This is a genomic window from Pseudomonas sp. HK3 (genome assembly GCF_052920985.1).
Map to the genome: position 1 here is coordinate 756,374 of NZ_JBREXD010000001.1, position 57,671 is coordinate 814,044.

57 protein-coding genes, 4 tRNA genes and 4 pseudogenes (2 of these 65 running past the window's edge) are annotated in these 57,671 nt (G+C 44.8%); 10 read left to right on the plus strand and 55 right to left on the minus strand.

Annotation, left to right across the window (positions count from 1 at the left end; all coding sequences use genetic code 11):
* On the minus strand, nt 1-797 hold the 5' portion of the coding sequence (locus tag ACU6U9_RS03565; protein ID WP_446733708.1) for an MFS transporter. The gene continues 550 nt to the left of window position 1, outside the view; 797 of the gene's 1,347 nt are visible here — the first part of the coding sequence; its start codon is at nt 795-797; its stop codon lies beyond the left edge, outside the window.
* A 195-nt stretch (nt 798-992) separates the two neighbouring features.
* Here ACU6U9_RS03565 and ACU6U9_RS03570 point away from each other — a divergent pair, with 195 nt between their 5' ends.
* From ACU6U9_RS03570 to ACU6U9_RS03590, 5 genes are all read left to right on the plus strand, one after another.
* The gene (locus ACU6U9_RS03570) at nt 993-1,640 is read left to right on the plus strand and encodes a LuxR C-terminal-related transcriptional regulator (protein ID WP_446733709.1); all 648 of its coding nucleotides are present in this window, start codon (nt 993-995) and stop codon (nt 1,638-1,640) included.
* A 130-nt stretch (nt 1,641-1,770) separates the two neighbouring features.
* Nucleotides 1,771-4,605, plus strand: a complete 2,835-nt coding sequence (gene uvrA, locus ACU6U9_RS03575; protein ID WP_446733710.1) for an excinuclease ABC subunit UvrA — start codon at nt 1,771-1,773, stop codon at nt 4,603-4,605.
* Between the two features lie 92 nt (nt 4,606-4,697).
* Nucleotides 4,698-4,994, plus strand: coding sequence for a DUF3144 domain-containing protein (locus tag ACU6U9_RS03580; protein WP_446733711.1), 297 nt, complete (start codon nt 4,698-4,700; stop codon nt 4,992-4,994).
* A gap of 684 nt (nt 4,995-5,678) precedes the next feature.
* Nucleotides 5,679-6,989, plus strand: a complete 1,311-nt coding sequence (locus ACU6U9_RS03585) for a M23 family metallopeptidase (protein ID WP_446733712.1) — start codon at nt 5,679-5,681, stop codon at nt 6,987-6,989.
* A 187-nt stretch (nt 6,990-7,176) separates the two neighbouring features.
* The gene (locus ACU6U9_RS03590; protein WP_446733713.1) at nt 7,177-9,270 is read left to right on the plus strand and encodes a TonB-dependent receptor plug domain-containing protein; all 2,094 of its coding nucleotides are present in this window, start codon (nt 7,177-7,179) and stop codon (nt 9,268-9,270) included.
* Nucleotides 9,271-9,525: 255 nt separating this feature from the next.
* On the opposite strand, the gene ACU6U9_RS03595 is transcribed toward ACU6U9_RS03590, so the two are convergent.
* The 29 genes and pseudogenes from ACU6U9_RS03595 to rpsJ form a co-directional block, all read right to left on the minus strand.
* On the minus strand, nt 9,526-9,822 hold the full coding sequence (locus ACU6U9_RS03595) for a DUF3817 domain-containing protein (protein ID WP_446733714.1): 297 nt from the start codon (nt 9,820-9,822) through the stop codon (nt 9,526-9,528).
* A gap of 81 nt (nt 9,823-9,903) precedes the next feature.
* Entirely contained in the window at nt 9,904-10,296 is a 393-nt protein-coding gene (rplQ, locus tag ACU6U9_RS03600) for a 50S ribosomal protein L17 (protein ID WP_446733715.1), read from the minus strand.
* 27 nt (nt 10,297-10,323) lie between these two features.
* Nucleotides 10,324-11,325, minus strand: coding sequence for a DNA-directed RNA polymerase subunit alpha (locus ACU6U9_RS03605; RefSeq protein WP_446733716.1), 1,002 nt, complete (start codon nt 11,323-11,325; stop codon nt 10,324-10,326).
* A 19-nt stretch (nt 11,326-11,344) separates the two neighbouring features.
* Nucleotides 11,345-11,965: a 30S ribosomal protein S4 gene (gene rpsD, locus ACU6U9_RS03610; RefSeq protein ID WP_446733717.1), complete on the minus strand. Its 621-nt coding sequence runs from the start codon at nt 11,963-11,965 to the stop codon at nt 11,345-11,347.
* Nucleotides 11,966-11,977: 12 nt separating this feature from the next.
* A complete protein-coding gene (rpsK, locus tag ACU6U9_RS03615) occupies nt 11,978-12,367 on the minus strand; it encodes a 30S ribosomal protein S11 (RefSeq protein ID WP_283788371.1) in 390 nt (129 codons plus the stop codon).
* Between the two features lie 14 nt (nt 12,368-12,381).
* Complete coding sequence (gene rpsM, locus ACU6U9_RS03620) at nt 12,382-12,738, minus strand: 30S ribosomal protein S13 (protein ID WP_446733718.1); 357 nt, start codon at nt 12,736-12,738, stop codon at nt 12,382-12,384.
* Between the two features lie 125 nt (nt 12,739-12,863).
* Nucleotides 12,864-12,977, minus strand: coding sequence for a 50S ribosomal protein L36 (gene rpmJ, locus ACU6U9_RS03625; RefSeq protein WP_068440836.1), 114 nt, complete (start codon nt 12,975-12,977; stop codon nt 12,864-12,866).
* Nucleotides 12,978-12,999: 22 nt separating this feature from the next.
* Nucleotides 13,000-14,331: a preprotein translocase subunit SecY gene (secY, locus tag ACU6U9_RS03630; protein WP_446733719.1), complete on the minus strand. Its 1,332-nt coding sequence runs from the start codon at nt 14,329-14,331 to the stop codon at nt 13,000-13,002.
* Between the two features lie 12 nt (nt 14,332-14,343).
* On the minus strand, nt 14,344-14,778 hold the full coding sequence (gene rplO, locus ACU6U9_RS03635; RefSeq protein ID WP_446733720.1) for a 50S ribosomal protein L15: 435 nt from the start codon (nt 14,776-14,778) through the stop codon (nt 14,344-14,346).
* Nucleotide 14,779: 1 nt separating this feature from the next.
* Nucleotides 14,780-14,959: a 50S ribosomal protein L30 gene (gene rpmD / locus ACU6U9_RS03640; protein ID WP_446733721.1), complete on the minus strand. Its 180-nt coding sequence runs from the start codon at nt 14,957-14,959 to the stop codon at nt 14,780-14,782.
* A 6-nt stretch (nt 14,960-14,965) separates the two neighbouring features.
* Nucleotides 14,966-15,475: a 30S ribosomal protein S5 gene (gene rpsE, locus ACU6U9_RS03645; protein ID WP_283788377.1), complete on the minus strand. Its 510-nt coding sequence runs from the start codon at nt 15,473-15,475 to the stop codon at nt 14,966-14,968.
* 12 nt (nt 15,476-15,487) lie between these two features.
* The gene (gene rplR / locus ACU6U9_RS03650; RefSeq protein WP_446733722.1) at nt 15,488-15,838 is read right to left on the minus strand and encodes a 50S ribosomal protein L18; all 351 of its coding nucleotides are present in this window, start codon (nt 15,836-15,838) and stop codon (nt 15,488-15,490) included.
* A gap of 10 nt (nt 15,839-15,848) precedes the next feature.
* On the minus strand, nt 15,849-16,382 hold the full coding sequence (rplF, locus tag ACU6U9_RS03655; protein WP_446733723.1) for a 50S ribosomal protein L6: 534 nt from the start codon (nt 16,380-16,382) through the stop codon (nt 15,849-15,851).
* Nucleotides 16,383-16,394: 12 nt separating this feature from the next.
* The gene (rpsH, locus tag ACU6U9_RS03660) at nt 16,395-16,787 is read right to left on the minus strand and encodes a 30S ribosomal protein S8 (protein WP_446733724.1); all 393 of its coding nucleotides are present in this window, start codon (nt 16,785-16,787) and stop codon (nt 16,395-16,397) included.
* Nucleotides 16,788-16,856: 69 nt separating this feature from the next.
* Nucleotides 16,857-17,162 carry a 30S ribosomal protein S14 gene (gene rpsN, locus ACU6U9_RS03665; RefSeq protein ID WP_446733725.1) on the minus strand — a complete coding sequence of 102 codons (306 nt, stop codon included), beginning with the start codon at nt 17,160-17,162 and terminating at the stop codon, nt 16,857-16,859.
* 11 nt (nt 17,163-17,173) lie between these two features.
* Nucleotides 17,174-17,713: a 50S ribosomal protein L5 gene (gene rplE, locus ACU6U9_RS03670; RefSeq protein ID WP_446733726.1), complete on the minus strand. Its 540-nt coding sequence runs from the start codon at nt 17,711-17,713 to the stop codon at nt 17,174-17,176.
* Between the two features lie 10 nt (nt 17,714-17,723).
* Nucleotides 17,724-18,041 (minus strand): 50S ribosomal protein L24, encoded by a 318-nt coding sequence (gene rplX / locus ACU6U9_RS03675; RefSeq protein WP_283788384.1) that lies wholly within the window; start codon nt 18,039-18,041, stop codon nt 17,724-17,726.
* Nucleotides 18,042-18,051: 10 nt separating this feature from the next.
* Nucleotides 18,052-18,420, minus strand: coding sequence for a 50S ribosomal protein L14 (gene rplN, locus ACU6U9_RS03680; RefSeq protein WP_283788385.1), 369 nt, complete (start codon nt 18,418-18,420; stop codon nt 18,052-18,054).
* A 27-nt stretch (nt 18,421-18,447) separates the two neighbouring features.
* Nucleotides 18,448-18,714 (minus strand): 30S ribosomal protein S17, encoded by a 267-nt coding sequence (rpsQ, locus tag ACU6U9_RS03685; protein WP_446733727.1) that lies wholly within the window; start codon nt 18,712-18,714, stop codon nt 18,448-18,450.
* Nucleotides 18,711-18,902 (minus strand): 50S ribosomal protein L29, encoded by a 192-nt coding sequence (gene rpmC / locus ACU6U9_RS03690; RefSeq protein ID WP_446733728.1) that lies wholly within the window; start codon nt 18,900-18,902, stop codon nt 18,711-18,713. Before rpmC ends, rpsQ begins: the two co-directional genes overlap by 4 nt.
* Entirely contained in the window at nt 18,902-19,312 is a 411-nt protein-coding gene (gene rplP / locus ACU6U9_RS03695; RefSeq protein ID WP_446733729.1) for a 50S ribosomal protein L16, read from the minus strand. Before rplP ends, rpmC begins: the two co-directional genes overlap by 1 nt.
* 14 nt (nt 19,313-19,326) lie before the next feature.
* Nucleotides 19,327-20,019, minus strand: a complete 693-nt coding sequence (gene rpsC, locus ACU6U9_RS03700) for a 30S ribosomal protein S3 (RefSeq protein WP_446733730.1) — start codon at nt 20,017-20,019, stop codon at nt 19,327-19,329.
* 3 nt (nt 20,020-20,022) lie between these two features.
* Nucleotides 20,023-20,355: a 50S ribosomal protein L22 gene (gene rplV, locus ACU6U9_RS03705; protein WP_283788390.1), complete on the minus strand. Its 333-nt coding sequence runs from the start codon at nt 20,353-20,355 to the stop codon at nt 20,023-20,025.
* A 5-nt stretch (nt 20,356-20,360) separates the two neighbouring features.
* A pseudogene (gene rpsS, locus ACU6U9_RS03710) lies at nt 20,361-20,637 on the minus strand (30S ribosomal protein S19).
* Between the two features lie 17 nt (nt 20,638-20,654).
* The gene (gene rplB / locus ACU6U9_RS03715) at nt 20,655-21,479 is read right to left on the minus strand and encodes a 50S ribosomal protein L2 (protein ID WP_446733731.1); all 825 of its coding nucleotides are present in this window, start codon (nt 21,477-21,479) and stop codon (nt 20,655-20,657) included.
* Nucleotides 21,480-21,493: 14 nt separating this feature from the next.
* Complete coding sequence (gene rplW / locus ACU6U9_RS03720) at nt 21,494-21,790, minus strand: 50S ribosomal protein L23 (RefSeq protein ID WP_446733732.1); 297 nt, start codon at nt 21,788-21,790, stop codon at nt 21,494-21,496.
* A pseudogene (gene rplD / locus ACU6U9_RS03725) lies at nt 21,787-22,390 on the minus strand (50S ribosomal protein L4). The gene rplW and the pseudogene rplD overlap by 4 nt, the downstream one beginning before the upstream one ends.
* An 11-nt stretch (nt 22,391-22,401) precedes the next feature.
* A complete protein-coding gene (rplC, locus tag ACU6U9_RS03730) occupies nt 22,402-23,040 on the minus strand; it encodes a 50S ribosomal protein L3 (RefSeq protein WP_446733733.1) in 639 nt (212 codons plus the stop codon).
* Between the two features lie 102 nt (nt 23,041-23,142).
* Nucleotides 23,143-23,454, minus strand: a complete 312-nt coding sequence (gene rpsJ, locus ACU6U9_RS03735; protein WP_283788397.1) for a 30S ribosomal protein S10 — start codon at nt 23,452-23,454, stop codon at nt 23,143-23,145.
* Between the two features lie 436 nt (nt 23,455-23,890).
* On the opposite strand from rpsJ, the gene ACU6U9_RS03740 reads away from it, so the two are divergent.
* Nucleotides 23,891-24,127: a DUF4266 domain-containing protein gene (locus ACU6U9_RS03740; RefSeq protein ID WP_446733734.1), complete on the plus strand. Its 237-nt coding sequence runs from the start codon at nt 23,891-23,893 to the stop codon at nt 24,125-24,127.
* Entirely contained in the window at nt 24,114-25,361 is a 1,248-nt protein-coding gene (locus ACU6U9_RS03745) for a DUF3570 domain-containing protein (protein WP_446733735.1), read from the plus strand. Before ACU6U9_RS03740 ends, ACU6U9_RS03745 begins: the two co-directional genes overlap by 14 nt.
* 111 nt (nt 25,362-25,472) lie before the next feature.
* On the opposite strand, the gene ACU6U9_RS03750 is transcribed toward ACU6U9_RS03745, so the two are convergent.
* Both ACU6U9_RS03750 and ACU6U9_RS03755 read right to left on the minus strand, forming a co-directional pair.
* Complete coding sequence (locus ACU6U9_RS03750; protein ID WP_446733736.1) at nt 25,473-27,017, minus strand: hypothetical protein; 1,545 nt, start codon at nt 27,015-27,017, stop codon at nt 25,473-25,475.
* A 92-nt stretch (nt 27,018-27,109) separates the two neighbouring features.
* Nucleotides 27,110-28,813, minus strand: coding sequence for a hypothetical protein (locus ACU6U9_RS03755; protein ID WP_446733737.1), 1,704 nt, complete (start codon nt 28,811-28,813; stop codon nt 27,110-27,112).
* 130 nt (nt 28,814-28,943) lie between these two features.
* Between ACU6U9_RS03755 and ACU6U9_RS03760 the strand changes: the two genes are divergently transcribed.
* From ACU6U9_RS03760 to ACU6U9_RS03770, 3 genes are all read left to right on the plus strand, one after another.
* Nucleotides 28,944-29,825 carry an FAD:protein FMN transferase gene (locus ACU6U9_RS03760; RefSeq protein ID WP_446733738.1) on the plus strand — a complete coding sequence of 294 codons (882 nt, stop codon included), beginning with the start codon at nt 28,944-28,946 and terminating at the stop codon, nt 29,823-29,825.
* A 249-nt stretch (nt 29,826-30,074) separates the two neighbouring features.
* Nucleotides 30,075-32,165, plus strand: a complete 2,091-nt coding sequence (fusA, locus tag ACU6U9_RS03765; RefSeq protein WP_446733739.1) for an elongation factor G — start codon at nt 30,075-30,077, stop codon at nt 32,163-32,165.
* Between the two features lie 361 nt (nt 32,166-32,526).
* Nucleotides 32,527-33,957, plus strand: coding sequence for a hypothetical protein (locus tag ACU6U9_RS03770; protein WP_446733740.1), 1,431 nt, complete (start codon nt 32,527-32,529; stop codon nt 33,955-33,957).
* A gap of 187 nt (nt 33,958-34,144) precedes the next feature.
* On the opposite strand, the gene tuf (ACU6U9_RS03775) is transcribed toward ACU6U9_RS03770, so the two are convergent.
* The 23 genes and pseudogenes from tuf (ACU6U9_RS03775) to ACU6U9_RS03885 all read right to left on the minus strand — a co-directional run.
* Complete coding sequence (tuf, locus tag ACU6U9_RS03775) at nt 34,145-35,368, minus strand: elongation factor Tu (RefSeq protein WP_446733741.1); 1,224 nt, start codon at nt 35,366-35,368, stop codon at nt 34,145-34,147.
* A gap of 24 nt (nt 35,369-35,392) precedes the next feature.
* Nucleotides 35,393-37,487: pseudogene (gene fusA, locus ACU6U9_RS03780) on the minus strand (elongation factor G).
* 18 nt (nt 37,488-37,505) lie between these two features.
* Complete coding sequence (rpsG, locus tag ACU6U9_RS03785) at nt 37,506-37,979, minus strand: 30S ribosomal protein S7 (RefSeq protein ID WP_446733742.1); 474 nt, start codon at nt 37,977-37,979, stop codon at nt 37,506-37,508.
* A gap of 121 nt (nt 37,980-38,100) precedes the next feature.
* Nucleotides 38,101-38,472: a 30S ribosomal protein S12 gene (gene rpsL / locus ACU6U9_RS03790; protein ID WP_283788407.1), complete on the minus strand. Its 372-nt coding sequence runs from the start codon at nt 38,470-38,472 to the stop codon at nt 38,101-38,103.
* Between the two features lie 161 nt (nt 38,473-38,633).
* Nucleotides 38,634-42,857, minus strand: a complete 4,224-nt coding sequence (gene rpoC, locus ACU6U9_RS03795; protein ID WP_446733743.1) for a DNA-directed RNA polymerase subunit beta' — start codon at nt 42,855-42,857, stop codon at nt 38,634-38,636.
* A 75-nt stretch (nt 42,858-42,932) separates the two neighbouring features.
* Nucleotides 42,933-47,010: pseudogene (rpoB, locus tag ACU6U9_RS03800) on the minus strand (DNA-directed RNA polymerase subunit beta).
* 237 nt (nt 47,011-47,247) lie between these two features.
* Nucleotides 47,248-47,613 carry a 50S ribosomal protein L7/L12 gene (gene rplL / locus ACU6U9_RS03805; protein ID WP_446733744.1) on the minus strand — a complete coding sequence of 122 codons (366 nt, stop codon included), beginning with the start codon at nt 47,611-47,613 and terminating at the stop codon, nt 47,248-47,250.
* Nucleotides 47,614-47,683: 70 nt separating this feature from the next.
* Complete coding sequence (gene rplJ / locus ACU6U9_RS03810; protein ID WP_446733745.1) at nt 47,684-48,178, minus strand: 50S ribosomal protein L10; 495 nt, start codon at nt 48,176-48,178, stop codon at nt 47,684-47,686.
* A 250-nt stretch (nt 48,179-48,428) separates the two neighbouring features.
* Nucleotides 48,429-49,127 (minus strand): 50S ribosomal protein L1, encoded by a 699-nt coding sequence (rplA, locus tag ACU6U9_RS03815; RefSeq protein ID WP_446733746.1) that lies wholly within the window; start codon nt 49,125-49,127, stop codon nt 48,429-48,431.
* Nucleotides 49,127-49,555, minus strand: a complete 429-nt coding sequence (gene rplK, locus ACU6U9_RS03820) for a 50S ribosomal protein L11 (protein ID WP_446733747.1) — start codon at nt 49,553-49,555, stop codon at nt 49,127-49,129. Before rplK ends, rplA begins: the two co-directional genes overlap by 1 nt.
* Nucleotides 49,556-49,723: 168 nt before the next feature.
* Nucleotides 49,724-50,263, minus strand: a complete 540-nt coding sequence (gene nusG / locus ACU6U9_RS03825; RefSeq protein ID WP_446733748.1) for a transcription termination/antitermination protein NusG — start codon at nt 50,261-50,263, stop codon at nt 49,724-49,726.
* Nucleotides 50,264-50,272: 9 nt separating this feature from the next.
* On the minus strand, nt 50,273-50,641 hold the full coding sequence (gene secE, locus ACU6U9_RS03830; RefSeq protein WP_446733749.1) for a preprotein translocase subunit SecE: 369 nt from the start codon (nt 50,639-50,641) through the stop codon (nt 50,273-50,275).
* A 55-nt stretch (nt 50,642-50,696) separates the two neighbouring features.
* Nucleotides 50,697-50,772: transfer RNA gene (locus ACU6U9_RS03835), tRNA-Trp, on the minus strand.
* 204 nt (nt 50,773-50,976) lie between these two features.
* Nucleotides 50,977-52,200, minus strand: a complete 1,224-nt coding sequence (gene tuf / locus ACU6U9_RS03840) for an elongation factor Tu (protein ID WP_446733741.1) — start codon at nt 52,198-52,200, stop codon at nt 50,977-50,979.
* Between the two features lie 95 nt (nt 52,201-52,295).
* Nucleotides 52,296-52,371: transfer RNA gene (locus ACU6U9_RS03845), tRNA-Thr, on the minus strand.
* A gap of 5 nt (nt 52,372-52,376) precedes the next feature.
* A tRNA-Gly gene (locus ACU6U9_RS03850) sits at nt 52,377-52,450 on the minus strand.
* 55 nt (nt 52,451-52,505) lie between these two features.
* Nucleotides 52,506-52,589: transfer RNA gene (locus ACU6U9_RS03855), tRNA-Tyr, on the minus strand.
* 145 nt (nt 52,590-52,734) lie between these two features.
* Nucleotides 52,735-53,403 (minus strand): hypothetical protein, encoded by a 669-nt coding sequence (locus tag ACU6U9_RS03860; RefSeq protein ID WP_446733750.1) that lies wholly within the window; start codon nt 53,401-53,403, stop codon nt 52,735-52,737.
* 6 nt (nt 53,404-53,409) lie between these two features.
* Nucleotides 53,410-54,102: a type III pantothenate kinase gene (locus tag ACU6U9_RS03865; protein ID WP_446733751.1), complete on the minus strand. Its 693-nt coding sequence runs from the start codon at nt 54,100-54,102 to the stop codon at nt 53,410-53,412.
* Nucleotide 54,103: 1 nt separating this feature from the next.
* Nucleotides 54,104-55,084, minus strand: coding sequence for a bifunctional biotin--[acetyl-CoA-carboxylase] ligase/biotin operon repressor BirA (gene birA, locus ACU6U9_RS03870; RefSeq protein ID WP_446733752.1), 981 nt, complete (start codon nt 55,082-55,084; stop codon nt 54,104-54,106).
* A 15-nt stretch (nt 55,085-55,099) separates the two neighbouring features.
* Nucleotides 55,100-55,468, minus strand: coding sequence for a carboxymuconolactone decarboxylase family protein (locus ACU6U9_RS03875; RefSeq protein WP_446733753.1), 369 nt, complete (start codon nt 55,466-55,468; stop codon nt 55,100-55,102).
* 145 nt (nt 55,469-55,613) lie between these two features.
* A complete protein-coding gene (locus ACU6U9_RS03880; protein ID WP_446733754.1) occupies nt 55,614-56,906 on the minus strand; it encodes an adenylosuccinate synthase in 1,293 nt (430 codons plus the stop codon).
* Between the two features lie 27 nt (nt 56,907-56,933).
* A protein-coding gene (locus ACU6U9_RS03885) for an ATP phosphoribosyltransferase regulatory subunit (RefSeq protein WP_446733755.1) crosses the window boundary here: on the minus strand, nt 56,934-57,671 show its 3' portion. Its footprint extends 426 nt past the window's final position; only the last 738 of its 1,164 coding nucleotides appear in the window; its start codon lies off the right edge, out of view; its stop codon occupies nt 56,934-56,936.

Sequence of the window (57,671 nt, forward strand, 5' to 3'; positions counted from 1 at the left end):
CCCACAATAATAAATGGCACCATCATTAAAAATGCCACCAACATCACAGGTAAATACACCTTCCAGTGCTCAGCTTGCAATAAACCTGCTTCAACCAACGCAACAGGTAACGCAACAAAACAAGCCACTAACACGGCGTGCAATACAAAAATACCAAAGCTCAATCTTAGAATTTGTTTATCTTTAAATACATCACCTAATTGAGAAATAAATGCACGTACATCCCGTGAACGTACTTGCTGCCTAGGCGTCGGCACAACCACAATCAATAGCACAATGGCAAAAAGAGATAACACACCTGTGAGCATAAACAGGCCAGATAATCCCATCCATGAGGCTAGTAGTGGACCAACCACCATCGCCAAGGTAAAAGACAAACCTATGCTGGCACCAATACTGGCCATGGCTTTTGTGCGATTTTCTTCACGAGTAAGGTCTGTCATTAAGGCCATCAGAGTACTGGCAACCGCACCTGCGCCCTGTAAGGCTCGCCCCAAAATCAACAACCAAATATCGTCCGCCATGGCCGCTAAAGCACTGCCCAAACTAAACAGCGCCAAACCGAGAATAATAACGGGCTTACGACCGATACGATCAGACCACACACCAAAAGGCAGTTGCAAACAGGCCTGAGTAAGACCATATACGCCAATAGCCACGCCCACTAACGAGGCACTGGCGCCTTGGTAGTCCTGTGCAAAGAGCGCCAACACAGGCAGCACCATGAACAAACCAAACATACGTAAGGCATAGATCAATGCGAGCGTTGTAACAGTACGGGTTTCTAATGGGGACATGAACAAAACAACATGGAAAAAAGAGCGGCATTTTAGCAATCCAAGGCTGTCATGAGTACCCCTAACCCCAATGAGAAGAAAAATTAAACTTTTTTCACCTAAAAGTGCAATCTATCTAATCAGATGGGTGTCATTTTGCACATTTTTCTCTACAATGACTGCCATTCTGTTAACTATCTGCAAGGAATGCTAGATATGACGTCCGCATCGCAAAGACTTTGGCTCATCGGTCCTAAGAACATTCAAAACTCATTACTTCTGGGTTATTTGCAGCAAAACATCAATTACAGCTGCGCGATCATGGACCCTTACACCCAAGCCGATAATCAACATATACAACCCAACCATTTCATATGCTTAGATGCCTCAGGTTTAAACTACGAGCGTTATCAGCAAGTTCTTGAGTGGTTACCCCGTGAAAATAAAGTCTTCTTTATCAACTTAGATCATGACAAAGAACACGAGCGCCTTTTACAGTGGCCTAACGTGTGCGGCTTCTTTTATAAAGGCAACAGCCATACACATATTAGCCACGGTTTAGCCTCTATCGTGAACGGAGAACTTTGGTTCAGCCGTAAATTGCTTAGCCGCTTTGTGGCCAGTAATCGCAAGAGCCCAAGTAAAATACCAGACAGCATCTATGCGCTAACCAAGCGAGAAAAACAGATTCTTAACTTAAGTGCCAGCGGCGCAAAAAACTCAGAAATCGCTGAAGCCCTTAATGTGAGCACCCATACCGTCAAAACTCACATGTATAATTTATTCAAAAAAATTGATGTCAGCAACCGTATTCAAGCCATCAATTGGGCAAAAGAACACCTGCCAACTCAGGACGTTGCTTAGCACAAATTGGATCACCCCCCCTACTGGCACTAAGTGTTCTCTTAGTGCCAACAATTACCTTTATTAGTAGTGCAGCCAAGCCAATTTGAAACGGGTACAATGCTCATTTTTGCCTTGGCGTAGATCGAATATGGATACCATCTTGGTTCGCGGTGCTCGCACCCATAATCTTAAAAATATCGACCTAGACATTCCCCGTGACAAGCTAGTGGTAATCACTGGCTTATCCGGTTCAGGTAAATCATCATTGGCCTTTGATACGCTATACGCTGAGGGCCAACGCCGCTATGTAGAGAGTCTCTCTACCTATGCACGCCAGTTTCTATCTATGATGGAAAAACCCGATGTAGACCATATTGAAGGTTTAAGTCCGGCCATTTCTATCGAACAAAAATCAACCAGTCATAACCCTAGGTCAACCGTTGGCACCGTCACAGAGATTTATGATTACCTGCGCTTATTATTTGCCCGTGCAGGCGAGCCACGCTGCCCTGATCACGGCGAAGTATTAGATGCGCAAACCGTTAGCCAAATGGTTGATCAAATCACCAGTTTAGATGAAGGCACTAAACTCATGATTCTTGCTCCCATGATTAACGATCGAAAGGGTGAGCACCTGCATTTATTCGAACAACTGCGCAGCCAAGGCTTTGTGCGTGTGCGCGTTGATGGCATCGTCGTCGACATGGACGACATCCCTGAACTCGACAAAAACAAAAAACACACCATTGAAGTGGTCATCGATCGCATAAAAGTGCGCAAAGGTTTAGAGCAGCGCTTAGCCGAGTCATTAGAAACCGCGCTAGAGCTAACTGGCGGCACCGCAACAGCCTGCGGTATGGACGATAACAGCAAACTAGAAATATTATTTTCATCTCAATTTGCCTGCCCTATGTGTGGGTATAGCATTACCGACCTTGAGCCACGCATGTTCTCTTTCAATAACCCAGCTGGTGCCTGTGGTACGTGTGACGGTTTAGGCGTGGATCAATATTTTGATCCAGACAAAATCATAGTCGATGAGACCCTAACATTAGGTGAAGGCGCCATTCGCGGCTGGGATCGTCGCACCATTTATTATTTTCAAATGCTTTCAAGTGTTGCCGATCATTATGGCTTCAACATGGATACGCCTTTTAAAAAACTGAGCAAAAAAAATCGCAACGCGATTCTTTTCGGGACAGGCGAGCAAGACATTGAGTTCAACTATGTCAACAGCCGTGGCGATACCGTGATCAAAGAGCACCCTTTCGAAGGCGTGATTCCAAACTTACAACGCCGTTACCATGAAACTGACAGCGCGATGGTACGCGAAGATTTATCAAAATTATTATCGGTACAACCCTGCCCTAGCTGTGAAGGCAGTCGCTTAAAGCAAGCGTCACGTAATGTGTTTGTGGATAACCATAACATTGCCGACCTAACCGCAATGCCCATTGGCCCTGCGTTAAAGTACTTCCAAAAAATGAAGTTACCTGGGCGCAAAGGTGAGATTGCGAAAAAAATCCAAAAAGAAATTCAAGATCGCTTACACTTTTTGGTAAACGTTGGTTTGGATTATTTATCCCTAGAACGCAGCGCCGATACGCTATCGGGTGGTGAAGCTCAGCGGATTCGCCTAGCCAGTCAAATTGGTGCAGGCCTTGTAGGCGTTATGTATATTTTGGATGAACCCTCTATCGGGCTACATCAACGCGATAACGACCGCCTACTAAAAACACTTGAACACCTGCGTGACCTTGGTAATACCGTTATTGTGGTTGAGCACGATGAAGATGCGATTCGCGCGGCTGATTACATTATAGATATAGGCCCTGGAGCCGGCGTACACGGCGGTGAAGTTATCTTTGCTGGCCTGCCTAAAAATATTGGTAAGTGTAAAGAATCCATCACGGGGCAATATATTACTGGTACCCGTGAAATTGCCGTGCCTAAAAATCGCACACCGATCAACGAAGACAAACAACTGGTGTTAACGGGTGCAACGGGGAATAACCTTGCCGATACCACGCTGAAAATTCCAGTGGGATTATTCACCTGTGTAACTGGTGTATCGGGCAGTGGTAAATCGACGCTAATCAATCAAACCTTATACCCACTTGCCGCCACCGCATTGAATAACGCAAGCACCTTAAAAGCTGCGCCATATAAAACGGTTGAAGGCATGGATCACTTCGACAAATGTGTCGATATAGACCAAAGCCCAATCGGGCGCACACCTCGCTCTAACCCTGCAACCTACACGGGTATTTTCACCGCCGTACGTGATTTATTTACAGGCACAGAAGAGTCGCGCTCTCGTGGCTATAAAGCGGGTCGCTTTAGTTTTAACGTCAAAGGTGGTCGCTGTGAAGCCTGCCAGGGCGACGGTGTTATCAAGGTAGAAATGCATTTCTTAGCCGATGTGTATGTGCCATGTGATGTGTGCCACGGCAAACGTTACAACCGCGAAACATTAGACATTCGCTACAAAGGCAAAAACATTCATGAAGTGCTAGACATGACAGTGGAAGAAGGCCTTGAGTTTTTCGAAGCCATCCCAGCACTGAAGCGTAAATTGCAAACCCTAATGGATGTAGGTTTAACCTATGTTCGCTTAGGGCAAAACGCCACTACATTATCTGGCGGCGAAGCGCAGCGTGTGAAACTGGCAAAAGAATTAAGCAAGCGCGATACGGGCCAAACATTGTACATATTAGATGAGCCAACCACAGGCTTGCACTTCCATGATATTCAACAATTACTGGATGTACTGCACCGTCTGCGTGACCATGGTAATACCATCGTTGTGATTGAACATAACCTCGATGTAATCAAAACCGCAGACTGGGTGATTGACCTAGGTCCGGAAGGCGGTTCAGGTGGCGGACAAATTGTTGCACAAGGCACGCCCGAAAGCGTTGCAAAAGTGAAAGGTAGCCACACGGCTAAGTTCTTAAAGCCAATGTTAAAACCTAAAGCGTAAGAGACAGGCAACGTGTGAATTTTAAATCAGTCGGATTTAATTAACGGCTTCGAGCATCAAGCAATCCGACCAAAGCAAAAAGAAGGTGACTTATGTCAGATGAAAAAACGGCACAAAAAATGGATAAAGACTTTTTTAAACGCACTGATGCATTCATTAAAGTCGCAAATGAGCTTACCTCAGAACACGAAATAGGCAAAGTAAGCGCCAGCATGCTTTACGCCGCGGCACGTTTCAATGCGTTCATTGTGGCATCTTCTGCTAAAGACAAAGCCGAAGCTGATCGCAATAAAGTAGAGGCCATTGAATACTTCACTAATCAATATCGTTCTATGTTAATGGCTAACATGGAAGATTATATTGAAAAATATGACGATTATTTAAAATAAGCGCGATATCTAATACCGTCATCGTAAGCCGCCTGTTTTTAACACGCGGCTTTTTTATTATGAAATATCCCTACGAAGAAAATTACGACTCGTAAAATAGTCATGCTTTTAACTGTAAAGCCCTGCAACACCCGTCATAATTTAGTGTTATTTGACACCTAATCATAAAATAAAAATTTATATCACCATGAAAAATAATTATAAAAATAAAGATTCACAAATAGTAATTAAAAAAATATTTTTACAGTCGTAAAACAATAACATTGCATTTTTCACACAAGGCGAACATACACTAAGTTTACTAGGCCTGATATTCTTACCTTAGATATCATTAACGCATTAAAAATTATCTTCAAAGAATAGAATGCATCCATTAGATTTAAACTTAGAACAGTAAGTTGTAGAAACTCTCATGGTTAACATTCGAATTAATGCTTTGCTATTAATAGAGCATAGCCACACTGATTACATATTTTATATTCTCAATAAAATTGAATCAAAGCAAACTTCGGTGCTGCGAGCATGCTTACTCAAGATAAATTCACATACATTTATTTATAGATGAGCCCAGTGCTTGCTAAGTACTAACGATTCAACAAAAAAGCTTATAACATAAAAAAGACAATAAGGAACGTAAATAAACCGAATCAACCATTAAATTAATTTTTTATAAAGGGATATAAAATGATACAAAAAAAAGTAAATATTCATAAAATCGATTTAATAAAAGAAAAGTCAAAATACAAATTCAATCATTTAAAACGCTTAAAACTAACTGGAACACTATTTGCTTCTATCACGTTATCAGCATCCGCCATAGCAGGGCCCCATCTAGATGAAAACAAAAACACCCAGAATCATGATGTAATATTTTCATCCGATCTTGTATCGCGGCCGATTAGTAATGAATTATATCTTTACGGACAGGATGCGTCGAATTTTGATTTAGAATATTACCTATCAAATAACGCCCCTATTCTACTTGAGCATCAAGAAATCATTTCACATTGGTCAGGGTATTACAGCATCAACCCTAAAGTCGTAATAGCCCTAATGGAATTGAGCTCAACATTAATTTCTGACCCTGATCAAACAAAACTATCAACACCCTTTGAAGCGCTATCAAATAAAACTGGGTTTTCTGAACAACTACAAGACGTTTTATTCACACTATCAACTCGTTTCTATCAATATGAACAATCACAACTTCTCTTAAAACAAGATAACGCAAATAGGCGATTAGCGGACCAAACGAGCGCCATGTATTCGGCAACCGCCGCGTTAAATTCATTGGAAGATAAGCTAAAGCCATCACTAAAAAGTAGATCGTTATCAACAAATACGCTTTCAAATAAACTTGCCAAGCATTTTAGCCAGCTATTTGGCCAAGACATGAGCGCTCTGTCGGGTCAAACCCAACAGTCACAAGCCATGCAAGTATCCGCAAGTTCGCCACCAATGAATATGATGCAGCTACCTTGGCGTATTGGCTATTCATGGAAATCAAACGGTGCGCACTCTCATACCGGCTCAGGCTACCCCTACTCGTCTATTGATGTTTCCTATGACTGGCCAGACTGGGGACAAGCAACCTACAGTGTTACCGCAGCGCATAACGGAACCGTGAATGTTTTATCTCGCTGCCAAGTACGAGTAACTCATTCAAATGGCTGGGCAACCAATTATTATCATATGGATAATATTGAGGTATCAAATGGCCAATATGTTGATGCAAATACAAAACTTGGTATATACGCAAACAATCGCAATACAGCGCTCTGTGAAGGTGGGAGCTCTACTGGCCCCCACTTGCATTTCTCCCTACTTAACAATGGTCGCTATGTTTCGTTACAGGGTGTTAATTTTGGTGAGTTCCGAATCAATGTTGGCAACTATAATTACGATAATAGTTGTAATCGATTTTATTTCACCACATTAAATAGTAACGGTTACCAATGCGCATGGAGTGCTATGTATAACTCTGGCACTTACTGATTGGCCATATAAAGGAAAGGTTGATCTCATTGATCAACTTTTCCTTTATAATTTATTATGGCAAATGATTAAGGTGAGGATTTGGCTAAATCAGCCGAACTGAATTTAACCATATGCGATGGCCCCTTTTGCTTTTATCAAGATACAAACTACTCTTATAAGATATGCGATAGCCGTGGCATGAAGTATGATCCGCCAGTGCACACCCTGCTCAATCATAGGCTTAATACTCTTAAATGCATCGTTTTCCCATGCGCATGACGTCGATTACCTATTTTCCCTTCCGTTAGAGAAACTTCAAGAAATTGAAGTTCAAGTTGCAAGTAAGACCAAGGAATCTTGGCTTACTAGCTCAGGCACTGTTTATGTCATAGATCGTAAAGATATTAAAAATTATGGCTGGCGAGATCTAAAAGAAATATTATCAGCTGCCCCTAACATGGACATGCTCTATCAATACAGCTGGCTATCTGGTGGTCAGCGTGGCTTTACCGGAAACCGTTCTGGTACGTTATTAATGATAGATGGTCGTGAAGTACAAAACCTATTGGCTAACGAAGCCTTTATCATGAATAACTTTCCTGCACACCGAATCGAGCGCATCGAGATTTTACAGGGCACCAATTCCACTCTTTATGGGGGTAACGCGACACAAGGTGTCATCAATATCATCTCTCGCCTAGGATCAGAGAAATCGATTATAGAGGCCGGAATCATAATCGGAGAAGTTAATACTAAACAAGCTAACGGGCTTATTACCGGACAATATAATGAGTTTAAGTATGGTATCAGTGCCAGCGCCTTTCAAAGTGATTTAGATTACGACAATCTAAAATCGTTTGTATTTAATAACAGTGAATTCAGCCGCAATCCAACCCTTGATCAAATCCGAAACCGCGATCCCAATCGTTTTAAAAACAAAGAGAAAAATCTAACATTTGATTTCAATATTCAATATCACAATAGCTATGCAGGCGTTAACTTATCTCAGATGGAAAACATGAGTGGCATCGAACGTATCGCTTATGATTTTGGTTTTGGTGATGATTCAAGAAGAGGCTATACCTTGACATACTTAGGGCAAGAGTTTGATGCCACTGACGCTTTAAGTGGTTTTGTTGAATTAAGTGTCTTCCGAGAATATAAAAAGAAGTTCAGACTAAAAGCCGAAAATGAAGAGACTGCCACATCATTTGATGACCTCGTCCTATTTACCGAACGTGAAGATATCGGTCCTTCTTATCGCTACCGCCTTCGCAGCCAATGGCAATACGACCCAGGGCATAGTGAAGTTTGGGTGTTTGGTTATGATGGATGGCGTACCGATATCGGTAGTAAAGTTCGCTATGTGGATACAGGCACTGGCACAGAAAAAGTAATACCGGACACTTGGCCCACCGAAAAAGAAGTCTCAGATAAGCACGCGCTTTATGGGCAATATTCAAAAACTTGGACGATCAACCAAACGTCCATTGTTAAAATGACCTCAGGACTTAGATACAATCAACAAGAGTTAACAGATAATGCTTGGTTACCTCGACTTAGCACGGTCTATCAATCCAGTGCACATCATATTTGGAAAATCACTTATGGCGAAGCTTTTCGCCCACCGACTATTTTCGAATTTGAATTAGTGGAAGACCAATCTCTTGAGTCTCAAACAATGAAAATGATTGAACTCAATTACACGCACACCCAAACATTTTGGGACATTGAATGGGTGAATATTGCAGTGCTGTATCAAATGAAAGCAAAAAACTTTTATCAAAAAGTATTTGATGAAGAACGGAATGTTTGGCAAACCATAGTAAGCGGTGAAAATACCGTCGAAGGCTTTGAAAATCAATTAAAATGGCAAGGACATTCAATATTTGGATTTTTCAGTTTACGCTACCTTGATGCAGACAAAACAACGGTTGGCAACCGAACTGAACTATTGGACTTACCAAAAACAAAAGTGAAACTTGGATTAGGCTACACATGGACACATCGCTGGAGCACCAGCGTATTTATCAACCATTGGTCAAAAACTTTCACTGAAGCAAATACTATTGATGGAAACACGACCGCTATTCAGCGCATTCCTAGCTGGCAAACACTAAACGTTAATATTGCCGCTAATGATTGGCAGCTTTCGGGCAATACACGTCTAGATATGAATCTTTACATTGAAAATGTATTAGACAAAACTTATTACCACAGCAACCCAAGGGGCACGAGCCCTTATCAATTTATTCAGCCGCCACGCAATGTGCGCTTGCAGCTAGAGTTAAGTTTTTAATATTAACAAAATTATATATACTTTAATCGCCGCTTCGACAATTCAGTAAGCTCACCTATATAACTAGACCGTTAGCCAGATAACTTTACTGTTAGCATTATTCTATTCATACACGTGACAAAAATAGGTTTAATGTAATACGCATATAACCTATCTGCTCGATACATCAGAAATTAAAATGTAAATTAGATTTTCATAATTGCAGACAATTGATGTAAAAACTTATCTGCATAAAAAACAGTCACAGACAAAAAATTAACGACTCAAAGATCGCTTTAGCATCCAATCAAATACAAACGGCCCAAATGGTAACAGCGAAGCAAGCACACCTGACGGCATCGCCCACAATGGCAACTTCACTTTCGACGCTGTCGACATAAGCACAAACACATAAGCCATAAATAAAATACCATGGGCCATACCCAAATATTTAACCGGCTCAACAATCCCCATCTGATATTTAAGGGGCATAGCAACACCTAACAAAAGTAAGAATGACATACCTTCAAAATAACCCACCAAGGTTAACGGCTTAATAGATACTTGTGACATAACAACTCAATTTATATTTACAAAAGACAGACATAAAAAAAGGCAGCCGAAGCTGCCTTTTTATTTCAAACAAAGCGTTGATTAATCTTCAGATTCTTCAACAACTTCGCTTGCAACTGGACGATCAACCAGTTCTACGTATGCCATAGGAGCATTGTCGCCTGCACGGAAACCGCACTTAAGAATACGTAGGTAACCGCCAGTACGTTCTTGGTAACGAGGACCAAGTTCGCTGAACAGTTTACCAACCGCTTCTTTAGAGCGAGTGCGTGAGAAAGCCAAACGACGGTTAGCAACAGAATCTTCTTTTGCTAGCGTAATTAATGGCTCAGCCACACGACGCAACTCTTTTGCTTTAGGCAAAGTAGTTTTAATGATCTCGTGTTCGATCAACGATACAGCCATGTTCTTGAACATAGCTTGACGATGCGAACTGGTTCGGTTTAAGTGACGACCACTTTTACGATGGCGCATGTTTTAATTCCTTACCTCAAACCTGCCTTAGGCAAGCGCTTTATCATCTTTTTTCAAACTAGCTGGTGGCCAGTTTTCAAGGTGCATACCAAGAGACAAACCGCGAGAAGCTAACACGTCTTTAATTTCGGTTAGAGACTTCTTACCCAAGTTAGGGGTTTTCAGCAACTCAACTTCGGTGCGCTGAATCAGATCACCGATGTAGTAAATGTTTTCTGCCTTTAAGCAGTTCGCAGAACGTACTGTTAGCTCTAGATCATCAACCGGACGAAGTAGAATCGGATCAATCTCGTCTTCTATTTCTTCTGGTTCTGGCTCAGCTTCATTTTGCAAGTCTACGAATACTGCAAGCTGTTGCTGCAGGATTGTAGCAGAGCGACGAATCGCTTCTTCTGGCTCAATGGTGCCGTTAGTTTCTAGATCTATAACCAGCTTATCTAAATCAGTACGCTGTTCAACACGAGCGTTTTCAACACCGTAAGCGACACGCTTAACAGGGCTGTACGTCGCATCTAACTGCAATTTACCAATTGCCTTAGTCTCTTCTTCGTTTTGGTTACGAGACTCTACAGTCTCATAACCACGACCTGCTGCAACCTTGATGTTGATTTTCAGCTCACCTTTATCAGCCAAATTGGCGATAACGTGCTCTGGATTTGCAACTTCAACGCCGTGATCCAATTGGATATCAGCAGCAGTAACCTGGCCTGCGCCAGATTTGTGTAGAGTAAGATAAGCTTCTTCACGCTCGTGCAGCTTGACTGCAACACCCTTCAGGTTAAGCAAGATTTCGATTACGTCTTCTTGCACGCCTTCAATAGTGCTGTACTCATGAAGAACACCTTCAATTTCCACTTCTACAATGGCGGCGCCAGGCATAGAAGAGAGAAGGATACGACGCAACGCAGCACCTAAAGTGTGGCCGAAACCACGTTCTAATGGCTCCAGAGTTACCTTTGCCTGAGTATTGCTAACCTGCTCGACCTGAATGTGGCGCGGAGTTAGAAATTCGTTCACTGAACGCTGCATAGCTGCCCCTGTTCCTATATTACTTAGAGTACAATTCGACGATTAACTGTTCGTTAATCTCGGCTGACAACTCAGAACGTTCAGGAACTGCTTTGAACGTACCTTCCATTTTCTTGGCATCAACGTCGATCCAAGCAAGGTCACCACGTTGAGATGCTAATTCTAGTGCACCTTTAATACGTAGCTGAGCTTTTGCTTTTTCACGAATCGCAACCACATCACCGCTCTTAATGTTGTAAGAAGGGATGTTAACGGTTTGACCGTTTACCGAGATTGCTTTGTGAGATACCAATTGGCGTGATTCAGCGCGAGTTGAGCCAAAGCCCATGCGATAAACAACGTTATCCAAACGAGTCTCAAGAAGCTGAAGTAGGTTTTCACCTGTAGCACCTTTAACACGTGCTGCTTCTTTGTAATAGCCACGGAATTGCTTTTCAAGAATGCCGTAAATACGACGAACTTTTTGCTTTTCACGTAGTTGTAAACCGTAATCAGATAGACGGCCACGACCTGCGCCATGAACACCTGGTTTGGTTTCTAGTTTACATTTTGAGTCTAGTGCGCGAACGCCGCTCTTCAAGAAAAGGTCAGTACCTTCACGACGAGACAGCTTACACTTAGGACCAATATATCGAGCCATAGTTCTGTCCCCTTATACGCGACGTTTTTTAGGTGGACGGCAACCGTTGTGAGGTATAGGTGTCACATCGGTAATGTTGCCAATCTTGTAACCGCATGCATTCAATGCACGAACAGCTGATTCACGACCTGGACCTGGACCTTTAACTTCCACATCTAAGTTCTTCAAACCATATTCTTTAGCGGCTTCACCAGCGCGTTCCGCAGCAACCTGTGCAGCGAAAGGGGTACTCTTACGAGAACCACGGAAACCAGAACCACCGGCAGTTGCCCAAGATAGAGCGTTACCCTGACGGTCAGTAATAGTTACGATAGTGTTATTGAATGACGCATGTATGTGCGCCACGCCGTCTACGACGGACTTTTTAATTTTTTTCTTAACGTTACGTTGTGGCTTTGCCATAAATCAACCCTGCCTTAGCGCTTAATTGGCTTGCGTGGGCCTTTACGGGTACGCGCATTTGTTTTTGTGCGCTGACCACGTAGAGGCAAACTGCGACGATGGCGAATACCGCGAAAACAACCAAGATCCATCAATCGCTTGATGCTCATGGATACTTCACGACGAAGATCACCTTCAACAGTATACTTGCCAACTTCAGTACGGATCTCATCTAACTTTTCGTCAGAAAGATCAGCAATTTTAGTTGATTGTTCAATACCAACTGCTTTACAAATTAGCTGAGCAGTAGGCAAGCCAACACCGAACACGTAGGTCAAAGAAATGACCGCATGTTTGTTGTCAGGAATGTTTACACCGGCTATACGAGCCATTTATCACCCCATCACGCCATTAGCGTGTTGATGCTTTTATCTGGATAGGCACAATAAAGAATCCTCGGCCAGAGCGCAAACCCTGACCGATTAAGCCCATCCCCCTGTTACAACGTCGGCGGGGATTAACCTTGACGTTGTTTGTGCTTAGGATCTGTACAGATCACACGCACACTGCCGTTACGACGAATGATTTTACATTCACGGCAAATCTTCTTCACTGAAGCGCGTACTTTCATTGAAAGTCTCCAGAGACTCTGATTAGCGTACCAAACCGCCGCCAATCCCTTTCAAGTTTGACTTCTTCATAAGGCTTTCGTACTGATGAGACATCAGATGAGATTGCACTTGTGACATAAAGTCCATGACAACCACCACTACAATAAGTAATGAGGTACCACCAAAGTAGAAGGGCACATCGGCCGCCACCACCAAGAATTGGGGGAGCAATGATACAGCAGTTATGTATAAAGCGCCAAATAAAGTTAATCGACCTAGCACACCATCAACATATTGGGCTGTTTGTAGTCCCGGACGGATACCTGGAATAAAAGCTCCAGATTTCTTAAGGTTCTCCGATATGTCCTTGCTGTTAAACATCAAGGCCGTATAGAAGTAGCAGAAGAAGATAACCGCTAGAGAAAACAAGATCAGATAAAGAGGCTGACTCGGCCCTAAAGCCAAAGACACATCTTGTAGCCATTCCATACCTTCTGTACGTCCAAACCACTGACCGATGGAAGCCGGAAACAGTAGAATCGATGATGCGAAGATAGGCGGAATAACACCTGCCATGTTAATTTTAAGTGGTAAGTGACTGCTTTGAGCCGCAAAAACCTTGCGACCTTGCTGACGCTTAGCGTAATTGATTGCGATACGACGCTGTCCACGTTCAACGAACACAACGAATGCAACAATCAATACTGCCAGTACGGCAATGGCTAACAACAATGCGATGTTAGTATCACCCTGACGAGCAGATTCAAAAGATTGACCGATGGCACCAGGCAAGCCTGCAACGATACCGGCAAAAATCAGCAGCGAAATACCGTTACCGATACCACGCTCTGTCACTTGCTCGCCCAACCACATAAGGAATACCGCACCGCACACGAATGTGGATACTGCAGTCACGTAATACAGTGGTGTTGCGTCAAATGATATACCTTGACTGGCCAAGCCTGCGGATACACCGAAGGCTTGTACAGTCGCTAACAGCACAGTGCCGTAGCGAGTATATTGACTGATTTTACGACGGCCAGCTTCACCCTCTTTTTTGAGAGCTTCGAGCTGCGGGCTCACCGCCGATAGTAACTGCATAATAATCGATGCAGAAATATACGGCATGATACCTAGCGCGAAAATCGACATACGTTCCAGAGCACCGCCCGAGAACATGTTAAACATGCTCAGGATGGTGCCTTGGTTCTGTTCGAATAACACTGCTAGACGATCAGGGTTTATACCAGGTACCGGTATATGAGCGCCGATACGGTAAACGACAATCGCAATAATTACGAATTTGATACGAGACCAAAGTTCGCCGAGTCCTGCGGGTGCCATACCTGTTGGTAGTGAGCCTTGCTTAGCCATCTAAAATGGTCCTTATTCTTCGATTTTACCGCCAGCGGCTTCAATTGCAGCTTGTGCGCCTTTGGTCACTTTCAGACCTTTAACGGTAACAGCTTTATTGATTTCGCCAGATAGAATCACACGTGCACGCTTGATTTTATCACCGATGATATCGGCTTTTTTCAATGCGTCTAGGTCAACTACGTCAACACCCGCTGCTGCTAATTCGTTAAGACGAATTTCAGCAACATATTGCGCTTGACGTGAAGTAAAACCAAATTTTGGTAGACGACGCTGTAAAGGCATCTGACCACCCTCGAAACCAGGCTTTACACGACCGCCTGAACGAGCTTTTTGACCTTTGTGGCCACGGCCACCTGTTTTGCCCAAGCCACTACCGATACCGCGTCCAACGCGTTTACCAGAAGGACGTGAACCAGGTGCTGGGCTAAGAGTATTAAGTTTCATATTACTCTGCCTCCACTTTAACCATATAGTAAACCTTGTTGATCATGCCGCGTATTGCGTCAGTATCTTCAAGTTCTACTGTGTGTCCAATGCGGCGAAGCCCTAAGCCTTTCATCGTAGCGATGTGCTTAGGTAGCTTGCCAATAGTACTGCGTGTTTGTGTTACTTTAACTTTTGCCATGTCGGATTACCCCAGAATTTCTTCTACAGATTTACCGCGCTTGGCAGCTACCTGTTCAGGACTGCGCATTTCACGAAGACCATTCACTGTAGCACGTACTACGTTTACCGGATTGGTAGAACCGTAACACTTAGCTAACACGTTATGTACACCAACGATTTCAAGTACAGCACGCATTGCGCCACCGGCAATAATACCAGTACCTTGAGATGCCGGCTGCATGTATACCTTAGAAGCACCATGACGGGCTTTTACTGGGTACTGCAACGTATCGCCATCAAGCTGTACAGTGATCATGTTACGCTTTGCTTGTTCCATTGCTTTTTGAATAGCAGTTGGAACTTCGCGCGCTTTACCACGACCGAAACCTACTTTGCCTTTACCATCGCCCACTACGGTTAACGCAGTGAAACCGAAGATACGGCCACCTTTAACTACTTTTGCAACACGGTTGACCTGTACCAGTTTTTCCTGGAGATCACCTTCGCCATTGCGTTCTACACGTTCATTTGCCATGTTATCCGCCCCTTAGAATTCCAAGCCGCCTTCACGGGCCGCATCAGCTAAAGCTTTTAGACGGCCGTGGTATTTAAAACCAGAGCGATCAAAAGCTACCTTTTTGATGCCTTTAGCAATCGCACGCTCAGCAATAAGCTGGCCTACTTTCGCTGCGGCTTCAGCATTACCGGTTTTACCTTCACGTAGATCTTTCTCTACAGTAGAAGCGGTTGCTAAAACTTCGGCACCATCGGACGAAATAATCTGAGCGTAAATATGACGTGGAGTACGGTTCACACACAGACGGGTCACACCTAGTTCGCGCATCTTGATGCGAGAACGGCGAGCACGACGAATACGCGCTATTTTCTTCTCGTTCATGATCTAAACCCTATTTCTTCTTGGCTTCTTTACGACGTACATTTTCGTCAGCATAACGAACACCTTTGCCTTTATAAGGCTCTGGTGGACGGTAACTGCGAATTTCCGCTGCAACTTGACCTACTTTTTGCTTATCCAAACCTTTGATAACAATCTCAGTTTGTGTAGGAGTTTCAGCAGTTACGCCTTCTGGAAGCACATAATCAACAGGGTGAGAAAAACCTAGCGTTAGATTCAAAGTTGAACCTGTTGCTTTTGCACGGTAACCAACACCTTGCAAAATAAGTTTCTTTTCAAAACCCTGACTAACACCAGTCACCATATTGTTGACCAATGAACGGAATGTACCTGCTAATGCATTAGACTTTTTGCCACCTTCAGTTGGTGCAAAAGTAATAACATTGTCTTCGTGCTTTACAGCAACTAAAGAATGCAGATCTAAATCTAACGATCCTTGCTTACCTTTTACAGTGATCTGGGCGTCAGAAAGCTTAATTTCTACGCCAGCTGGTAAGGTAACAGGAGCTTTTGCTACTCGAGACATCTCAAACTCCCCTTAGAATACCGTACAGATCACTTCACCACCGATACCAGCGGCACGGGCAGCACGATCGGTCATGATGCCTTTAGAAGTAGAAATAATCGCGATGCCTAGGCCCGCTTCTACTTTAGGCAGTTCAGTTGTCGCCTTGTAAGTACGAAGACCTGGACGAGAAACACGTTTAATGCTCTCAATAACAGGCTTACCTTCGTAATACTTAAGGTCGATGTTTAAAGTCGGTTTAACGTCGCCGTCAACCTTATAATCTGCAATGTAACCTTCGCTCTTTAGAACTTCAGCTACAGACGCCTTCACTTTGGAAGAAGGCATTGCAACAGTGGCTTTACCAGCGCCCTGCGCATTGCGAATACGAGTAATCATATCCGCCAAAGTATCTTGCATACTCATGCTTTAACCTCTCTGTTGTGCAGCGACCCTTAATCTCCAACCCGAAAGTCGGAGATCAAAGGGAAATGCTTACCAACTGGCCTTTTTAAGACCTGGGATGTTGCCCATCATGCCTTGCTCGCGAATCATAATACGAGAAAGCTTGAATTTACGGTACACGCCATGTGGGCGGCCCGTCATTTGACAACGGTTTTGTAAGCGGCTCTTTGAAGAGTCACGCGGCAATTTCTGTAGCGCCATTTGCGCATTCCATACATCTTCTTCAGAAGATTCATGGTTTTTGATAATTGCCACTAACGCATCACGCTTTTCAGCGTATTTAGCCACTAGTTTTTCGCGCTTCAGCTCGCGCTGTTTCATCGAAATCTTAGCCATAGTCCTACTCCTTAGTTACGGAACGGGAAGTTCAGTGCACGAAGTAGAGCACGGCCTTCATCGTTGTTACGCGCAGTAGTGGTCACAGTGATGTCTAGACCACGAACTTTATCCACTTTATCGTATTCGATTTCAGGGAAAATGATCTGCTCTTTAACACCCATGCTGTAGTTACCACGGCCATCGAACGATTTACCGTTCAAGCCACGGAAGTCACGTACTCGCGGAAGGGCGATATCAACCAAGCGATCCATGAACTCCCACATGCGATCTGCACGTAGAGTCACTTTACAACCGATTGGCCAGCCTTCACGAACTTTAAAGCCGGCTACTGATTTACGTGCCTTAGTAACAACTACTTTTTGACCAGATAGTTGTTGTAAGTCCGCTACAGCAGCGTCAACTTGTTTCTTATCACCGATGCCTTCACCAACACCCATATTTAGGGTGATTTTGGTTACTTTTGGCACTTCCATGATATTTTTGTAGCCAAATTCTTCTTGCAGCTTGGCTACCACTTCGCTTTTGTATAAATCTTTTAAACGAGACATTGTGGCACCCTTATGCGTCAACTTGTTCGCCAGTAGACTTGAAAATACGAACTTTTTGTCCGTCTTCAAGCACTGAGAAACCAACACGATCTGCTTTGCCAGACTTAGGGTTAAAGATGGCTACGTTAGAAGCTTGAATACCCGCTTCTTTTTCAACGATGCCACCTGGTTGACCCAAGTATGGATTTGGCTTTTGGTGTTTCTTAATCATGTTTACACCAGCAACGATCAAACGACCGTTAGGAAGAACGCGGTTTACTTTACCACGCTTTCCTTTGTCTTTGCCGGCAACAACAATTACTTCATCTTCACGACGAATCTTTTTCATTTTCAGTCTCCTAAAGTACTTCAGGAGCGAGTGATACAATCTTCATGAACTTTTCATTACGAAGTTCACGAGTCACAGGCCCGAAGATACGAGTACCGATTGGTGCTTGGCCCGCATTCAGCAAAACTGCAGCATTTGTGTCGAATTTGATCAAAGACCCATCCTGACGACGAACACCCGCTCTTGTGCGAACAACCACAGCGTCTAGCACCTGACCTTTTTTAACTTTACCGCGAGGAATTGCTTCTTTAACGGTAACTTTAATTAGGTCGCCTATGCGTGCATAACGACGGTGCGAACCACCCAGTACTTTAATACACATTACGCGCTTTGCGCCGCTGTTATCAGCAACTTCAAGCATTGATTGTGTCTGAATCATGGTTTATAGCTCCTATAATTCCTGGGCCTACACCTTGGTTGCACGTTCGTCGACGCTTACCAACATCCAAGTTTTGGATTTTGATAGCGGACGACACTCACGTACAGAAACGGTGTCGCCAATTTGGCATTCGTTCTGTTCGTCATGTGCGTGCAGCTTAGTGGAGCGTTTTACAAACTTACCGTAGATTGGGTGCTTTACGCGACGCTCAATCATTACGGTAATCGTTTTATCCATCTTGTCGCTAACGACCTTACCGGTAAGAGTACGTACATTCGCTTCAGCCATAATCATTCACCTGCTTTCTGGTTGATGATGGTTTTAACGCGCGCGATATCGCGACGCACTTCTTTTAGCAAATTGGTTTGACCTAGTTGGCCAGTCGCCTTTTGCATGCGGTATTTAAATTGGTCCGCTAACAAGCCTTTTAACTCAACACTGAGTTCGTCGGCAGATTTTTCACGTAAATCTTGTGCTTTCATCACATCACCGTCCGCGTAACAAATGTAGTTGAAACGGGTAGTTTGGCAGCAGCAAGTGTGAATGCTTCACGCGCTAGCTCTTCACTAACACCTTCCATCTCATAAAGGACACGACCTGGCTGAATCTGGCATACCCAGTATTCAACATTACCCTTACCTTTACCCTGACGAACCTCAAGAGGTTTGCTGGTAATCGGCTTGTCTGGGAAGATACGAATCCAGATTTTACCACCACGTTTGATCTTACGGTTCATCGCTCGACGAGCCGCTTCAATTTGACGGGCAGTGATGCGACCGCGACCAGTAGCTTTAAGGCCATATTCGCCAAAGCTAACTTTTGATCCCTTCGCAAGACCGCGGTTGCGGCCTTTCATCATCTTACGGAATTTTGTGCGTTTAGGTTGTAACATCGTCTACGCTCCCCTTACTTCGCTTGGCGTTGCTTTTTAGCACCGCCACTTTTAGCGCGGGCACGAACTTCATCGATACCACCTAGGATTTCGCCTTTGAAGATCCACACTTTGATGCCGATAACACCATAAGTTGTGTGAGCTTCGTAAGTCGAGTAATCGATGTCAGCACGAAGAGTATGTAGAGGTACACGACCTTCACGATACCATTCAGAACGGGCAATCTCAGCTCCACCTAAACGACCACTAACCTGGATCTTGATACCTTCAGCACCACCGCGCATAGCGTTTTGTACTGCACGCTTCATGGCACGACGGAACATCACGCGACGCTCAAGCTGGCTAGCCACTGACTGACCAACTAGTTTTGCATCTAAATCCGGCTTGCGAATTTCTTCGATGTTAAGGTGAACGGGCACGCCCATCATTGCCGTTACGTCTTGACGTAAACGGTCAACATCTTCACCTTTTTTACCAATCACGATACCTGGACGGGCAGTGTGAATGGTGATTTTTGCAGTTTGAGCTGGACGCTCAATTACCACTTTGCTTACTGATGCTTTCTCAAGACGCTTTTCAATAGTAGAGCGCACTTGAATATCAATTAGCAGTTGATCTGCATATTTATCTTTGCCTGCATACCAAACAGAGTTGTGATCTTTGGTAATGCCCAGGCGTATACCTGTTGGATGTACTTTCTGACCCATGACCTAGACCTCTGCTACCTTAACGGTGATATGACATGTACGCTTTAGGATGCGATCTGCGCGTCCCTTCGCACGAGGGCGAATACGTTTCATAGTCATAGCTTCGTCAACAAAGATTGTTGAAACTTTCAGCTCGTCAACGTCAGCACCATCATTGTGCTCAGCGTTAGCGATCGCAGACTCAAGAACTTTCTTGATTAACTCTGCACCCTTTTTAGGGCTGAAAGACAAAATGTTTAAAGCGTCTGCTACAGATTTACCGCGAATTTGATCGGCGACCAATCGGGCTTTCTGAGCAGATAAACGAGCGCTTTTTAATTTAGCGACTGTTTCCATCTCAATTACCTCTTGGCCTTTTTATCTGCAACATGACCTTTATAGGTACGAGTCGCGGCGAATTCGCCTAACTTGTGACCTACCATTTCTTCGCTTACTAACACAGGGACATGTTGACGTCCGTTGTGTACAGCGATGGTCAAACCAACAAACTCTGGGAAAATAGTAGAACGACGAGACCAAGTTTTAATTGGCTTACGGTCACTTTTTTCTAGAGCGGTCTCAACTTTCGCCATCAAATGATGATCAACGAAAGGACCTTTTTTTCAATGAACGTGGCATCTAATTCACCCTATCCGTTATTTAGAACGACGACGGACAATCATATTGTCTGTACGCTTATTCTTGCGAGTTTTATAACCCTTAGTTGGAACGCCCCAAGGTGTTACAGGATGACGGCCACCAGAAGTACGACCTTCACCACCACCATGTGGGTGATCAACCGGGTTCATCGCTACACCACGGACAGTTGGGCGAACACCACGCCAGCGCTTAGCACCAGCTTTACCTAGTTGACGTAGGCTGTGCTCAGAGTTACTTACTTCGCCTAAAGTAGCGCGACAATCAGCAAGTATCTTACGCATTTCACCAGAGCGAAGACGTAGAGTAACGTACGGGCCTTCTTTAGCGATCAACTGAGCTGAAGTACCAGCAGAGCGAGCCATTTGGCCGCCTTTACCTGGTTTCAATTCAATATTGTGAATGACGCTACCAAGAGGCATGTTGCGCACTGCCATAGTGCTACCCACTTTGATAGGCGCTGTTTCACCAGAAATAATCTGATCACCTGCATTTAAGCCTTTAGGGGCCAAAATGTAACGACGTTCACCATCGGCATAACAAACCAGTGCGATGTTTGCACTACGGTTTGGATCATATTCCAGACGCTCAACTTTGGCTGGGATACCATCTTTATTACGCTTAAAGTCAACAATACGGTAAAGCTGCTTATGACCACCACCAACGTGACGAGTCGTAATACGGCCGTTGTTGTTACGACCTCCAGATTTACTTTGCTTCTCTGTCAATGCAGAGTGCGGACGACCTTTGTGAAGATCTGCGTTAACAACCTTAACAACGTGACGGCGTCCGGCAGAAGTTGGCTTGGTTTTTACTAATGCCATCTTAACTACTCCTATTACTCGACGTCAGCGAAGTCAATGTCATGGCCATCAGCTAGACGAACATATGCTTTACGCACGTCGTTACGTTTGCCGACACCACGCGCTGTACGCTTGGTTTTACCTTTAATGTTAAGCACTTGCACGTTACGAACTTTAACTTCGAACAGTTGCTCAACAGCCGTTTTGATTTCTGGCTTGGTTGCATCAGGTGCTACACGGAAAACGAACTGGCCGTCTTTATCCGCTACAACTGTTGCTTTCTCAGAGATGTGAGGCCCAAGTAGAACTTTATAGATACGCTCTTGGTTCATCCTAACATCTCCTCTACTTTCTTAAGTGCTGATACAGTTACCAATACTTTTTCGAAAGAAACCAGGCTCACCGGATCAACGCCATCTGCTTCTGCAACAGCAACGTGTGGCACGTTACGAGAAGCTAGATACAAGTTCTTGCTGATTTCAGAATCAACAATAAGAACTTTGCTTAGATCTAGACCAGCTAGTTTAGCGGTGAACGCTTTAGTTTTGTGGTCTTCCACATCAAAGCTATCAACTACTACTAAACGATCCTGACGAACAAGCTCAGACCAAATAGCCTGCATCGCTGCGCGATACATCTTTTTGTTTAGTTTTTGATCGAACGTCACGTGGACGTGCAGCGAATGTTACACCGCCTGAACGCCAGATTGGACTACGAGAAGTACCAGCACGCGCGCGGCCAGTACCTTTTTGACGCCATGGTTTTGCACCACCACCGCTCACATCAGAACGGCTCTTTTGTGCTTTAGAACCTTGACGTGCGCCGGCTAGGTACGCTGTTACCAACTGATGAACTAGAGACTCGTTGAAATCACGAGCAAAAGCCACATCCGAAAGTGTAACAGTGGAACCACCTTGAACATTGATATCCATTGTCACTCCCCTTATCCGCGAGCTTTAATCGCTGGTTTAATGATCAATTGACCACCAGTCGCACCTGGAAGCGCGCCTTTAACCAGAATCAAATTGCTTTCCGCGTCAACACGAACAATCTCAAGGTTTTGAGTTGTTACGCGTTCAGCGCCCATGTGACCTGCCATCTTTTTGCCTTTCCAAACACGACCAGGTGTTTGACATTGACCGATAGAACCAGGTGCACGGTGAGATAGGGAGTTACCGTGAGTAGCATCCTGCATGGAGAAATTCCAGCGCTTGATACCACCTTGGAAACCTTTACCTTTCGATGTGCCAGTAACGTCAACAACCTGACCCGCTTCAAAGCGAGCAACTGTCAACTCATCACCAACATTCAATTCCGCTACTTCGTCAGTACGGAATTCTAATAGAGCATCACCTGCCACTACATTTGCTTTTGCAAAGTGACCTGCTGCAGCTTTAGACACACGAGATGCCTTCTTGCTACCTGCAGTAACTTGCACAGCATTGTAGCCATCAGTTTCTGTGGTTTTCACCTGAGATACACGGTTAGGTGTGATCTCGATTACAGTAACTGGTACAGATGCGCCGTCTTCAGTAAATACACGGGTCATACCCGCTTTTTTACCTACTAATCCAAGTGCCATTTTAATACCTCTTGTGTACGGGGCTGAATACCCACTATGGCCGCCCAAAAAAGCGTTACACTAGAAAAAAGTTCTAGCTCGTTTATTAAAGTTTGCTTCAAATTAACCAAGGCTAATTTGAACTTCAACACCCGCAGCTAGATCCAATTTCATAAGCGCGTCTACAGTTTTCTCCGTAGGCTCAACAATGTCGAGCATGCGCTTGTGTGTACGAATCTCATATTGATCACGCGCGTCTTTGTTGACGTGCGGCGAAACCAAGATGGTTAAACGCTCTTTACGTGTGGGCAGCGGTATAGGACCACGAACCTGCGCGCCAGTGCGCTTAGCCGTCTCCACGATTTCTTGCGTAGACTGGTCTATCAGGCGATGGTCAAAGGCCTTCAGCCGAATACGAATTTTCTGGTTTTGCATAACCAAGAACTCCGATAATGAAACATAAATCCGCTTACCCCTATTTAAAGGGACGCGAATTGTAATCGCGTCTAGTCAAGCTGTCAAGGATTAACCAACCCTGAAACCCTAGATATTTCGGGGCCTGCAAAGCGGTGTGTCGATTATTTAATCAGGAGATTTTAAGGGCCAATAAATTAACTCAGCATGATTTTACCCCCTCACAGGATAAGCCTCTTCACATTAGCAACTGCTCACTACACAACCAATTAGAGGTTTACAGCTGACTAAAAAGACAACAGCCCTTATACACCCACCATTCAAAAGTCATGTAAATCAACAGCCTTATGCTGTTTATGCGCACTTAAAGAAGGCCAAGTTTTCGTTTTGATACTCAATCTATATTTTGGCCATTTTCCACCTGCTATAGTCTGCCCACCCTATAAGAGGCCAGCACATGCGAATCACTGTTTATTTATTACTCACCCTCTGTTGCCTATCCGGCTGCAGTGTACTCGAGCCTATGCTCACCCCTGAGGATGTAAAACCTTGGCAAAAAGGCATTTTGGCAAAGAAGCAAATGTCACTTCAAGGCGATCCGATTGACGGTTATGTAGATGAGCACATCTACTTTTCAAAAGAAGGCTCCACTGGTGGCAAAGGCGTAGGAGGCGGTGGCTGTGGCTGTAACTAAGAAGTTAAAACAAAAATTGACCCTGGCTGCTGGGGCGCTTCTCGGCCATGAAGCCGTTGAAGCAATCGAGAAAGACGATGCCAGCTTATATAACAGTTGGAATGTTGATGTGGGCTACCTCTATTATAATGAACCTGACCGTATTACCGTTGATACCTATATGGCAATGATAAGCGGCAATTTGAGCGATAAAGATACGATCAAACTAGGGCTAGTCTTTGACACGCTTACAGGGTCAACGCCGACAGGCGCCTTACCAGGTAATGATGCCGTAACTGTGACGAGCGCCTCTGGCGCTGGCGGCGGCAGTGCTGGCGGCAGTGATGGCACTGCGTCATTTGATGACACCCGCTTAGCGATTGATACTAGCTGGGGGCACGAATGGCAGCGCTTGATTCGCTCCAACGTCAGCGCTTATGTTTCGGTAGAGGGTGATTACACGGCAGTGGGCGGCGGCCTTAGCCTTGAAAAAGACACCGAAGATAAAGCTTACACCTTTACCGCCGCTATTGGCGGCTCTGTGGATAAGGTGAGTCGTAGCGATGAGAGCACCCCTGCACCATTGTCTGAAGTGGCTGACGACACCCTTTTTGGCAAAGGCGATAAAAACACATACGATGTTTTATTTGGAATGAGCACGATTATTAACCGTCGCACCGCAGCCATGGTGAACATTAGCCATAGCCGCTCTCTGGGCTATCACACTGATCCATACAAAAGGATCAGTGTCGCAGACGCAAATGACATCGAATTCAAGAGTAGGGTCTTATACGAAAGCAGACCAGACGAACGAGAGCGTTATGTGCTGTACAGCAAGCTAGTGCATGAACTACCAGGAAGCGGCAGTCACTTAGATTTCAGCTATCGCTATCACACAGATAGCTGGGACGTGAATTCGCACACCATTGAGATGGGCTACAGCTTTGACGCGCGCATAAAGCACCTGTTTACGCCTTTTACTCGTATCTATCACCAGCAAGCAGCAAACTTTTATCAGCGCTCCATTTTAAGCTCGGACGGTTCGATTGATAGCAATCTTGAACACGCATCATCTGACCCACGCTTGGCTGAAATACTCAGCGTTACTGCCGGGCTAAAATACCAGTATCGCACAAGTGCCACAGGCTCTATTGATTTCAGATTGGCTTACATTCACCGCCAATATGAAGATGCCATAGTAGATGATGACGGCACCGTTTTCTTCACTGTGGACTTAGGCAAGGGTTTCGATTAACCCCCTATTTCCAACCCAACAAAAAAGCCACTATGAATATTCATAGCGGCTTTTTTTTGTTTTTGCTCAATCACTTACATCATTAACGCATCAACAATCACTCATACCAAATTAACCCGGTAAGCGATCTTCAAAACGCACATCTCCTTCAGGATTATAAGTGGCATCAGCCGTTAAGATGTGTGAGTTAGTCGCACCAAAATATCCATAAATGGATGACGCTACAGACATAGGCTCCCATGTCGGACTATCACTGGTAGGCACCGTGTATTGATTATTTGTTTTACTACTACCCGCTCGACGAGTTGTTCCAACCACAGTACCCAGTGCTGCCGCTTCTTTGGTTGGTCTCACACCTGCACCGCCAAACGTATACAAGTTTTGATTATTAGCATGATCCCAACCACCTGAGCCATTTAAATTCACTAAACGGCCAAAGTCACCAAACACATTTATCACAATGTTATCGGTACGAGTACGAGTACCGCCACCAATCGTGCTTACGCCATTTGATGCATCAATGTGCGCCATCGCAGACTTAATCGCATCCATCACATCATTCATACGACCAGGATAGCGATCTATACCGTTATTATGGTCATCCCAACCACCTAAACCCGGCGTCCCTACTGCCATATACATGGTTTGAGGGTTATGTATCGCCAATGTTACCGCTGACTCAAGCTGGCGAGCAAAACTTGTATTTGGATAAGTAACACCCAAAACCTCGGCACTGGATTTATTCCCATTCGCCTCCGTGCCATTCAATAAGCCAGATAAATCCTCCATACGCGACTCTAAGTCTTCACGCTTAGTAAAGCCATCAGCCGCCTTAAAGTACTTAGGCTGGCTTGCATCAAGGATTGACTTCCTTGATGCTAATAAAGCTTCAATTGCATCGTTACTGCTACCTAAAGAGCCTCGTGTATAAGGATTATTAAAGCTACTGTCCATGGTCAAACCACGTAGCGTTAATGGCAACTGATTATCAGGGTCCAAGGCAAAAGTCTGAGAGTCACCCTCAAACGAAACAAACGGTAAAGTTGTTTCATCTAACGCACCTAAAGCCGAACCATCTGCCGTCGGCACATTTTGAAATACTGATTCGTTTTGCTTAATCATAAGCGCTAAACGAGAGCCTATGCCCGGTGAATTTTCAATATCTAACGTACCTTTATGAGACATAAAAATACTTTCACGGTGCGAACGTGTTGGGCTTTTTTGCTTATACAGTGTCCGATAAACGGTCATTTGATTGGCCGCGAGCATATCTTCCATATGCGTGCCGCCTGCTTCTTTCCAAAAGCTATTAGCCGTAATTTGACCATCATCGAAACGGGTACGATTAGCAGGATCATTATCAGTTGCCGCCTCTAAAATAGTCTCTCGGAACGCATTGTTCGCAGAATAGTCATTCTGAGAGTGAGTATTGATATCAAGCATATTCGTTAAATTGCCCGCTAACTCAGATGCTCCGCCGTACATGAAAATATTGAGCACCTGTGGCAACACAGCTGGCGGCGTCACACTGACATTCGAATACACTGGGCTTGCTGCATGCGCACGCTGAGCCAATAGGTTCATACTTAAGCCAACTGGCACTACGCTAGTAGACGCCACAGAGGATGCGAACTTTAAAAAATCACGTCTTTTCATCTTCCCGCTCCTATTGGCTCACGCTTTTGTAATAATAAAATTCAGGTAACCGAGAAATATAATCCAGCATAATTTCAGCAAAATCATCTGTTCTATTTTCCCACCACTTGATCGCTCTGAGTAGTTGGACGCAATTGCAAAACACCCTCATCATCTTCACGAATGAAATCACGATTATCTTGATTAGCTTCCGTCAAGAATGCAGCTCTCTCTATGCTATCTGCACGACGCCCTAATGCTGTTAGGAAAACAAAGTCTATAAACTCGCTCGCTGTTAACTTCTCAAGCTCCGGTTTTAAATCCTCAGTGCCTTGGCGATAAAATGCACCCCCGTCACCTTCGTATTCAAAAGGTACATATTTCGCTAAATCTTCTTCCGAGCGCAAGCGATAACAAGATTCATACTTCTTACCCGGATGATTACAGCCACTAAATGCTCTTTCGTTTAAAAGCACAGACTCTCGAATCGCCTTGTGATATGTGGCAAAGCTCAACACATCCATTGGTAAAAATGGTGTCCGGCCAATCTTATAATCCATCGCAGACCAGCCCATTTTGTGCACACCAACAGCTCTATTATTGTTTGAAGAGTCGTACACATTATCAAGTACGCTACGACCTAAATCACCAGAACCAGAACGAGGCGTCCAGTGCATCGCATGTAAAAAGTTAAAACCATTTTCTTCAAAGCTTTTAGGACGAGTACTTTCTAACAAAAATGCTTTTGAAAACATAACGGCCATAAAGACGTCTTGAAAGGTTTCAGGACCCGTCGCCACAATTGCCTGCACCACACTTTGTTTTTTCTCACCACTCATGCCATCTAAAAAATAATTAGTGATGACTTCTACCACTCGAGGAATAAGTAACGGATGTCCAGCCACAACACCATATAAATCATCACAATTATAAATATATTGATTAAAGACTTTGACTGGCTCAGCAATACCATCCTGTTTATTATCTTTTAACAATTGGTAGTCGGCATCGTTATCGGTCAAATACCACTGGCTACACGCTTTACCACCATTAATGGTATTTTGCTGCTCTTCTGGAGTGTCATTAAAAATACCCAAATACAATTCAAACATTTCTAACGCATGGTTTTCTGGTGAGCGAGATACGCGCCAGCGTGATAAGTTGTGTAACCAACCGCGAATAACTTCACGTATGGTCTTGCCTTCACTTAAGGCTCCTTCTAAGTAGCCCAAGACACGATCGATGTCTTGATTATTCGTACTATCCATTTCTCTTGCCGGTGAAAACATTATCGTGTTTGCAAGAAAGAAACTCATCCACTGCACCATTTGATTTTCACTAATAGGATACGTATGAGCACGGGCCATGAAAATTTGATGAGGCTCATTATTATCGATATTAGTAAAACGAGATTGCACAGATTCGTTAACGCCTTCGGTTTCAATATTATCCTCAACACCATTAATGTCGCGGTTCAACGCTCGCACTTCATCTGCTTTTAATTTTTGCTGTAAAGCAATTTGCGTGCGCTCAATAAAATTAGAATACTGAATAACTGGCTTTTCCATGCCTTTAGTGAGATCAAAAAATTCATCCGCAGGAATGCCACGGTACATAGTAGACAAAACCTTGTTTGCTACCATGAATTGATCTTCAGCAGATAACCCGTCAAACTCTGCTTGGGTTAACGTAAAATCATACGACAAGGCGGAACCGGCTTGCGCTCCTGCTTTATCTTTTGGTGAGTCTGGTTTGCAGGCGACTAGCGCCAAACAAAATGTCAACCCGAAGCCGAGCCGATGAATGAAGCGTCCCATGGTATGAGTACCTACTTATTATTGTGGCCAAATCGCACATGTTGTTATTGTGTAGAATAATCCGGTTTTTGACTGTGAATGAGCCCACAAAGCCAGTATTTATTCGTATATTGAAATTGGAATAACAAAATTGTCTGATATTAGTACTCATTTCAACTTGCATACCTCTCTGCACCAATGCCAATTCACCGCGATGGCGAGCCCTTGCCAAGTACTAATTGACGCACCACAAACACTGGCTACCCAAGCATTATTTGAATCCATCAGCCAAGAAGCTTGGCGCATCGAAAAGAAGTTTAGCCGCTATCGTGATGACAACCTTATGCACCGTATTAATCAGCATAAGCACTGCGAACTGGACCCTGAGACTCAGTCATTATTAGAATTCGCACAACAATGCTATGAATTGAGCGATGGTCTGTTTGATGTAACATCTGGCGTCTTACGTAAAGCATGGAACTTTAAGACCATGGCCTCTCTCCCTCCACAATCAGCGATAGATGCACTACTACCCTTTATTGGCTTTAACAAAATCATTCATCACGGCAACACCCTCGAACTACCACAGGGAATGGAGATCGATTTAGGCGGCATAGGTAAAGAGTACGCGGTGGATAAGTGCTGGCAGATACTAAAACAAGCTTGTCCATATCCGTTTTTGATTAACTTTGGGGGCGATTTAAGGGTCAGCGGGGTCAGGCAAAACGGACAATCTTGGCGCAGTGGCGTTGAAAACCCCAACGGCACTCAACCAACAGCGGTCATCGACATCAAACACGGGGCGATTACGACCAGTGGCACCGCCATGCAACATTTTACTCATAACGGTGTTCGTTATGGCCACATACTAAACCCAAAAACAGGCTGGCCCGTATCAAACCCGCCATTGTCTATTACGGTTGCTGCTAATTCCTGTATTGAAGCAGGCCTTCTATCTACCCTTGCCATGCTACAAGGTGAAAATGCGAGAACTTTCCTTGAAGAACAAGAGGTTATCTTCTGGCTACAGTGATCCTTCTACATGACCTGCAAACAGTGAGTGATCGGCTACACTCAGTTCACTAAAAAGGCGATTTATTCATAGAGAATCATGCTAAGATACGGCCCCAAAATCTCCCATAGATAGCAGCTTGGGGAAATTTTAATGCATATTTGCAAATTTTCGCCCTTTAAAGGCCAATACTGCTATTTTTTTGTTCAATATCGTCGCCAAAGCCATTAAACTCTGCGGCGATTTTTACCCTGCAATGTCGAGCAAGTTATGTCAGACCTATCTAAATACAGAAATATTGGTATTTTCGCCCACGTAGATGCGGGCAAGACTACTACCACAGAACGTATCCTTAAGCTTACTGGTAAAATCCATAAGACTGGTGAGGTTCACGATGGTGAATCGACTACTGACTTCATGGAACAAGAAGCTGAGCGCGGTATTACCATCCAGTCTGCAGCGATCACCACGTTCTGGAAAGATCACCGCATGAACGTTATCGATACGCCTGGGCACGTTGACTTCACTGTTGAAGTATATCGCTCTCTTAAAGTACTAGATGGCGGCATCGGCGTATTCTGTGGTTCTGGCGGTGTTGAACCTCAATCAGAAACTAACTGGCGTTATGCGGATGAGTCGGGCGTTTCCCGTATCATCTTCGTAAACAAACTAGACCGTATCGGTGCTGACTTCCTTAAAGTTGTAGATCAAGTTGAAAATGTACTTGCTGCTAAGCCTTTAATTATGGTGCTTCCTATCGGCCGTGAAGATGACTTCGTAGGTGTTGTTGACCTACTAACTCGTAAAGCACACGTTTGGGATGACTCTGGTCTACCTGAAAACTTTGAAATCCAAGACATTCCTGCTGACATGGTAGAAGACGTTGAAATGTACCGCGAACAGTTAATCGAAACTGCGGTAGAGCAAGACGACGACCTATTGATGGCTTACATGGACGGTGAAGAGCCTTCTATGGAAGACATTAAGCGCTGTATCCGTAAAGGTACTCGTGACCTAGCCTTCTTCCCAACGTTCTGTGGTTCTGCGTTTAAGAACAAAGGCATCCAGCTTATTCTTGATGCCGTTGTAGATTACCTACCAAGCCCAACCGACGTAATTCCACAGCCGCTTACTGATGAGCTGGGTGAACCTACGGGTGAAGTCGCTACTGTATCGGTTGATGAGCCTTTCCGTGCACTTGCGTTCAAAATCATGGACGACCGTTTTGGCGCCCTAACTTTCGTACGTATTTACTCTGGTAAATTGAAGAAAGGTGACACCATCCTTAACTCGTTCACCGGTAAAACGGAACGTGTTGGTCGTATGTGTGAAATGGAAGCCGATGAGCGTAAAGAGCTAGACTCTGCTCAAGCCGGTGACATCATCGCAATCGTAGGCATGAAAAACGTTCAAACAGGTCACACTCTTTGTGATCCTAAGCATGAATGTACACTTGAAGCCATGGTATTCCCTGAGCCTGTAATCTCTATCTCTGTTACACCTAAAGATAAAGGCGGCGCTGAGAAAATGGGTATCGCCATTGGTAAAATGGTTGCAGAAGATCCTACTTTCCTTGTACACACCGATGAAGACAGTGGTCAGACCATTCTTCGTGGTATGGGTGAACTTCACCTAGATATCAAGGTAGACATTCTTAAGCGTACTTTCGGCGTTGACCTAATTGTTGGTGAACCTCAAGTTGCTTACCGTGAAACGATCACGAAAGAAATTGAAGATACTTACACGCACAAGAAACAGTCTGGTGGCTCTGGTCAGTTCGGTAAAATCGACTACCGCATCAAGCCTGGCGAGCAAAACTCTGGCTTCACATTCAGCTCTACGGTTGTGGGCGGTAACGTTCCTAAAGAATTCTTCCCAGCGATTGAGAAAGGTTTCAAAGGCATGATGAGCACGGGTGTTCTTGCTGGCTTCCCAGTACTAGACGTTGAAATCGAACTATACGACGGTGGCTTCCACGCAGTTGACTCCTCTGCTGTAGCGTTTGAATTAGCCGCTCGTGGTGCATTCCGTCAGTCTATCCCTAAAGCAGGCGCGCAACTGCTTGAACCAATCATGAAAGTTGACGTGTTCACACCTGAAGATCACGTTGGTGATGTTATCGGTGACCTTAACCGTCGTCGTGGCATGATCTCTGGTCAAGAAGCGGCGGGTTCTGGTGTACGTGTTAAAGCGGATGTACCTCTATCTGAAATGTTTGGTTACATTGGCCACCTACGTACTATGACTTCTGGTCGTGGTCAGTTCTCAATGGAATTCTCTCACTACTCTGCATGCCCTGCATCAGTATCTGAGAAAGTAATTGCAGAAGAGAAAGAGCGTCAAGCTGAAAAGAAAAAGTAATTAACGTTTACTTGAAAGCTTAAAGAAAAGGTCTCTTCGGAGGCCTTTTTTTATGCCCAAAACAACTTACTCTTTCGCTCACCCAAACATATTTATCCTTAGTAATATCTTCTTTATCTCTCCATTCGTCAAAATAAGCCAATCAGGAATACATTGATTAATTAATGTGTAATACCCAATCTTACCCATTGAAGTCACGTTTAGCATAACGTACTTTGTTCAGTAGCTGAGACAAGCAACATATCAAACCAGCTCAATGTGATGCTCGAAAACATACATATAACAATAAATAAAAATCGCTTTGCAATAGGGCCAACCGTGAACGGCGCTGCCGTATTCTGCGATGATTTCGGAGTGTTTTATGCCAACTACCCGCCGTCACGGTGACGTTCACCCAGGAGCCAAATGGGGGCCATTCACCCTACGCATCCCCTTTATTCACACACGCTTTTCATTGCCCGATTATTTACAAGGGGTTGCGGTGGCAGGTGCAACTGGCTTAGCACTTGTTCCTGTATTCACACATTTGATGGGCCTTTCGTTTGAAGAAGCGGTTATCATGGCCACTATACACAGCCTATTAATTTCACTGTCTTGGTTTGCATTTGGCGACCCTTACGCACCAGGCTGGTTAACACCTGCCGTCCCCTTCGTCATTGCTTTCCTATCGTTACCTGCCTTTCGGTTAACCGAAGGAGGGTTCGATCATGTTGTTCAATTCCAAGCCATGACCGCCATGACCTTAAACTTTTCAGCCATATTAATTTTTTTAGGCCTGACAGGATTAGGTGCCAAACTGGTTAAGTACGTGCCAAACGTATTAAAAGGCGGGATTATTTTGGGCGCCGCACTTGCTGCATTCATGCGCGTAACACAAGCAGGTGATGCGTCAAATGTATTCGAACAAGCCCCTATTGCGGGTACATTGGGTGTATTCATTTGTATGCTACTGGCATTCTCAAAACCGCTTCAGCAAAAAATGGTACACATGAAATGGCTTGCTGTTCTTGTGGGTTTAGGTTTATTACCCGGTTTCATCGTAGCCGGTTTAACCGGCTTTTTTACAAATGAATTCACTTATAACATTCGCTGGGAAATTTTAGATGTCGCAACACACAGTGTTTCGCTTTGGAACAAGGTGTCACCATTTGCTATTGGCTGGCCATCGCTTGATATGTTTTTAACGGCGCTACCGCTTTCTTTAATTACCTATGTTTTATTCTTCGGTGACTTAGTAACAGGTGACCAATTAATCGAAGAGGCACAACCCAATCGACCCGATGAAAAACTTGAAATTAACAGTACCCGCGCTCACATTGCCACCGGCATTCGTAACATCATGATGGCCATCACGACGCCTTTTTTTTCAACACAAGGCGTTATGTGGACAGGCATTCAGGTTATTCTGTTAAAACGATGGGGATTGGGTCGAGAAAAAGTGGATTCGTTCTATGATTCGATCAGCAGTTTTTATGCGCTGTTTTTTCTTCTGCCTGTGCTCTTTATTTTTCTGCCACTTGTTACACTTCTTCAGCCGTTATTGCCGCTCGCACTGGCAATCACACTAATATTAACTGGTTTTTCTTGCGCAATGCTTGCGTTGTCATTAGTCAAAGACGCCACTGAGCGAGGCGTAATGGTGGTCATTGCGATTGCCCTGTGTGTATTCCAACAACCTTGGGTGGGCATGCTTGTTGGCTTAGTGGCTGTATTTACATTACTCGGACCACGTGCATTCTCTAATCAAACGGTTGAGTTAGATTTTACCCACGAGAAAACACAAAACACATAAGTCGTTATTACAAACACATAAGGTCCATAAGGGCCTTATCATTTTTACACCATCATAACGAACTTGCACTTAACGACTGCTGCACAACTCAAAACCCCGCCTGTCAAAAAATTTACAGGCATAAAAAAAGGCCTCCGAAGAGACCTTTCCTTGTGAGCCGAAGCTCAGCGTATTGTTAAATCAACGATTACTCAGTGATTTTAGCAACAACGCCCGCACCTACAGTACGACCACCTTCACGAATCGCGAAACGTAGACCTTCGTCCATCGCGATTGGGTGAATCAATTCAACTGTTAGTTGAACGTTATCACCAGGCATTACCATTTCTACGCCTTCAGGAAGAATACACTCTCCTGTTACGTCAGTTGTACGGAAGTAGAACTGTGGACGGTAACCTTTGAAGAATGGAGTGTGACGTCCGCCTTCATCTTTACCCAACACGTATACTTCAGCTTCGAACTTAGTGTGTGGAGAGATTGAACCAGGCTTACATAGTACTTGACCACGTTGTACGTCATCACGCTTAGTACCACGTAGTAGTACACCACAGTTTTCGCCAGCACGACCTTCGTCTAGAAGCTTACGGAACATTTCAACACCGGTAACGGTTGTTTTCGTTGTGTCTTTGATACCAACGATTTCAACTTCTTCACCAGTACGTACGATTCCGCGCTCAACACGACCCGTTACTACGGTACCACGACCCTGGATAGAGAATACGTCTTCGATCGGCATGATGAATGCACCGTCGATTGCACGCTCTGGCTCTGGGATGTAGCTGTCTAGTGTTTCAAGCAGTTTCTTAACAGCTGAAGTACCAAGACCGTCAGTGTCGTCGCCATTCAATGCCATTAGTGCAGAACCTGGAACGATTGGAGTGTCGTCACCTGGGAAGTCGTACTCAGATAGTAGGTCACGCAGTTCCATGTCTACTAGTTCTAGCATTTCTTCGTATTCTTCTGTACCAAAACCACCACAATCTTCTGCAAGTAGGTCAGCTTTGTTTAGGAATACAACGATGTATGGTACACCAACCTGACGAGATAGTAGGATGTGCTCACGAGTCTGAGGCATAGGGCCGTCAGTTGCGCCACATACTAGGATCGCGCCGTCCATTTGCGCAGCACCAGTGATCATGTTTTTAACATAATCCGCGTGTCCTGGGCAATCTACGTGTGCGTAGTGACGGTCAGTTGTTTCATATTCAACGTGAGAAGTTGCGATAGTAATACCACGCTCACGTTCTTCTGGGGCGTTATCGATGTTTGCGAAATCTACCGCTTTACCACCGAAAACTTCTGCTGCAACACGAGTTAGTGCTGCTGTTAGCGTAGTCTTACCGTGGTCAACGTGGCCAATTGTGCCTACGTTTACGTGCGGTTTGTTACGCTCAAATTGTTCCTTAGCCATAATAGACCTCTTTAGTTCGCTTAATTAGGCTTTGTTAATTACAGCTTCGGCGACATTAGTTGGCGCTTCAGCGTATTTGTTAAATTCCATGGCGTACGTTGCACGACCCTGGGAGGCAGAACGTAGATCGGTTGCATAACCGAACATTTCCGCCAATGGAACCTCTGCAGTCACCACTTTACCGGATGGACTATCGTCCATACCTTGGATGAGACCACGACGACGGTTCAAATCTCCAACAACGTCACCCATGTAATCTTCAGGGGTCACGATTTCTACAGACATAATAGGCTCAAGTAAGGCTGGCTTGCCTTCTTGCGCTAACTTTTTTGTGGCCATAGAAGCGGCGATTTTAAACGCCATTTCATTGGAGTCAACATCATGGAATGACCCATCATGTAGAGTAGCGCGCAGACCTAGAAGAGGATAACCGGCAAGGATACCGTTCTTCATTTGTTCTTCGATACCTTTCTGCACTGCTGGAATGTATTCACGAGGAATAACACCACCAACAACTTCATTTACGAATTCCAGTTCTTCGCCGTCAGTCGGCTCAAACTTGATGACAACATGACCATACTGACCACGACCACCAGATTGCTTCGCAAATTTATAATTGATATCGCAAGGCACTGTGATGCACTCACGGTAAGCCACTTGTGGTTTACCTATGTTCGCTTCAACACTGAATTCACGCTTCATACGGTCAATCAACACGTCTAGGTGAAGCTCACCCATACCTGAGATTATGGTTTGACCGGTTTCAACGTCCGTTTCAACACGGAAAGATGGATCTTCTTGAGCAAGCTTGCCCAATGCAACACCCATTTTTTCTTGGTCCGCGGTTGACCTTGGTTCAACAGCTACTGAAATTACCGGCTCTGGAAATTCCATGCGCTCAAGGGTAATTTTATGTTTGATATCACACAGGGTTTCACCTGTTGTCACATCTTTCAAGCCAATAGCCGCTGCGATATCGCCTGCGCGTACTTCTTTGATTTCTTCGCGGTTGTTTGCATGCATTTGCACCATGCGACCAATACGTTCTTTTTTATGTTTAATTGGGTTGTAAACACTGTCACCAGTATTTAGAACTCCGGAATAAACACGAATAAAGGTTAGCGTACCTACGAATGGGTCGGTGGCGATTTTAAATGCAAGCGCAGAGAACGGTGCTTCATCAGATGCTTCACGAACCGCTGGGGTTTCGTCTTTATCATCTAAAACACCTTCAATCGCTTTAACTTCTGTCGGCGAAGGGAGGTATTCAATAACAGCATCAAGTACTGCTTGAACACCTTTATTTTTGAATGCACTACCGCAAGCCACTAGTACGATTTCATTAGCAAGGGTTTGCTTACGCAAAGCCGCTTTGATTTCCTCAACCGATAACTCACCTTCTTCAAGGTATTTATCCATTAATTCTTCAGAAGCTTCAGCTGCTGCATCGAGTAGGTTTTCGCGGTGTTCATTGGCAGTATCGAGCAGATCCGCTGGGATGTCTTCCAATCTGAAAGTCATACCTTGGTCTTCTTCATTCCACATGATGGCCTTCATTAAAACAAGGTCAATCACGCCTTTGAAGTCGTCTTCAGCGCCAATGTTAATTTGGATAGGCACCGCGTTAGCACCAAGACGTTTTTTAAGTTGATCGACAACCATAAAAAAGTCAGCGCCGGCGCGGTCCATTTTGTTTACGAAGACCATGCGAGGCACTTCGTATTTGTTAGCTTGTCGCCAAACGGTTTCCGTGTTGTGGCTGAACACCAGACGATCCGCACAACACCACTACCGCACCATCTAACACACGTAATGAACGCTCTACCTCAATGGTAAAGTCTACGTGTCCAGGGGTATCGATAATGTTAATGCGATGCTGGTCGAATTGCTTGCTCATGCCCGACCAGAAACAGGTGGTGGCAGCAGAGGTGATAGTAATACCACGCTCTTGCTCTTGTTCCATCCAGTCCATGGTCGCCGCGCCATCATGTACTTCACCGATCTTATGAGAAAGACCGGTATAAAAAAGTACACGTTCCGTAGTCGTGGTTTTACCCGCGTCTACGTGAGCGCATATACCGATATTACGGTAGCGATTAATTGGAGTAGTACGTGCCACTTACCCGTCCTTAAAACCTTAGAAACGATAGTGAGAGAATGCTTTGTTGGCTTCAGCCATACGGTGCACATCTTCACGCTTCTTGATCGCAGCGCCTTTACCTTCAGCAGCATCTAGCAATTCGTTAGCTAGTCGCATACCCATGGATTTTTCACCACGCTTACGAGCGGCTTCTACGATCCAACGCATTGAAAGCGCCATACGACGAGAAGGACGTACTTCTACAGGTACTTGATACGTTGCACCACCAACACGGCGAGATTTAACCTCAACCATTGGCTGTACAGCTTCAAGCGCCTTTTCGAATAATTCAACTGGGTCGGCGTCTTTATTACGCTCGGCCATTTTATCCAATGCACCGTAAACAATTTTTTCGGCGATTGATTTTTTACCACTTTCCATGACCATATTCATGAACTTAGCTAGCGTTAGGTTACCAAATTTTGGATCTGGTAATATCTCACGCTTAGCGGCGACGCGTCTTCTTGGCATCTGATAAGCCTCTTCTTCAGGAGTACATGAGCAAACCAACGAAATTGTGGGCTCAACCTTACTCTTATCTTTAATTTTGACGTCTACTAAGTAGACCCATTAAGTATTAACTTAATGAGAATTACTTAGGACGCTTAGCACCGTACTTAGAACGGGCTTGCTTACGATTGCTTACGCCTGCACAGTCAAGTGCACCACGAACGGTGTGATAACGCACACCAGGCAAGTCTTTTACACGACCGCCGCGAATCAGCACAACACTGTGCTCTTGTAAGTTATGACCTTCACCACCGATGTAGGAAGATACTTCAAAGCCGTTGGTCAAGCGAACACGACAAACCTTACGTAATGCAGAGTTAGGCTTCTTAGGTGTGGTGGTATATACACGGGTACATACGCCACGACGCTGAGGACAAGCCTGCAATGCGCGAACGTCAGATTTCGCAACTTGACGCTTACGAGGCTTACGAACCAATTGATTGATCGTTGCCATTAGTAAACTCCAATGAGTAAATACAAAAACGTCAGATGCAACTGCACCTGACGCAGGGGGCCGAAGTCTAATCACTGTCTAGATTAGAGTCAAGAAAGGCGTGCAATAAATGCACACCTTTCTTTAAAAGCTAAAGCCATAAGCCCTAGCTAGATTCCACATTAAATGTTGTCTTTTAATGCTTCAGACAATGCCGCTTCGACGTCGTCAGCGCTCACGCTTGGTGCAGTTAGAGGTTTCAACTTATCGTTTTCACGCTCTTCACGTTTGCGTTTACGCTCGCTGTGATAGGAAAGACCGGTACCAGCTGGTATCAGACGACCTACTACAACGTTTTCTTTCAGACCACGTAAATGATCTCGCTTACCCGTTACCGAGCCTTCAGTCAGTACGCGCGTCGTTTCTTGGAACGATGCCGCTGAGATGAAAGATTCAGTCGCAAGAGAGGCTTTAGTAATACCTAGTAGCTGACGTTGACCTTTCGCAGGAAATTTATCCTGTGCGTTCAATGCCGCATTTTGCGCAACATAATCAGAGAATTCGACCTGATCACCTTGAATAAAGTTGGTATCACCTGAGTCATTAACTTCAATTTTACGCAACATCTGACGAATGATCGTTTCAATGTGCTTATCGTTAATGCCTACGCCTTGCAGACGGTAAACTTCTTGTACTTCGTTGGTGATGTAAACCGCTAGTTCACTAACACCTAGTAGACGAAGGATGTCGTGTGGGTTTAACGGGCCATCAGAGATAACCTCGCCTCGCTCAACACTTTCACCTTCGAATACGTTCATGTGACGCCATTTAGGGATTAACTCTTCGTATGGTTCTGAACCATCTTTAGGCGTAATCACTAAACGTTTCTTACCTTTGGTCTCTTTACCAAAGCCGATAACACCTGACATCTCTGCAAGAATTGCAGGTTCTTTAGGCTTACGAGCTTCAAACAAGTCCGCTACGCGCGGTAGACCACCGGTGATGTCCTTGTTACCAGATGATTCTTGTGGAATACGTGCAATCGCATCACCCACTTTCACATCAGAGCCATTCTCATGGTTTACCATGGAATTAGCTGGCAATAGGTATTGCGCTGGAGTGGTGGTACCAGGGAAGTTAATGTCTTCACCCTTCGCATCAACCAACTTAACCATTGGACGAATATCTTTACCTGCCGCTGGGCGGGTCGTTGGATCCATAACCTGAATAGTAGAAAGGCCCGTTAGCTCATCTGTTTGACGAGTAATGGTAATGCCTTCTTCTAGACCAACAAACTCAATACGACCACCTACTTCTGTGATGATTGGGTGAGTGTGCGGATCCCAAGATGCGATCTTCTGTCCAGCTTCGACTTTAGAGCCGTCTTTAGACGTTACAACTGCACCATAAGGTAGTTTGTATAGCTCTCGCTCACGACCAAATTCATCGGCAATAGCGATGGCGCTAGAACGAGATACCAGTACTAATGCACCGTCTTCACGTTCTACTGTCTTCATGTTGTGAAGACGAACCGTACCAGCATTCTTAATTTGAACACTATCGATAGCCGTTGCACGTGATGCCGCACCACCGATGTGGAACGTACGCATGGTTAGCTGTGTACCTGGCTCACCGATGGACTGTGCAGCAATAACACCAACCGCTTCACCTTGGTTAACAAGATGACCACGAGCTAGGTCACGACCATAACAAGCGGCACAAATACCATACTTAGTTACACAAGTAATAGGAGAGCGTGCTTTTAGCTCATCGATGCTAGCAGCTTCGATAATCTCAACCCATTTCTCATCGATTAACGTACCCGCTGGTACAACTACTTGATCAGCAGTACCTGGCTTAATTACATCTTCGGCAACAACACGACCAAGAATTCGAGTACCTAGTGGAACAACAACGTCGCCGCCTTCAATAAGAGGCGTCATCATTAGACCTTCTGTGGTACCACAATCGTTTTGTGTCACTACTACGTCTTGCGCTACGTCAACAAGACGACGAGTTAGATAACCCGAGTTTGCTGTTTTCAATGCGGTATCCGCAAGACCCTTACGCGCACCGTGAGTAGAGGTAAAGTACTGAAGTACTGATAGACCTTCACGGAAGTTTGCAGTGATCGGCGTTTCGATGATCGAGCCATCCGGCTTGGCCATCAAACCACGCATACCCGCTAACTGACGAATCTGAGCTGGGCTACCACGAGCACCTGAGTCGGCCATCATGTAAACACTGTTGAACGATTCTTGGTCAACAATGTTACCGTCGCGGTCTTCAACTTCGTCTGTACCTAAGTTGTCCATCATGGCTTTCGCAACTAATTCATTAGCGCGGGACCAGATATCCACAACTTTGTTATATTTTTCACCTTGCGTTACCAAACCAGAAGCAAATTGATCTTCGATCTCTTTTACTTGGCCTTGTGCTTCACCAATGATCTTGGCTTTTGCATCAGGAATAACGAAGTCATTTACACCGATAGATGCACCTGATGTCGTTGCATATTGGAAACCGGTATACATAATTTGGTCAGCAAATACGACCGTGTCTTTTAGACCACAGTTACGGTAAGCCATATCTAGAAGCTTAGAAATTGCTTTCTTCTTCATTGCTTGGTTAACCGCTTCAAACGGAATGCCGTTCGGGACAATATCAAACAAGATGGCACGACCAACGGTCGTATCTTCAACATTTGTTGTTGTCACTTCGCTACCGTCTTCTGCATACAAAGTTTGAGTAATACGCACTTTGACTTTTGCATGAAGTTCAGCTTGGCCAGTACGATAAGCGCGCTGTACTTCTTTGATATCAGAGAAGATAGAACCTTCACCAGTTGCATTTACTCGATCACGAGTCATGTAGTACAGACCCAGTACAACGTCCTGAGATGGTACGATGATCGGATCACCATTCGCAGGCGATAGAACGTTGTTGGTAGACATCATTAACGCACGCGCTTCTAACTGAGCTTCGGTTGTTAATGGAACGTGTACCGCCATTTGGTCACCATCGAAATCGGCGTTGTATGCCGCACATACTAACGGGTGAAGCTGAATCGCTTTACCTTCAATTAGTAGTGGTTCGAATGCCTGGATACCTAGTCTGTGAAGTGTTGGCGCACGGTTAAGCATCACTGGGTGTTCACGGATGACTTCATCCAAGATATCCCAAACAACGGCTTCTTCACGTTCAACCATTTTCTTAGCGGCTTTGATGGTTGTGGCTAAACCACGGTGCTCAAGCTTGCTAAAAATAAATGGTTTAAATAATTCAAGTGCCATCTTCTTAGGAAGACCACACTGGTGTAAGCGCAAGTATGGGCCTACGGTAATTACAGAACGACCTGAGTAATCTACACGTTTACCAAGTAAGTTCTGACGGAAACGACCTTGCTTACCCTTGATCATATCGGCAAGAGATTTAAGCGGACGTTTGTTAGAACCAGTAATAGCACGACCACGACGACCGTTATCTAATAACGCATCTACAGACTCTTGCAGCATACGCTTTTCGTTACGTACGATGATGTCTGGAGCATTAAGCTCAAGAAGACGTTTTAGACGGTTGTTACGGTTGATTACACGACGATATAAATCGTTCAAATCAGATGTGGCAAAACGGCCACCATCCAAAGGTACTAGCGGACGAAGATCAGGCGGCAGTACAGGCAGTACTGTCATAACCATCCATTTAGGATCGTTACCTGACTTATGGAACGCTTCTAGCAACTTAAGACGCTTAGAAATTTTCTTCAGCTTAGTCTCTGAGTTAGTTGCAGGAATTTGCTCACGCAAATCTTGCACTTCGTGCTCAAGATCGATATCGGCTAAAAGGGCTTGAACGGCTTCAGCACCCATTTTAGCGTCGAACTCGTCACCGAACTCTTCGATTGCTTCATAGTATTGCTCATCGTTCAACAGCTGACCTTTCTCAAGAGTGGTCATGCCCGGATCGATTACAACAAATGATTCGTAGTAAAGAATACGCTCGATGTCACGTAGCGTCATATCTAGCATTAAACCAATACGTGATGGTAATGATTTAAGGAACCAAATGTGCGCAACAGGAGACGCTAGGTCGATATGACCCATACGCTCACGACGTACTTTAGCAAGCGTTACTTCAACACCACACTTCTCACAGATTACTCCGCGGTGCTTAAGACGCTTATATTTTCCACACAAGCATTCGTAGTCTTTAATCGGACCGAAAATACGAGAGCAGAACAAACCATCACGTTCAGGTTTGAACGTACGATAGTTAATTGTTTCTGGTTTTTTAACTTCACCAAACGACCATGAACGAATCATGTCGGGTGAAGCAAGGCCAATTCGAATTGAGTCGAATTCTTCAGCCTGAGACTCTTTGCGTAGCAAATTTAATAAGTCTTTCATCTGCCTTTAGCTCCTAGCGGAGTTAATAACCGCGGGCCGAAACCCGCGTCCTTTATCTGATATAGGATCAGAGCCTTATTCGTTCTCAAGCTCGATATGAATACCGAGAGAACGAATTTCTTTAACCAATACGTTAAAGGACTCAGGCATACCCGGTTCCATACGATGATCACCGTCCACAATGTTTTTATACATTTTGGTACGACCTTGAACATCATCGGATTTAACGGTTAGCATTTCCTGGAGCGTATATGCAGCACCGTATGCTTCTAGTGCCCACACTTCCATCTCACCGAAACGCTGACCACCGAATTGCGCTTTACCGCCAAGTGGTTGCTGAGTTACCAAACTGTAAGAACCAGTAGAACGAGCGTGCATTTTATCGTCTACCAAGTGGTTCAATTTCAGCATATACATGTAGCCAACGGTAACAGGTCGATCAAATTTCTCGCCTGTGCGACCGTCGAATAGCGATACTTGACCAGAGTCAGGAATACCCGCTAATTTCAACATTTGCTTCAGTTCAGTTTCTCTTGCACCATCAAACGCTGGTGTTGCCATAGGCACACCTTTACGCAGGTTGCCGGCTAGCTCTAAAATTTCCGCATCATTAAAGCTATCAAGGTCTTCTTGAATCACTTCGTCGCTGTGGTTATAGATCTTGCCTAAGAAGTCACGAATATCGATAACAGCACGCTGCTGTTTGATCATTTCGTCAATCTTTTCACCCAAGCCTTTAGCTGCCATACCCATATGCGTTTCTAGGATCTGCCCCACGTTCATACGTGACGGTACACCTAGCGGGTTCAGTACGATATCAACCGCAACACCCTTCTCATCATATGGCATGTCTTCAACTGGCATGATCGCTGAGATAACACCTTTGTTACCGTGACGACCGGCCATTTTATCACCAGGCTGGATCTTCCGCTTAATGGCTAGGTAAACCTTAACGATCTTAAGAACGCCAGGTGCCAAGTCATCACCGGTTTGTAGTTTTTTCTTCTTATCTTCGAACTTCTCGTCAAGCTCTTTACGACGCTCTTCAAGGGCTTCTTCAGCACGCTCAAGTAGCTCTGCTGCCGCTTCGTCTTGTGGACGAATCTTGAACCATTCGCTGTGGGCTAAACCTGCTAAGTATTCAGCGGATAAGACATCACCTTTTGCAAGACCAGGAGCCGCTGCAACCGTTAGACCGGTTAAAGTGCGAGCTAAACGTTCGAATGTCGCTTCTTCAACGATACGGAATTCTTCGTTTAAATCCTTACGAACTTGATCAAGTTGAGACTTCTCAATATCACGAGCACGCTGGTCTTTTTCTACGCCATCACGGGTGAACACTTGTACATCGATGATCGTACCTGTGGTACCCGTCTTAACACGTAAAGAGGTATCTTTTACGTCAGACGCTTTTTCACCAAAGATAGCGCGTAGTAGTTTTTCTTCCGGCGTAAGCTGGGTTTCACCTTTAGGTGTCACTTTACCTACTAGGATATCACCAGGGTTCACTTCAGCACCGATATAAACGATACCGGACTCATCCAGTTTGCCTAACGCAGATTCACCTACGTTTGGAATATCCGCAGAAATTTCTTCAGGCCCTAACTTAGTATCACGAGCAACACAGGTTAGCTCTTGGATATGGATCGTCGTTAAACGATCTTGCTGGGCAACATTCTCAGACAACAAGATGGAGTCTTCGTAGTTGTAACCATTCCAAGGCATAAACGCGATGCGCATGTTTTGACCAAGCGCTAGCTCACCTAAGTCAACAGATGGGCCGTCGGCCATAATATCGCCACGTACAACCGCATCACCTTGACGAACCAAAGGCTTTTGGTTGATACAAGTATTTTGGTTAGAACGGGTATATTTTGTTAAATTGTAAATATCAACGCCCGCTTCACCAGCCTGAATCTCATCATCGCTTACGCGAACAACGATACGACTAGCATCAACAGTGTCGATAACACCACCACGCTTAGCGACAACACATACGCCGGAATCGCGAGCTACGTTGCTCTCGATACCCGTACCCACTAATGGCTTCTCAGCAACTAATGTTGGTACAGCCTGACGCTGCATGTTCGATCCCATCAATGCGCGGTTAGCATCATCGTGTTCTAAGAACGGAATCAAAGAGGCCGCCACAGAGATAACCTGTTGTGGAGATACATCCATCAAAGTTACGTTTTCTGGTGGGGTTACTGTAAATTCATTTTTGTGACGAACACTGATCAGGTCACCAGTTAACTTACCATTATCATCACGCGGCGCTGACGCCTGTGCGATAACATAGTTGGATTCGTTAATGGCAGACAAGTACATGATATCGTCCGTTACCGTACCGTCGGTCACTTTACGATATGGCGTTTCTAAGAAACCATATTCGTTTGTACGCGCATAAGTAGATAACGAGTTAATCAGACCAATGTTTGGACCTTCAGGTGTTTCGATAGGACATACACGACCATAGTGAGTCGCATGAACATCTCGAACTTCAAAACCAGCACGTTCACGAGTAAGACCGCCGGGTCCTAATGCAGAGATACGACGCTTGTGAGTCACTTCTGAAAGCGGGTTGTTTTGGTCCATGAACTGAGACAGCTGAGATGAACCAAAGAATTCTTTGATTGCAGCGGCAACTGGTTTAGCGTTGATTAAATCCTGAGGCATAAGGCCTTCAGATTCAGCCATTGATAAACGTTCACGTACAGCACGCTCAACACGTACTAGACCAACACGGAATTGGTTTTCGGCCATTGTCACCAACAGAACGAATACGACGGTTACCCAAGTGATCGATATCGTCCACTTCGCCTTTACCGTTACGAATATCAATTAAGCCTTTCAGCACATCGATAATGTCGTTGTTGCTAAGGGTGCCAGAACCTTCAACTTCTTCACGGCCTAAACGGCGGTTGAACTTCATACGACCTACAGCGGATAAGTCATAACGTTCGTCGGTGAAGAATAAGTTTTCAAATAAGCCTTCGGCAGATTCTTTCGTTGGTGGCTCGCCAGGACGCATCATACGATAGATCTCCACAAGCGCTTCTAGGCGTGTGCGAGATGGGTCTATACGTAATGTATCAGAGATGAAAGCACCACAATCTAGTTCGTTGCTGTAGATAGTCTCAACTTCTTTGATACCTGCGGCAACAATTTGCTCAAGTAATTCAACAGTAATTTCACTGTTACACTCAGCAATTAATTCACCAGTTGATGGATCAACGATATCTTTCGCGATCACTTTGCCATAGAAGTATTCAGACGGTACTTCTAGGCTCTTCATGCCTTCTTTTTCCATCTGACGAATGTGACGCGCCGTAATACGACGACCTTCTTCAACAATCACATTGCCTTTAGGATCTTTCATATCGAAAGAGGCTGTTTCACCACGTAAACGCTCTGGAATAAGCTCTAAGCGAACCGCTTCGCCATCGATTTCGAATTTATCGTTATCGAAGAACATTTCCAAAATTTGGCCTGTTTCAAAGCCAAGCGCACGTAAAAGAATAGTTGCAGGCAATTTACGACGACGGTCAATACGTGCGTAAACTAAATCTTTAGGGTCGAATTCAAAATCCAACCATGAACCACGGTAAGGGATCACACGGGCGCTATACAACAGCTTACCTGATGAGTGAGTCTTACCTTTATCATGATCGTAGAAAACGCCAGGAGAGCGATGAAGCTGAGATACGATAACTCGCTCTGTACCATTGATAATGAAAGTACCATTATCCGTCATCAAAGGCATTTCACCCATGTACACTTCTTGCTCTTTGATGTCTTTAATTGCTTTGTTCGATGAGTCTTTATCATAAATGATCAGACGCACTTTTACGCGTAGCGGTGCCGCATAGGTCACGCCGCGTAACATACATTCTTTTTCATCGAAAACAGGCACACCAAGACGATAACTTACGTACTCTAGTGCGGCACTGCCACTGTAACTTACAATCGGAAAGACTGATTTAAATGCAGCATGAAGACCTATGTCTACACGAGCATCAACCTGCTTGTCCGCCTGTAAATAACTTCTGTATGAATCTAATTGAATAGCAAGCAGATAGGGGACGTCCATCACCCTTGGCAGCTTACCAAAATCCTTACGGATTCGTTTTTTCTCTGTATAAGAGTACGCCATCAGCAATCCCCAGCTGTATCACCTAGACTAAGACCTTAAAAAAGATCTTGTAATATGGGTCTAAAACCCCGCGCGTTGGCTTAAAAAAGCCGCCGACTGGCTAAATTGGACTAACAACAAACTACTAGACAACTCAACACAGAACGGAAAAAGGCCGGCGGACAATAGCCCACCAGCCAGTGTGCAACTAAATAACTTAGCGCCTCACTTTATGCAATGCAAGAATCAATCTTAAGATTACTTAAGTTCAACCGTTGCACCAGCAGCTTCAAGCTTAGCTTTAAGCTCTTCTGCTTCTTCTTTAGATGCGCCTTCACGGATAGCTGAAGGAACGCCGTCAACCATGCCTTTCGCTTCTTTAAGACCAAGGCCAGTCGCTTCGCGAACTGCTTTGATTACGTTAACTTTCTTCTCGCCAATGGCAGTAAGCATAACGTCAAATTCAGATTGCTCAGCAGCAGCTTCACCAGCAGCAGCAGGTCCTGCAGCAGCAACAGCAGCCGTTACGCCGAATTTTTCTTCCATTGCTTCGATTAAAGCAACAACATCTGTTACAGACATTTCAGCAACAGCGTTTAAGATATCTTCTTGAGAGATAGCCATTTTTAAATACCTAACTTATGGGGCACAAAGCCCATTAATTCTTAAATCGGAAACACACTTAATAAATATATTAAGCAGCTGCTTCTTCTTTCTGATCACGGATAGCGGCAATTGTACGTACCAATTTACCAGCAGATGCTTCTTTCATAACAGCCATTAGCTTGGCGATAGCTTCGTCGTAAGTAGGCAATGTTGCCAACATACCGAAATCAACTAATTCACCTTCAAACGCAGCTACTTTAAGCTCAAATTTGTCGTTCTCTTTCGCGAAATTCTTGAAAATTCGCGCTGCAGCACCTGGGTGCTCAGAAGAGAAGGCAATTAAGCTTGGGCCAGTTAGAGTGCTAGAAATACACTCAACTGAAGTACCTTCGATTGCACGCTTAGCTAGAGTGTTACGAACTACTTTCATCCAGACGCCGTTTTCACGAGCTTCTTTACGAAGAGCAGTCATCGCTCCAACAGTTACGCCACGGGCATCCGCAACAACTGCTGAAAGAGCGCTAGAAGCAGCTTCCTGAACTTCAGCTACGATCGCTTTTTTATCGTTCAGACCTAAAGCCACATTCAACTCCTACAAGTCTAGTTAATGCTCTTACGAGCAAGTTAGGTGCGACTTAACTCAGTACTTATCTATTTACAAATAAAACAGAAATTCTGAATCGGGGTGCACACCATCTGCGCAGGAAATTAAGAAAGTTATTTAGAATTCAGACTCATAAAGCCTCTTAAATAACTAACACCTGCGGTCTTTGACAGTCCTTTTTAAAATTAAAAAGGACCCCAAAGTTCTTTTTCCAACAAATTAAAGAGGATTAAACCGCTTCAACTGTTGATAAATCGATTGTAATACCAGGACCCATCGTAGTAGATAGAGTCGCTTTCTTAAGAAAAGCACCTTTTGCGTTAGCAGGTTTAGCTTTCTTAAGGTCTGCTACTAGAGCAGCTAGGTTTTCAGAAATTGCTTTTTCTTCAAAAGCAACTTTACCTAGAGAACAGTGAATAATACCGTTCTTGTCGTTACGATAGCGTACTTGACCCGCTTTGGCGTTCTTAACAGCAGTCGCAACGTCAGGTGTAACCGTACCCACTTTAGGGTTAGGCATTAGGCCACGAGGACCTAATAGCTGACCTAGCTGACCAACAACACGCATTGCATCAGGAGACGCGATAACAACGCCGAAATCTAGATCGCCGCCTTTCATTTGCGCCATCAAGTCTTCCATACCAACAACATCAGCACCGGCTTCTTTAGCCGCTTCAGCGTTAGCACCTTGAGTGAACACAGCAACACGAACTTCTTTACCAGTACCGTTAGGCAGTACAGTTGCACCACGAACGTTTTGGTCAGATTTACGTGCATCAATGCCAAGGTTAATTGCAACGTCAACAGACTCAGCAAATTTAACAACAGACACTTCTTTTAAAATAGATACCGCTTCAGCAATGCTGTAAGTCTTAAGTACATCTACTTTTGCGCGGAACGCTTTAACGCGTTTTGATAACTTAGCCATTACTCAACACCCTCTGTATCAATACCCATAGCGCGAGCAGAACCAGCGATAGTACGGACAGCTGCATTCATATCAGCAGCAGTTAGGTCTTTCATTTTAAGTTCAGCAATTTCTTCTAGCTGAGCACGAGAGACTTTACCTACTTTATCAGTATTCGGACGAGCAGAACCGCTCTTGATGCCCGCTGCTTTTTTAAGCAGGTAAGATGCTGGTGGCGTCTTGGTTTCAAACGTAAAGCTGCGATCGCTATATACAGTGATGACAACAGGTACTGGACCTTCCATCTTCTGTGTAGATGCGTTAAACGCTTTACAGAATTCCATAATGTTTAGACCGTGCTGACCTAACGCAGGACCTACTGGAGGACTTGGGTTAGCTGCGCCGGCTTTTACTTGTAGCTTAATATAAGCTTCTATTTTCTTAGCCATGATTACCTCTCATTGGGTGATAACGCCTTTCGGCTCCCCTGTTTAAACAAACGCTTTACAAATCGCAGCTGCATGAAAAGCCGACTCAGACCATGGCATTACCATAACCTTCATCAGCTATTCTTATTATTGCAATTTACAGCGCCTCTTAATTAACCCGAAGGCCAATTAAGCCGCTTTTTCTACTTGGCCAAACTCAAGCTCGACAGGTGTAGAACGACCAAAAATTGTAACGGCTACCTTAACGCGAGATTTAACATAATCAACATGTTCAACCACACCATTAAAGTCTGCAAACGGTCCATCGATTACACGAATCATCTCACCAGGCTCATAAATTGTTTTATGAGTAGGCTGACTATCTTCGCCATCTTTAACACGCTGCAATATAGCATCCGCTTCTTTTTTGGTAATAGGTGCAGGCTTATCTGCCGTACCACCAATGAAACCCATTACACGAGGCGTTTCTTTTACCAAATGCCAAGAAGCATCAATCATATCCATTTCAACTAACACATAACCAGGATAGAACTTACGTTCACTCTTGCGCTTTTTACCATCGCGCATTTCGATCACTTCTTCGGTCGGTACTAATATCTCACCGAAGCTATCCTGCATACCTTGCAGTTCAATTTGTTCTCTTAACGAGTTCATCACTCGCTTTTCATAACCTGAGTAGGCATGAACAACATACCAGCGCATAGCCATTGAGCTCTCCTATCCGATCACGCTAGAAACGATCCAGCTTAACAGAGAATCTAGACCCCACAGTATAATTGCAACTAAAATCACTACCGCAACAACAATCATTGTGGTTTGCACGGTTTCTTGGCGAGTAGGCCAAACAACCTTGCGTCGTTCGATGTTGGCTTCTTTAAGCAACGTCAAAAAGGCTTTGCCTTGAGTGGTCATTGCTGCAATGCCAAATGCAACAGCAAATAACGCAACAACACCAAGTATGCGATACAACAAACCAAATTCCGCATACACCTGATTACCAACAACAGCACCCGCAGCTACCGCAATAGCAACTAGCCATTTAAGCATATTCAATGGTGATCTTGTGGTGCTAGTGTTTCCACTCATATTCACAAATTCCTATAGCAAAAAAGTGGCACACGTGCCACTTCCTTAAAAAATTTGGCAGGCCAGGAGGGACTCGAACCCCCAACTTTCGGTTTTGGAGACCGACGCTCTACCAATTGAACTACTGGCCTATCCCGATATACGGGCGGTGAATTCTACCCAAGCTAGTATAAAAATCAACTATTTAGCGCAGATTTACTAAATTTAACAACTTAGTACACACCCGTAAAACAATCTTAAACTTTAAGACCGCTTTCCTACCCCTAAAACATACAAGAGGCTATACCCAAAAAGGCAGCCGAGGCTGCCTTTTCTTTGCATTGTTAAATCAACGATTACTCAGTGATTTTAGCAACAACGCCCGCACCTACAGTACGACCACCTTCACGAATCGCGAAACGTAGACCTTCGTCCATCGCGATTGGGTGAATCAATTCAACTGTTAGTTGAACGTTATCACCAGGCATTACCATTTCTACGCCTTCAGGAAGAATACATTCTCCTGTTACGTCAGTTGTACGGAAGTAGAACTGTGGACGGTAACCTTTGAAGAATGGAGTGTGACGTCCGCCTTCATCTTTACCCAACACGTATACTTCAGCTTCGAACTTAGTGTGTGGAGAGATTGAACCAGGCTTACATAGTACTTGACCACGTTGTACGTCATCACGCTTAGTACCACGTAGTAGTACACCACAGTTTTCGCCAGCACGACCTTCGTCTAGAAGCTTACGGAACATTTCAACACCGGTAACGGTTGTTTTCGTTGTGTCTTTGATACCAACGATTTCAACTTCTTCACCAGTACGTACGATTCCGCGCTCAACACGACCCGTTACTACGGTACCACGACCCTGGATAGAGAATACGTCTTCGATCGGCATGATGAATGCACCGTCGATTGCACGCTCTGGCTCTGGGATGTAGCTGTCTAGTGTTTCAAGCAGTTTCTTAACAGCTGAAGTACCAAGACCGTCAGTGTCGTCGCCATTCAATGCCATTAGTGCAGAACCTGGAACGATTGGAGTGTCGTCACCTGGGAAGTCGTACTCAGATAGTAGGTCACGCAGTTCCATGTCTACTAGTTCTAGCATTTCTTCGTATTCTTCTGTACCAAAACCACCACAATCTTCTGCAAGTAGGTCAGCTTTGTTTAGGAATACAACGATGTATGGTACACCAACCTGACGAGATAGTAGGATGTGCTCACGAGTCTGAGGCATAGGGCCGTCAGTTGCGCCACATACTAGGATCGCGCCGTCCATTTGCGCAGCACCAGTGATCATGTTTTTAACATAATCCGCGTGTCCTGGGCAATCTACGTGTGCGTAGTGACGGTCAGTTGTTTCATATTCAACGTGAGAAGTTGCGATAGTAATACCACGCTCACGTTCTTCTGGGGCGTTATCGATGTTTGCGAAATCTACCGCTTTACCACCGAAAACTTCTGCTGCAACACGAGTTAGTGCTGCTGTTAGCGTAGTCTTACCGTGGTCAACGTGGCCAATTGTGCCTACGTTTACGTGCGGTTTGTTACGCTCAAATTGTTCCTTAGCCATAATAACGCCTCAGTTTTTTTAGCAAGTACATATACACAAAAAGGCAGTCCACCCCATGACAGGATATAAACTACCTTCAATTTAAACTTTATTAATGGTGCTGATAGGCAGATTCGAACTGCCGACCTCATCCTTACCAAGGATGCGCTCTACCGACTGAGCTATATCAGCGACACTGGAGCGGGTAGCGGGAATCGAACCCGCATCATCAGCTTGGAAGGCTGAGGTTCTACCATTGTACCATACCCGCAAAACCTTAAAGGCCAACTCAATCTTATACTGCTTTAAGATCTGCCTAGAAATCATGGTGGTGGGAGCTGGATTCGAACCAGCGAAGCTTTCGCGTCAGATTTACAGTCTGATCCCTTTGGCCACTCGGGAACCCCACCAAATTGTGGCGCAGATTGTGCCGATGCTTGTGTTTGCTGTCAAGTAATTCTATTAAAAATTACATATTTTCAAACACTTAGTCGATACCACCTACTTTCTTCACCACAAGAACTTGGTGAAGAGGGCGCGCACTATACCCAAGTTTTATGCTTGAGGCAAACCCGAATCGCAACGAATTTGCAGCCAAGGATTTTCTTTGCCTTCCATGAGCCGATTTCGGGTTGCCTCATCCACCGGATATTGCGAATCAATAGGTGCGGTTACCCAGTATTGATTGCGAGTCCGCTTGAGGGGCTTAACACTGGCGGTTATGTTTTTTTCAGTCAGGCGCTCAAGCAAACGATCCACTGAAGCCTGCTGAGCAAACAAACCTAATGAAATGCCATTCTCTAGCTCACCCTCTGTAATAACAAAACTATCAACCTTACGCTTTTGCAGTTCTTTTAATTTACGCATCGCCTGCTTACGGTTAGCCAAGGGCGGTAAATAAGCCCAAAACTCTTCTTTAATCACAACCGATTGAGACTCTACTTTTGCGCGCATATCCATCGCCAACATGCGGGCGTAGAGATGTTTGGCATCTAACTCCACAGGATACGGGCCCACCGCCCAACACAATGGACTGTGACTCGAAGGCGACGCACTTATTTCTCTTGGCTTTGAAGGCACCTCGGAAAGCAATCGTATTGGCTGCGCACCCGTTGCGACGGCCACATCAATTGTCGCCTCCTGCGTCACCTGAACTGGCTGAGTAAACTGATAACCTAAGTAAGCAAGGTTGATTATTAATAATGAAACAACAATTAAGCGCATAATCTTCTACTTTGAAAAATAAACCTGCAAGCCATCTAGCACCAAGTCTGACACTAACTCTACTGGCTCAACCAATAACGTTGATAACGCCTCTGCATTGCCTCCCGTCATCCAGATTTTCGCCTCCGGCTGCAATACCCTGTGGTGCTCTACCCAGCATGCGACCATATCTTGAATACCATGATCAACACATTGCTGCGTAGACTGGCCGGGCGCTCGGGCAATTTGCCATGGAGCTTCGGCCAATACCTTGTTCGTTTCTGCTAGCAATGTGGTTTTCATCATTTGAAAGCCAGGGCAAATATATCCACCCACATGCCGACCAAATGCATCCACTATATCGAGTGTAATTGCCGTACCGGCATCCACAATAATATTGACCTGATCTGGATTCTTATGCCATGCAGCCAACATCACCAGCCATCGATCAACCCCCATTCTGTGAGGGTCTTGATAACTATTACTCAACCCCATATGAGACACCTGACTATGGGCAAACCGAGCCTGAGGAAATTGCTCAGAAATCCAAGGATTTTGCTCATCATGAACAGAACTTACCCACACATCCTCAACCAAAGACACCCATGCAGGTGCGTCGATCAACGCTTTTTTTAAATCTAAGCCGCCGTCAAAGCGACCTCGATGATCACACAGACGCCACTTAACACGAGTATTACCAACATCTAACTCTAAACGCATTTCATGCCTCCCCACTCAAACGCAAACTAACCTCGCCAGCATTAATAACCTGCATGCCATGCTCTGTTTTTAACTGATATTCGCCCTTGCCGTTCACACCACAGCCAACACCCTGTATATCACTTGATGGCAAGAGCACTTTCAACGGCTGATCCATAAAGCAATCTGCTTCATTCCACTGCGCTTGAAAGGCCGCAAACCCTGTTTGATCAAACTGTGTTAGTACCGCAACCAATTCACTCACCATATCCGCAGCCAACTGATTACGCGTACCATTAAAACCTAACTGCTTTAAGCCAATTGCCTGCTGATCCAATAGCGCTTGATCTTGTGATGACACATCCAAGTTTAAACCCACACCAATCACCACCTGACAGTTATCCGCAACGTTTCCGGTAATTTCAATCAGAATACCGCCCATTTTTGCAAACACACCGCCGCGCCCAACCAATATGTCATTAGGCCACTTTAAACCCGCATCCTGAATACCATGACGCTGGACAACACGATGTATTGCCAAGCCCACCACCAAACTTAAGCCCTGAATAGCGGCGATACCCTGACTAAATGGCCACAGAACAGAAAAATACAAATTACGCGCAAACGGGCTTAGCCACTGCCGACCGCGACGACCCCGACCAGACGTTTGCATTTCAGCAAAACAAATATGGCGAGCATTATCATTCATTTCTGCTTTTTGCATCATAGCGCTATTGGTTGAATCAATGCTCAACGCTAAGTCGCAACTTTCAAAGCTCTCAGACGGAAAACCACATTCCACCATAACTTCTTTTTTTAAAAGCTCGACAGAATCAGGCAGTCGATAACCTCGCCCTTTTACCGAGTGCAAAGGAATATTCAGCGCGTCTAGTTTCTGCAATTGTTTCCAGATAGCCGCCCGAGAGACACCCAAAGCCGCACCAAGATCTTCACCGGAGTGAAACTGACCATCGGACAAAATCTCAATTAACGCCTGATTCATATATGACTTCCCATATCAGTCTTCCCAAGCATCCAATACTTCCTTGGCTGCACGAAACCCTTCTTGTGCAGCAGGTGCACCACAGTATACTTGTGCATGTAAAAACACAGCTGCTATTTCTTGCTTAGTCGCACCGTTACGCAAGGCCCCACGGGTGTGCCCCTTGATTTCGGTAGGCGCCTTTAAGGCCGTTAACATGGCTAACGTCACTAAACTTCTGGTTTTTAAATCTAAGTCGTCTCGCAACCAAGTAGCACCCCATGCATGCTCATTAATATTATCTTGCATGGGCTGCGTTAGTTCGTCCGCTGCATTTAATGCGCGATCCACAAATTCATCACCCATAACCTGACGTCGAATCTGCTCACCTTTTGATTGAGACATTATCACCTCTTAGACTTTTTGAACCGGACACAATAGTAATCAAAATACTCAACGAAACACAGGACACAAACAACACTAAACATCCCACAAAACAAACAGGCATAAAAAAGCCCAGATAAATCTGGGCTTTTTAGCAGCGCTAGAATCAGATATCGAAACTATGACGCAATACGATGGTCTCTACGCGGTCAGGACCGGTAGAAATAATATCGATTGGCGCTTCGATCGCTTTTTCAATAAAACGAATATACGCCTTTGCATTTTCTGGAAGTTGCTCAAGCTTATTTGCACCCACGGTGCTTTCAGTCCAACCAGGTAGCTCTTCATACACGGGTGTAATTTTTTCAAACTGATCAGCGCTCGCAGGAACGTTCATCATGTTGCCGTCAGCGTCTTTATAACCAACACACACCTTAACCACTTCAAGACCGTCTAATACGTCTAGCTTAGTTAAGCAGATTGCGTTCACCGAGTTTACGCGAATGGCATGCTTAACCAATGCAGCATCAAACCAACCACAACGACGAGAACGCCCAGTGGTGGTACCTTTTTCGTGACCAACTGTCGACAAATGCTCGCCAACTGAATCAAACAATTCAGTTGGGAACGGGCCAGAGCCAACACGTGTCGTGTATGCTTTTGTAATACCCATAATTTGATCTAGGTATAACGGACCAACACCAGAACCACACGCAACGCCGCCCGCAGTGGTGTTTGATGACGTCACAAATGGATAAGTACCGTGATCAATGTCTAGCAGCGTGCCTTGGGCACCTTCAAACATAATATCGCCACCAGCAAGACGAATGCTATGCACAAGATCAACCGCATCAACAACGATGCCTTTGATTTGCTCTGCCCAGTCCATGCAAGACGCTAACGTCTCTTCGTAACTAACTTCATCTACTTTGTAATAATTTTTAAGTGAGAAGTTATGGAATTCCATCACGTCTTTTAATTTATCAGCAAATTCTGGCTGATATAAATCACCCACACGCAAACCGCGACGCGCTACCTTATCTTCATAAGCAGGACCAATACCGCGGCCAGTCGTACCGATTTTTGCATTGCCGCGTTTGATCTCACGAGCCTGATCTAGCGCCACATGATATGGCAAAATCAAAGGCGAGGCGTGAGATAAACGTAAACGCTCCATCACAGGTACGCCACGCGCTTCTAATGCACGCACTTCTTTTAGTAGTGCATCGGGTGCAACCACAACACCGTTACCGATGATGCACTGAACGCCATCACGCAAAATACCTGATGGTATTAAGTGTAACGCCGTTTTCACGCCATCGATTACCAAAGTATGACCCGCATTATGGCCACCTTGGAAACGCACAACAGCAGTTGCTTTTTCGGTTAGAAGGTCAACGATCTTGCCCTTTCCTTCATCACCCCATTGTGTACCTAGTACAACGACATTCTTGCCCATAGCTTGGTTTGCTCTGTAATAATTTGCTTAAAGAGTTTCCACGATCCACTGGTCATTCTTGAGTACCAGTACCGAAGTGCAACCAAAGGCTGCTGGGGTATCAGTATCTGATAACCCATTAATGACTCGCTTGCCTTGTGAGCGTAGTTCACTCACCGCAGACCAGTCCGCATCTACCGGTGCAAAAATGCCATCCTGTGTTGATGCTTGTTTATTTACAATACGAACCCATTGCTTAATATCCGCACTGAATCCTGTGGCCGCTCGAGCGCGACCAAATACAGCTCCGGTGTCATCGTAGCGACCACCTTGAGCCACTGCCTGACCATGACCTGCCACATAGGCTGCAAATACAACGCCTGTGTGATAATCAAAGCCACGAAGCTCAGCCAAATCAATAAAGATATCCACATCTTTAAAGCGTGACTGCAACGTTGCGCAGATTTTACTTAAATTCTCTAGCGAAGATGCCACATCGGCCACGTCACTGAGCGCTTTGGCTTGCTCTAGCACATCAGTTGAACCATTCAACTCAAGCAACGAGACAAAGGCACGCTGTAACTTATCGCCCTGAACATATTGCTCAACTAACAATCGGTATTCAGTCACCGCTTTGTTATTGAGGGTTTCAAAAATTTGGGCTTCTGCTTGCTCGCTCAATTGAGCCGCGTTCACAAGCGCCTTATAAATACCCACATGGCCAATATCTAAATGCACCTGACCTAATTCAACTCGCGCCATGCTTTCTAGCAGTAAAGATAGTAT

Bases quoted from the DNA above. Each gene is read 5' to 3' on its own strand.
- ACU6U9_RS03570 (WP_446733709.1), top strand. From the start codon at position 993: ATGACGTCCGCATCGCAAAGACTTTGGCTCATCGGTCCTAAGAACATT.
- uvrA (WP_446733710.1), top strand. From the start codon at position 1,771: ATGGATACCATCTTGGTTCGCGGTGCTCGCACCCATAATCTTAAAAAT.
- ACU6U9_RS03580 (WP_446733711.1), top strand. From the start codon at position 4,698: ATGTCAGATGAAAAAACGGCACAAAAAATGGATAAAGACTTTTTTAAA.
- ACU6U9_RS03585 (WP_446733712.1), top strand. From the start codon at position 5,679: ATGATACAAAAAAAAGTAAATATTCATAAAATCGATTTAATAAAAGAA.
- ACU6U9_RS03590 (WP_446733713.1), top strand. From the start codon at position 7,177: ATGATCCGCCAGTGCACACCCTGCTCAATCATAGGCTTAATACTCTTA.
- ACU6U9_RS03595 (WP_446733714.1), bottom strand. From the start codon at position 9,822: ATGTCACAAGTATCTATTAAGCCGTTAACCTTGGTGGGTTATTTTGAA.
- rplQ (WP_446733715.1), bottom strand. From the start codon at position 10,296: ATGCGCCATCGTAAAAGTGGTCGTCACTTAAACCGAACCAGTTCGCAT.
- ACU6U9_RS03605 (WP_446733716.1), bottom strand. From the start codon at position 11,325: ATGCAGCGTTCAGTGAACGAATTTCTAACTCCGCGCCACATTCAGGTC.
- rpsD (WP_446733717.1), bottom strand. From the start codon at position 11,965: ATGGCTCGATATATTGGTCCTAAGTGTAAGCTGTCTCGTCGTGAAGGT.
- rpsK (WP_283788371.1), bottom strand. From the start codon at position 12,367: ATGGCAAAGCCACAACGTAACGTTAAGAAAAAAATTAAAAAGTCCGTC.
- rpsM (WP_446733718.1), bottom strand. From the start codon at position 12,738: ATGGCTCGTATAGCCGGTGTAAACATTCCTGACAACAAACATGCGGTC.
- rpmJ (WP_068440836.1), bottom strand. From the start codon at position 12,977: ATGAAAGTACGCGCTTCAGTGAAGAAGATTTGCCGTGAATGTAAAATC.
- secY (WP_446733719.1), bottom strand. From the start codon at position 14,331: ATGGCTAAGCAAGGCTCACTACCAACAGGTATGGCACCCGCAGGACTC.
- rplO (WP_446733720.1), bottom strand. From the start codon at position 14,778: ATGAAACTTAATACTCTTAGCCCAGCACCTGGTTCACGTCCTTCTGGT.
- rpmD (WP_446733721.1), bottom strand. From the start codon at position 14,959: ATGGCAAAAGTTAAAGTAACACAAACACGCAGTACTATTGGCAAGCTA.
- rpsE (WP_283788377.1), bottom strand. From the start codon at position 15,475: ATGGCAAATGAACGTGTAGAACGCAATGGCGAAGGTGATCTCCAGGAA.
- rplR (WP_446733722.1), bottom strand. From the start codon at position 15,838: ATGAACGAGAAGAAAATAGCGCGTATTCGTCGTGCTCGCCGTTCTCGC.
- rplF (WP_446733723.1), bottom strand. From the start codon at position 16,382: ATGTCTCGAGTAGCAAAAGCTCCTGTTACCTTACCAGCTGGCGTAGAA.
- rpsH (WP_446733724.1), bottom strand. From the start codon at position 16,787: ATGAGTATGCAAGATACTTTGGCGGATATGATTACTCGTATTCGCAAT.
- rpsN (WP_446733725.1), bottom strand. From the start codon at position 17,162: ATGGCTAAGATTTCGATGAAACAGCGCGAGCTGAAGCGCGAAAAACTA.
- rplE (WP_446733726.1), bottom strand. From the start codon at position 17,713: ATGTCTCGTTTAAAAGATTTATACAAAAGCGAAGTGGTAGCCAAGCTG.
- rplX (WP_283788384.1), bottom strand. From the start codon at position 18,041: ATGAAAAAGATTCGTCGTGAAGATGAAGTAATTGTTGTTGCCGGCAAA.
- rplN (WP_283788385.1), bottom strand. From the start codon at position 18,420: ATGATTCAGACACAATCAATGCTTGAAGTTGCTGATAACAGCGGCGCA.
- rpsQ (WP_446733727.1), bottom strand. From the start codon at position 18,714: ATGATTATGGCTGAAGCGAATGTACGTACTCTTACCGGTAAGGTCGTT.
- rpmC (WP_446733728.1), bottom strand. From the start codon at position 18,902: ATGAAAGCACAAGATTTACGTGAAAAATCTGCCGACGAACTCAGTGTT.
- rplP (WP_446733729.1), bottom strand. From the start codon at position 19,312: ATGTTACAACCTAAACGCACAAAATTCCGTAAGATGATGAAAGGCCGC.
- rpsC (WP_446733730.1), bottom strand. From the start codon at position 20,019: ATGGGTCAGAAAGTACATCCAACAGGTATACGCCTGGGCATTACCAAA.
- rplV (WP_283788390.1), bottom strand. From the start codon at position 20,355: ATGGAAACAGTCGCTAAATTAAAAAGCGCTCGTTTATCTGCTCAGAAA.
- rplB (WP_446733731.1), bottom strand. From the start codon at position 21,479: ATGGCATTAGTAAAAACCAAGCCAACTTCTGCCGGACGCCGTCACGTT.
- rplW (WP_446733732.1), bottom strand. From the start codon at position 21,790: ATGAACCAAGAGCGTATCTATAAAGTTCTACTTGGGCCTCACATCTCT.
- rplC (WP_446733733.1), bottom strand. From the start codon at position 23,040: ATGGCACTTGGATTAGTAGGTAAAAAAGCGGGTATGACCCGTGTATTT.
- rpsJ (WP_283788397.1), bottom strand. From the start codon at position 23,454: ATGCAAAACCAGAAAATTCGTATTCGGCTGAAGGCCTTTGACCATCGC.
- ACU6U9_RS03740 (WP_446733734.1), top strand. From the start codon at position 23,891: ATGCGAATCACTGTTTATTTATTACTCACCCTCTGTTGCCTATCCGGC.
- ACU6U9_RS03750 (WP_446733736.1), bottom strand. From the start codon at position 27,017: ATGAAAAGACGTGATTTTTTAAAGTTCGCATCCTCTGTGGCGTCTACT.
- ACU6U9_RS03755 (WP_446733737.1), bottom strand. From the start codon at position 28,813: ATGGGACGCTTCATTCATCGGCTCGGCTTCGGGTTGACATTTTGTTTG.
- fusA (WP_446733739.1), top strand. From the start codon at position 30,075: ATGTCAGACCTATCTAAATACAGAAATATTGGTATTTTCGCCCACGTA.
- ACU6U9_RS03770 (WP_446733740.1), top strand. From the start codon at position 32,527: ATGCCAACTACCCGCCGTCACGGTGACGTTCACCCAGGAGCCAAATGG.
- tuf (WP_446733741.1), bottom strand. From the start codon at position 35,368: ATGGCTAAGGAACAATTTGAGCGTAACAAACCGCACGTAAACGTAGGC.
- rpsG (WP_446733742.1), bottom strand. From the start codon at position 37,979: ATGCCAAGAAGACGCGTCGCCGCTAAGCGTGAGATATTACCAGATCCA.
- rpsL (WP_283788407.1), bottom strand. From the start codon at position 38,472: ATGGCAACGATCAATCAATTGGTTCGTAAGCCTCGTAAGCGTCAAGTT.
- rpoC (WP_446733743.1), bottom strand. From the start codon at position 42,857: ATGAAAGACTTATTAAATTTGCTACGCAAAGAGTCTCAGGCTGAAGAA.
- rplL (WP_446733744.1), bottom strand. From the start codon at position 47,613: ATGGCTATCTCTCAAGAAGATATCTTAAACGCTGTTGCTGAAATGTCT.
- rplA (WP_446733746.1), bottom strand. From the start codon at position 49,127: ATGGCTAAGTTATCAAAACGCGTTAAAGCGTTCCGCGCAAAAGTAGAT.
- rplK (WP_446733747.1), bottom strand. From the start codon at position 49,555: ATGGCTAAGAAAATAGAAGCTTATATTAAGCTACAAGTAAAAGCCGGC.
- nusG (WP_446733748.1), bottom strand. From the start codon at position 50,263: ATGGCTATGCGCTGGTATGTTGTTCATGCCTACTCAGGTTATGAAAAG.
- secE (WP_446733749.1), bottom strand. From the start codon at position 50,641: ATGAGTGGAAACACTAGCACCACAAGATCACCATTGAATATGCTTAAA.
- tuf (WP_446733741.1), bottom strand. From the start codon at position 52,200: ATGGCTAAGGAACAATTTGAGCGTAACAAACCGCACGTAAACGTAGGC.
- ACU6U9_RS03860 (WP_446733750.1), bottom strand. From the start codon at position 53,403: ATGCGCTTAATTGTTGTTTCATTATTAATAATCAACCTTGCTTACTTA.
- ACU6U9_RS03865 (WP_446733751.1), bottom strand. From the start codon at position 54,102: ATGCGTTTAGAGTTAGATGTTGGTAATACTCGTGTTAAGTGGCGTCTG.
- birA (WP_446733752.1), bottom strand. From the start codon at position 55,084: ATGAATCAGGCGTTAATTGAGATTTTGTCCGATGGTCAGTTTCACTCC.
- ACU6U9_RS03875 (WP_446733753.1), bottom strand. From the start codon at position 55,468: ATGTCTCAATCAAAAGGTGAGCAGATTCGACGTCAGGTTATGGGTGAT.
- ACU6U9_RS03880 (WP_446733754.1), bottom strand. From the start codon at position 56,906: ATGGGCAAGAATGTCGTTGTACTAGGTACACAATGGGGTGATGAAGGA.